38 protein-coding genes and 1 pseudogene (1 of these 39 running past the window's edge) are annotated in these 57,671 nt (G+C 62.6%); 22 read left to right on the top strand and 17 right to left on the bottom strand.

Going from position 1 to position 57,671, the window contains the following annotated elements:
- The 7 genes from IB264_RS27885 to IB264_RS27855 all read left to right on the top strand — a co-directional run.
- Window positions 1-268, top strand: the 3' portion of a protein-coding gene (locus IB264_RS27885; RefSeq protein WP_025428358.1) for a polysaccharide biosynthesis/export family protein. It extends 1,058 nt beyond the left edge of the window; the window shows 268 of its 1,326 coding nt (coding positions 1,059-1,326); its start codon lies off the left edge, out of view; it ends in the stop codon at window positions 266-268.
- 47 nt (window positions 269-315) lie between these two features.
- The gene (locus IB264_RS27880) at window positions 316-2,586 is read left to right on the top strand and encodes an exopolysaccharide transport family protein (RefSeq protein ID WP_025428357.1); all 2,271 of its coding nucleotides are present in this window, start codon (window positions 316-318) and stop codon (window positions 2,584-2,586) included.
- Entirely contained in the window at window positions 2,565-3,503 is a 939-nt protein-coding gene (locus IB264_RS27875) for a glycosyltransferase family 2 protein (RefSeq protein WP_225906406.1), read from the top strand. The genes IB264_RS27880 and IB264_RS27875 overlap by 22 nt, the downstream gene beginning before the upstream one ends.
- 4 nt (window positions 3,504-3,507) lie before the next feature.
- Complete coding sequence (locus IB264_RS27870) at window positions 3,508-4,815, top strand: glycosyltransferase family 4 protein (protein WP_025428355.1); 1,308 nt, start codon at window positions 3,508-3,510, stop codon at window positions 4,813-4,815.
- A 229-nt stretch (window positions 4,816-5,044) separates the two neighbouring features.
- On the top strand, window positions 5,045-5,722 hold the full coding sequence (locus IB264_RS27865; RefSeq protein WP_025428354.1) for a sugar transferase: 678 nt from the start codon (window positions 5,045-5,047) through the stop codon (window positions 5,720-5,722).
- Window positions 5,723-6,161: 439 nt separating this feature from the next.
- Complete coding sequence (locus IB264_RS27860; RefSeq protein ID WP_057207541.1) at window positions 6,162-7,682, top strand: oligosaccharide flippase family protein; 1,521 nt, start codon at window positions 6,162-6,164, stop codon at window positions 7,680-7,682.
- Window positions 7,683-7,728: 46 nt separating this feature from the next.
- The gene (locus tag IB264_RS27855; RefSeq protein ID WP_244496064.1) at window positions 7,729-8,550 is read left to right on the top strand and encodes a methyltransferase, TIGR04325 family; all 822 of its coding nucleotides are present in this window, start codon (window positions 7,729-7,731) and stop codon (window positions 8,548-8,550) included.
- Window positions 8,551-8,582: 32 nt separating this feature from the next.
- Here IB264_RS27855 and IB264_RS27850 read toward each other — a convergent pair whose 3' ends face one another.
- Entirely contained in the window at window positions 8,583-10,307 is a 1,725-nt protein-coding gene (locus IB264_RS27850; protein ID WP_084815186.1) for an FAD-dependent oxidoreductase, read from the bottom strand.
- 273 nt (window positions 10,308-10,580) lie between these two features.
- Between IB264_RS27850 and IB264_RS27845 the strand changes: the two genes are divergently transcribed.
- Together IB264_RS27845 and IB264_RS27840 are read left to right on the top strand one after the other, a co-directional pair.
- On the top strand, window positions 10,581-11,762 hold the full coding sequence (locus IB264_RS27845; RefSeq protein WP_025428350.1) for a DegT/DnrJ/EryC1/StrS aminotransferase family protein: 1,182 nt from the start codon (window positions 10,581-10,583) through the stop codon (window positions 11,760-11,762).
- On the top strand, window positions 11,752-12,552 hold the full coding sequence (locus tag IB264_RS27840) for a 4'-phosphopantetheinyl transferase superfamily protein (protein WP_025428349.1): 801 nt from the start codon (window positions 11,752-11,754) through the stop codon (window positions 12,550-12,552). Before IB264_RS27845 ends, IB264_RS27840 begins: the two co-directional genes overlap by 11 nt.
- Here IB264_RS27840 and IB264_RS27835 read toward each other — a convergent pair.
- The 5 genes from IB264_RS27835 to IB264_RS27815 all read right to left on the bottom strand — a co-directional run bounded on the left by IB264_RS27835 (window position 12,473) and on the right by IB264_RS27815 (window position 28,116).
- Window positions 12,473-14,059 carry a hypothetical protein gene (locus IB264_RS27835; RefSeq protein WP_057207539.1) on the bottom strand — a complete coding sequence of 529 codons (1,587 nt, stop codon included), beginning with the start codon at window positions 14,057-14,059 and terminating at the stop codon, window positions 12,473-12,475. The genes IB264_RS27840 and IB264_RS27835 overlap by 80 nt on opposite strands.
- 24 nt (window positions 14,060-14,083) lie before the next feature.
- On the bottom strand, window positions 14,084-16,888 hold the full coding sequence (locus tag IB264_RS27830) for a condensation domain-containing protein (RefSeq protein WP_084815185.1): 2,805 nt from the start codon (window positions 16,886-16,888) through the stop codon (window positions 14,084-14,086).
- Window positions 16,885-24,963, bottom strand: coding sequence for a hybrid non-ribosomal peptide synthetase/type I polyketide synthase (locus tag IB264_RS27825; RefSeq protein WP_057207537.1), 8,079 nt, complete (start codon window positions 24,961-24,963; stop codon window positions 16,885-16,887). Before IB264_RS27825 ends, IB264_RS27830 begins: the two co-directional genes overlap by 4 nt.
- The gene (locus IB264_RS27820; protein ID WP_025428345.1) at window positions 24,960-26,909 is read right to left on the bottom strand and encodes a non-ribosomal peptide synthetase; all 1,950 of its coding nucleotides are present in this window, start codon (window positions 26,907-26,909) and stop codon (window positions 24,960-24,962) included. Before IB264_RS27820 ends, IB264_RS27825 begins: the two co-directional genes overlap by 4 nt.
- Window positions 26,910-27,258: 349 nt before the next feature.
- Window positions 27,259-28,116: a glycoside hydrolase family 16 protein gene (locus IB264_RS27815; RefSeq protein WP_246811836.1), complete on the bottom strand. Its 858-nt coding sequence runs from the start codon at window positions 28,114-28,116 to the stop codon at window positions 27,259-27,261.
- Window positions 28,117-28,254: 138 nt separating this feature from the next.
- On the opposite strand from IB264_RS27815, the gene IB264_RS27810 reads away from it, so the two are divergent.
- From IB264_RS27810 to IB264_RS27795, 4 genes are all read left to right on the top strand, one after another.
- Window positions 28,255-29,703 (top strand): hypothetical protein, encoded by a 1,449-nt coding sequence (locus IB264_RS27810; protein WP_025428343.1) that lies wholly within the window; start codon window positions 28,255-28,257, stop codon window positions 29,701-29,703.
- Window positions 29,700-30,983 carry a polysaccharide pyruvyl transferase family protein gene (locus tag IB264_RS27805; protein WP_057224019.1) on the top strand — a complete coding sequence of 428 codons (1,284 nt, stop codon included), beginning with the start codon at window positions 29,700-29,702 and terminating at the stop codon, window positions 30,981-30,983. Before IB264_RS27810 ends, IB264_RS27805 begins: the two co-directional genes overlap by 4 nt.
- A gap of 270 nt (window positions 30,984-31,253) precedes the next feature.
- On the top strand, window positions 31,254-31,922 hold the full coding sequence (locus IB264_RS27800; RefSeq protein WP_025428341.1) for a Crp/Fnr family transcriptional regulator: 669 nt from the start codon (window positions 31,254-31,256) through the stop codon (window positions 31,920-31,922).
- Window positions 31,923-32,195: 273 nt separating this feature from the next.
- Window positions 32,196-32,858: a response regulator transcription factor gene (locus tag IB264_RS27795; RefSeq protein WP_025428340.1), complete on the top strand. Its 663-nt coding sequence runs from the start codon at window positions 32,196-32,198 to the stop codon at window positions 32,856-32,858.
- 227 nt (window positions 32,859-33,085) lie between these two features.
- Here IB264_RS27795 and IB264_RS27790 read toward each other — a convergent pair whose 3' ends face one another.
- From IB264_RS27790 to IB264_RS27775, 4 genes are all read right to left on the bottom strand, one after another.
- Entirely contained in the window at window positions 33,086-33,637 is a 552-nt protein-coding gene (locus tag IB264_RS27790) for a DUF922 domain-containing Zn-dependent protease (protein ID WP_234908000.1), read from the bottom strand.
- A 222-nt stretch (window positions 33,638-33,859) separates the two neighbouring features.
- Entirely contained in the window at window positions 33,860-37,012 is a 3,153-nt protein-coding gene (locus IB264_RS27785; protein ID WP_057224084.1) for an efflux RND transporter permease subunit, read from the bottom strand.
- 26 nt (window positions 37,013-37,038) lie between these two features.
- Entirely contained in the window at window positions 37,039-38,190 is a 1,152-nt protein-coding gene (locus tag IB264_RS27780) for an efflux RND transporter periplasmic adaptor subunit (RefSeq protein ID WP_156612949.1), read from the bottom strand.
- Window positions 38,191-38,257: 67 nt separating this feature from the next.
- The gene (locus tag IB264_RS27775) at window positions 38,258-38,866 is read right to left on the bottom strand and encodes a TetR family transcriptional regulator (protein WP_025428336.1); all 609 of its coding nucleotides are present in this window, start codon (window positions 38,864-38,866) and stop codon (window positions 38,258-38,260) included.
- 219 nt (window positions 38,867-39,085) lie between these two features.
- Between IB264_RS27775 and IB264_RS27770 the strand changes: the two genes are divergently transcribed.
- On the top strand, window positions 39,086-40,054 hold the full coding sequence (locus tag IB264_RS27770) for a DUF808 domain-containing protein (RefSeq protein WP_025428335.1): 969 nt from the start codon (window positions 39,086-39,088) through the stop codon (window positions 40,052-40,054).
- A 97-nt stretch (window positions 40,055-40,151) separates the two neighbouring features.
- Here the strand turns inward: IB264_RS27770 and IB264_RS27765 are convergent, their stop codons facing one another.
- The gene (locus IB264_RS27765) at window positions 40,152-40,913 is read right to left on the bottom strand and encodes a L,D-transpeptidase (protein ID WP_038577748.1); all 762 of its coding nucleotides are present in this window, start codon (window positions 40,911-40,913) and stop codon (window positions 40,152-40,154) included.
- Window positions 40,914-41,021: 108 nt separating this feature from the next.
- Here IB264_RS27765 and IB264_RS27760 point away from each other — a divergent pair, with 108 nt between their 5' ends.
- The gene (locus IB264_RS27760) at window positions 41,022-41,684 is read left to right on the top strand and encodes a response regulator transcription factor (protein WP_057207531.1); all 663 of its coding nucleotides are present in this window, start codon (window positions 41,022-41,024) and stop codon (window positions 41,682-41,684) included.
- Window positions 41,684-43,039 carry an ATP-binding protein gene (locus tag IB264_RS27755; RefSeq protein WP_057207530.1) on the top strand — a complete coding sequence of 452 codons (1,356 nt, stop codon included), beginning with the start codon at window positions 41,684-41,686 and terminating at the stop codon, window positions 43,037-43,039. Before IB264_RS27760 ends, IB264_RS27755 begins: the two co-directional genes overlap by 1 nt.
- A 288-nt stretch (window positions 43,040-43,327) precedes the next feature.
- On the opposite strand, the gene IB264_RS27750 is transcribed toward IB264_RS27755, so the two are convergent.
- Window positions 43,328-44,290 (bottom strand): LysR family transcriptional regulator, encoded by a 963-nt coding sequence (locus tag IB264_RS27750; RefSeq protein WP_057224015.1) that lies wholly within the window; start codon window positions 44,288-44,290, stop codon window positions 43,328-43,330.
- Window positions 44,291-44,398: 108 nt separating this feature from the next.
- Between IB264_RS27750 and IB264_RS27745 the strand changes: the two genes are divergently transcribed.
- The 3 genes from IB264_RS27745 to ade all read left to right on the top strand — a co-directional run bounded on the left by IB264_RS27745 (window position 44,399) and on the right by ade (window position 49,527).
- The gene (locus IB264_RS27745) at window positions 44,399-46,201 is read left to right on the top strand and encodes an adenine deaminase (RefSeq protein ID WP_057207529.1); all 1,803 of its coding nucleotides are present in this window, start codon (window positions 44,399-44,401) and stop codon (window positions 46,199-46,201) included.
- Between the two features lie 59 nt (window positions 46,202-46,260).
- Window positions 46,261-47,664 carry an NCS2 family permease gene (locus tag IB264_RS27740; protein WP_082523592.1) on the top strand — a complete coding sequence of 468 codons (1,404 nt, stop codon included), beginning with the start codon at window positions 46,261-46,263 and terminating at the stop codon, window positions 47,662-47,664.
- Between the two features lie 72 nt (window positions 47,665-47,736).
- Entirely contained in the window at window positions 47,737-49,527 is a 1,791-nt protein-coding gene (ade, locus tag IB264_RS27735; RefSeq protein WP_057207528.1) for an adenine deaminase, read from the top strand.
- A 71-nt stretch (window positions 49,528-49,598) separates the two neighbouring features.
- Here the strand turns inward: ade and IB264_RS27730 are convergent, their stop codons facing one another.
- From IB264_RS27730 to IB264_RS27720, 3 genes are all read right to left on the bottom strand, one after another.
- A complete protein-coding gene (locus IB264_RS27730; protein ID WP_225906401.1) occupies window positions 49,599-50,732 on the bottom strand; it encodes a serine hydrolase in 1,134 nt (377 codons plus the stop codon).
- A gap of 5 nt (window positions 50,733-50,737) precedes the next feature.
- Complete coding sequence (locus IB264_RS27725) at window positions 50,738-52,336, bottom strand: ABC transporter substrate-binding protein (RefSeq protein ID WP_057207527.1); 1,599 nt, start codon at window positions 52,334-52,336, stop codon at window positions 50,738-50,740.
- Window positions 52,337-52,426: 90 nt separating this feature from the next.
- Window positions 52,427-53,590: an FAD-binding oxidoreductase gene (locus IB264_RS27720; RefSeq protein WP_234907948.1), complete on the bottom strand. Its 1,164-nt coding sequence runs from the start codon at window positions 53,588-53,590 to the stop codon at window positions 52,427-52,429.
- A 116-nt stretch (window positions 53,591-53,706) separates the two neighbouring features.
- Here IB264_RS27720 and IB264_RS27715 point away from each other — a divergent pair, with 116 nt between their 5' ends.
- The 3 genes from IB264_RS27715 (at window position 53,707) to IB264_RS27705 (ending at window position 56,550) form a co-directional block, all read left to right on the top strand.
- Complete coding sequence (locus IB264_RS27715) at window positions 53,707-54,330, top strand: helix-turn-helix domain-containing protein (RefSeq protein WP_025428323.1); 624 nt, start codon at window positions 53,707-53,709, stop codon at window positions 54,328-54,330.
- A gap of 235 nt (window positions 54,331-54,565) precedes the next feature.
- The gene (locus IB264_RS27710) at window positions 54,566-55,243 is read left to right on the top strand and encodes a FadR/GntR family transcriptional regulator (RefSeq protein ID WP_025428322.1); all 678 of its coding nucleotides are present in this window, start codon (window positions 54,566-54,568) and stop codon (window positions 55,241-55,243) included.
- Window positions 55,240-56,550: an MFS transporter gene (locus IB264_RS27705; protein WP_025428321.1), complete on the top strand. Its 1,311-nt coding sequence runs from the start codon at window positions 55,240-55,242 to the stop codon at window positions 56,548-56,550. The genes IB264_RS27710 and IB264_RS27705 overlap by 4 nt, the downstream gene beginning before the upstream one ends.
- A 34-nt stretch (window positions 56,551-56,584) precedes the next feature.
- Here the strand turns inward: IB264_RS27705 and IB264_RS27700 are convergent, their stop codons facing one another.
- Window positions 56,585-57,514: an electron transfer flavoprotein subunit alpha/FixB family protein gene (locus IB264_RS27700; protein ID WP_192434420.1), complete on the bottom strand. Its 930-nt coding sequence runs from the start codon at window positions 57,512-57,514 to the stop codon at window positions 56,585-56,587.
- Between the two features lie 23 nt (window positions 57,515-57,537).
- A pseudogene (locus IB264_RS27695) lies at window positions 57,538-57,671 on the bottom strand (electron transfer flavoprotein subunit beta/FixA family protein); the annotation flags it as partial.

Raw genomic sequence — 57,671 nt, 5'->3', positions numbered from 1 at the left:
GATCGAAGATCTGAAGCTCAAGCGCAGCACGACGCTGCAACTGCTGCAGATCAACGGCGCTTCGCTTTCCCGTTTCGCCGACAGGAAGGCAATGGACCTGGAGCCGCTGGAGTACTGGATAACACACGGCGGCGGCACCGACCCGGCCGTGAGGGTTACGGAAGCAACATTGCTGGTTCCGGGCGACGTGCTCGACGTGCGCTCGGCGCTGACGGCAGCGCTGGATAACAAGCTTCTGACATCGGTGGGCATCGAGCAGTCCCAATAGCAACGACAGATCGACTGTGGCGCAGCGTATTTTCATGGGGAACACCAATGGTCGTGCATGACATCTCAAAAATCGTGCTGGATGAGAACTTCGAGGCCAAGCGTTCGGCCGGGCAGGAGAGCATATCCTTCCGCGATGTTTCCGACTTCCTGCGGCGGCACCTCATTCGCATCGGGATCTGTGGTGTGATCGGGCTGGCGCTCGGCGCCTTCTACATACTCAACACGGCACCGACCTTTACCGCGACCGTCCGCCTGGTGATCGATCCCGAGCAGGGTCGCATCGCCTCACAGGATGCCTCGACCGGAACGATCATCATCGAAGCAGCCGAAATCGCCAGCGAAGTCGAAATCGTCAAATCCGAGGCGATTGCCCGCGCCGTGATCGAACAACTCGACTTGACCACTGATCCGGAAATTGTCGGCGGCGGCGTCTCGATCCGCGGTATGATCGGCTCGCTGTTCTCGTCGGGGGCCAAGAATTCCGACGATGATAAGGTCGATGACGAGTATCTGATGCGGCGCACGATGGCCGCCTTTCTCTCGCGCGTAACCGTGCGGCGCGTCGGCCAATCCTACGTGCTTGAGATCGGCTACTCTTCCACGGACCCGCGAAAGGCGGCCAAGACCGCCAACGCCATTGCTGGAGCCTATATCCGCACGGGCATGAACGAGAGATCGGACGCCGCGAGAAGCGGCGCCAAGTGGCTGGAAAGTCGCCTTATCGAAGTCGGTGCGCAGGCGCGCGCAGCCGCCATGACGGTGGAAGAGTTTCGCGCCAAGAACGACATCACAACGGTCGGCACCGCATCGACGCTCGATCAGCAACAGCTTTCCGAACTCAGCAGCCAGATGCTGGCAGCGCGCGCCGCGACCGCAGCGGAATCGGCCAAGCTGATGACGCTGCAACAGCTCATGTCGAAAGATACGCTGGTCGCGACCGTCAACGACAGTCTCGACAACCCGCAGATCCAGAAGCTCAACGAAGAAATGCGCCTGGCATCCGCCAAGCTCGACAATCTCAAGACCCGATACGACAGCGGAAATCCCGCTATTGTCGCCGCCGAGGCAGATATTGCGCGGCTGGATGCCTCTCTTCGCAACGAATTCCTGCGCATCGAACAGTTCTACAAGTCGAATGTGGACATCGCCAAGACCCGGGAAAAGCTGCTGGAAAGCGAGCTTGCCAGCCTTACCGCGGCGGGTGCCGGCAAAAACGTCGCCCGCGTCGAACTCTCCGAGATGGAAAGCCGCGCGACCACCTACCGCAGCATGTACGAGGGCATTCTACAGCAGCTCATCGGCGCTTTGCAAAAGCAATCCTTCCCCCTCGGCAAGGCACGCATCGTCACGGCGGCAACGGCGCCGCTGGGCAAGACCTGGCCGAAACCTTCGACGATCATGCCGTTTTCGCTGATGTTCGGATTGGCAACCGGGTTGATGCTGTCGGTGCTGCGTGACGGCCTCGACCGGCGCGTCAGCTCCAGCGAGCGCCTTCGCGCCGAACTCGGGATAACGTCGCTCGGCCACGTGCCGATGTTCAGAAGCAGCCCACGTCCCCATCAGCCCCCGATTGCCTCCACCATGCTGCCGCTTAGATCGGTCCTGGACATGCCCTATTCGCGCTTCTCCGAGGCACTGCGCGGCGTCAAGAACTCGGTCGATTCCGCCTTTCCTGCCAATGCGACGGCGGTGATCGGCGTGACCTCGGTCGGACCCGGCGAGGGCAAGACCACGATCGCCGCCAACCTCGCCCAGCTCTACATGAACGAAGGGACCTCGGTCCTGCTCGTCGATGCGGATTTCGTCGGCTCGCGGCTCAGCCGCGTCACCACCGAGGACGGTGCGGGCTTCGGCATGGAGAGCCTGCGGATCCTGGGCATCGCCGGCCAATACTCCAGGCGCAGATCGGAGGCGCCGCAGCACGTCGAGGAATTCGACGGCAAGGCCGTTCGCTGCGTGCCGGTTCTGACCGTCGACCAGACACGCAAGGCAGCCGTCGCGCATCAGCGCTACGGCCACCTGCCGGCGCTGAAATCCGAGCTCGAGCTTTTGAGACAGCGCTACAAGGTGATCATCGTCGACATGTCCGGCTTCGAGGATTCGGCCGATACGCGCGTGATCTGTACCTATCTCGACGGCATCGTCGTGGTTCTCGGACAATCCGACAAGATGACCGTCGAACGGTTGGGCGAGGCCTTGGCAACATTCGGCAAATCACGCGTCGCGTTGCTCGGCGTCATTTCAAACAGAAGCGACGGCCCTCGCCGTACCAACATCCGCTGGGACCGAAAACAATGGCGCAAGTTCAGAAAATGATGCAGGCGACAAAGGATTACGCCGAAGATCGTCCGGTCACGGTTGCCATCGGCATACCGAGCTGCGGGCGCAGGGACATTCTCTCCGCCGTCCTGCCCCTGATCGCCCGGCAGACCCGCCAACCGGACGAGATTTACGTTTGCCTCACCTCGCCCGAGGATATGGACCCTTGCTGCACCGAAGGGCTTGCGGTCCGCGTCATCGTCATCATCTCCGAGCGCGGCAGCTGTCGACAGCGAAATCGCATCCTCGCCGCCGCCAAGTCGGATGTTATCCTCTTTCTGGACGACGATTTCCTGATGGCGCCATCCTACGTCGAGGAAGTCGAGCGCCTGTTTTCCGAGAACGACGACATTGTCGTCGCCACCGGCACGCTGGTTGCCGATGGCATCATCGGGCCGGGCATTTCGGTCGACGGTGGCTTGGAGTTGATCGAGGCGGACGAACGTCTGCCAAAGTCGACGCAAGCCTTCAGGCCGATCTACAACGCCTATGGCTGCAACATGGCGGTTCGAACCGGCCCTGTTCGCGAAGCTGACCTCGCCTTCGACGAGAACCTGCCGCTTTACGGTTGGCTTGAGGACGTCGACTTCAGCCGGATGGCCGCCGACCTTGGCCGCGTGGTGCAATCCGGCAATCTCGTCGGCGTTCACCTCGGAACCAAAAAGGCGCGCACGCCAGGCATCAAGTTCGGCTATTCGCAGATCGCCAATCCGATCTACCTGATTCGCAAGGACACGATGAGCATTCGGCATGCCGGCGTGCAGATCCTGCGCAATCTGGTGGCGAATTTGGTCAAGGTCTGGAACCCGGAGCCCTGGGTCGATCGAAAAGGTCGCCTGCGCGGCAATGCCCGCGCATTCCTGGACCTGCTGACCGGCCGGCTGGCGCCGCGAAACGTCGAAAGGCTCGAATAAGACCATGACGGCCCTCTCACCCGACCGCGTCGTCGTCATCAACGATCGTTCCATCAGGGTTGGCGGCGCCACGAACCTCGCCATACTCTCGGCCGAGTTGCTGCAACGGCGCGACATACCGGTGACCTTCTTTGCCGGGGACAGCGCGCCCGTCGACCGACCGGCCGCCGATACGATCAATCTGGACGCAGTTCCCTTGCTGGAGCGACAAAGGAGCGATGCACTGCGGCTCGGTCTTTACGATCCGATCGTCTACGAGGCCCTCAACGGGTTGATTGCCAGCCGCGACACCCCGTCGACGATCTACCACGTTCATGGCTGGTCGAAGATCCTGTCGCCGGCGATCTTTCGTGCGCTCGCGCCGGTACGCGACCGTGTGGTCCTTCACGCTCACGATTATTTCCTCGCCTGCCCCAATGGCGGTTTCGTCAACTTCCGGACCAATCGTGTCTGTGAGCTGAAGCCGATGTCCGGCCGCTGCCTGACGACGCAGTGCGACAAGCGCGGCCTGCATGAGAAGGCCTGGCGCTCGGCGCGACATATGCTGCGCGAGCACTTCTTCCCGACCAAACGAGCGGCCGCAAACATCATCGTCGTGCATGAGAGGATGCGAGCCTATTTCGACCGTGCCGGCATGAACGGCACGCAAGTGGAAACGGTCCGCAATCCCGTCCTTCCCTTCGTCGGTCCCGGGCTTCAGCCATGGACCAACCGCAACTTCGTGTTCGTCGGTCGGCTCGAACCCGAAAAGGGTTTCGAGGACGCCGCCAGGGCGGCGAGCCTTGCCAAGGTGCCGCTGCATTTCATCGGTGATGGTGCCGGTCGCGCACTCATCGAGAAAACCTATCCAGAGGCGACCGTTCACGGTTGGAAAACCAGGGACGAAATGCGCGATATCATCCGCAGCGCTCGTGCTGTCGTCGTTTCGTCGCGTGTGCCGGAACCGTTCGGGCTGGCGGCCCTCGAAGCCATCGCCAGCGGCATACCGGTCATCCTGACCGATGCGGCGTTGCTCGCCGACGAGATCGCAGCCCTCGGCTGCGGCGTCAAATTCCGCATCGCCGACATCGAGGATCTTGCCGCTGCGATGCGCTCCCTTGCCACCGACGACGCACTGATCCGGCAAATGAGCGAGAACTGTTTCAGGCAGGCAGCCACGCTCGCCCATACGCCCGAAACCTGGGCGGACGCATTGGTCGATCTCTACGGTCGCGTGCTGCATCGTGCCTACCGGACCACGATCGATCTCCGGCAGCATCGACTGACAAAGACAGTGACGCTCGATGATTTGCGCAGTGGAGATGCCTTATGAAACGGTTTCGGTCAGTGGGCGGAGTACTCTTGCGGCAAAGGCTGCGACCGCTTGGCGAAGCCCCGAGCCGTTCTGCCACCTCCCGATTAGGAGGTTTACGCAACGTTTCTGTATTCCTGCCCGGCGTGTACCTCCATTGGACTAGGTCCTGCCCATCAGGGTCGATTGTAAATTAAGGCGCCCGCTGGCAGCCTGTTAAGGGCGAACGGTGTTTGGAGGGGTGAGAGATATGCTGTCCGTTTCTGATGGCGTTGCACGACAGAGGCATACCGCGCGCGGGACCATCGCAACACGGCGCGCTAGCAGATCCAAGCGTCTGATCGACGTGACCGTCTCCATCCTGGCGCTGATCTTCCTTGCGCCGGCCCTGGCGCTGATTGCAATTGCGCTCATGATCGTCGACGGGCGCCCCATCCTTTTCCGGCAGGCCCGTGTCGGCGCGCAGGGAGAGATGTTCGAATGTCTCAAGTTCAGATCCATGCGCCTCGATGCCGCGGAACGGCTTGCGGAACTGCTGGCCTCCGACCCCGAGCGAAACAGGGAGTGGATGGAGAAGCGCAAACTCGTCGGCGACCCGCGTGTCCATTGGCTCGGCAAGATCTTGCGGATGACCTGCCTCGACGAACTGCCGCAGTTCTATAACGTGCTGCGTGGGGATATGAGCCTTGTCGGCCCTCGCCCGATTTCACCTGAGGAAACCGAGAAATACGGGCAGAACCTGCATTACTACACGGGACTGAAGCCCGGTATCACCGGCATGTGGCAGGTGAAAAGACGGCCGGATACAACCTACGACGAGCGGGTCCAATTCGACATCGAGTACTATCAGTCCCGATCGATCTACCTCGACATCGTGATTATCGTAAAGACGGTAGGTGTCGTCCTCTTTGCAACAAACGAGACCTGAGGGGCGTTCACCAGATGAAAAAGAACACGGCGGCCCAAAAGACAAGGCACAGCACGACCACGGACCAGCGAATGGCCAGCTTCGTGTTCCATGCAGGCCGATTGGTCATGGCGCCCTCTTTGTCCAACGACATCCGTCTCAACATCTGCTGCGAGCTCCCCTCTCCCGCTTGCGTCGCCGCTCTCTCCCTAGCCGCAATAGGCCACGGAATTCAGGCGAACTGCGGGCGCCACCGTTCACGCCATCGCCCACTCTGTCGTTCAAAACGGGCTATACCCGAATCAGAGCGACACCGCACACCATACCTTAGGAGTTGCGAATTTTCAGCAAAACGGGGAAATTTCGCAAAAGTCGATACGCAACGCGCGCCACAAGCGGTTGAGCCCGACCCGTTACCACCCTTCCGCCAGCGCCATTTCTTCCCAGTCGTGGTGCAATGATGCCCCGCTGGATCGAGACGGCAATCCTCCCACTACGACGCCTGTTGCCAGGCTCCCCGCGCGCCTTGCGCCTGCCCGACCTGATCGGCGACGGCTTTGCCGCCCTTTGCGCCAAAGTCATCTCGCAGGCTGCCCAGCTGTCGATTTTCATCGTTGCGGCACATGTTCTGGCGGCGGCCGAGTTCGGCTTCTTTGCGTTCGCATCCTCCTTCGCCATCTTCGTTCTCGTCGTCGCCGAGGGTGGATGGGGCGAGTTCATCATGAAAGGCGGCGCCGATAAGACGGATATCGATCAGCTTGCGACCCTGTCGATGCTGTCCGGGCTTATCGCCACGATCCTGGGCCTGTGTACCGCTGCAACCATGTTCATGCTGGGTCACGGCTGGAATGCACTGCTGGTCGCCCTTTTCAGCTCCTGGTATCTGCCGGCATCGCTGTCGACAGTTTACGACGGCATTCTCATCTCTCAAGGTCGATTGCGCGGCCAATCCATCATCAGGATCGCTGCCGAGATCATCGGGCTACTCGTGGCGATCGGCGGGCTTTCCTTGCAGTGGAACATCGTTGCGCTCATCTGCGGACGGTTGGCGCAACAACTGACGATCCTGGCCGCGTCGATGATCCTGGTGCGATGGCTGCCGCGTCTGCGCCTGCGTCGCTCATACGCCGTGCAGGTGTTGGAATTCTCACGCCATATCGTCGCCAACCGGCTCGTGGTGTTCTTTCGCTCCTACGCCGGCACGCTGGTGGTGGGCAGCTTCCTCGGCCTGGCCGAAGCGGGCTACTACCGCGCGGCGGAAAGGATCGTCGCCGCCTTCTCCGAGCTCATGGGCGAGCCCGCCCGGATGCTTGCCTGGATCCTCTTCGGCCGCGTGGCGGGCAAGGACAAGGGCAATGTCGACCGGGCCGCGATCGGGGCGACAGCCACCACCTTCATGACCGTACTGATGGCCATCTCGACGCCGATCTATCTCGGTCTCGCACTGATCTCGGCAGAATTGATCGACGTCGTCTTGGGTGAGAAATGGGCGCCGGCGGCGATCCTCGTCGCAATCCTCGCCGCGAAACAGACGCTTCTGATCCCCGGCTATGTGACCGAACCGCTGCTTTCACTGAGCGGCAAAATTCATCGGATGCCGAGGGCCGTCATGTTGAATGGGGCGATCTCCGTCGGCTTGATCATTCTCCTAACCCCGTTCGGCGCGGTTGCGACGGCGCTGGGACAATGCGTTGCCGCGGTGTTCTCGTTCAACATATCCATGCGGCTTCAATCACGCGAGGGCGAACTTGCCTGGAACCGCGTCCTTCGCGACTGCGGCCTGGTGGCGATCGCCGTCTGCGCCATGGCGGCCGCCGTCTTTCTGTTCGGCCGGATAGCCGAAGCGTCGTCGCTGAAGCAGATGTCGACGATCGCGCTGCAGGTGGTTGCCGGCGCGGCGATCTATGTCGCAGCACTCGCCGTGCTGCAGCGATGGAGCGACGCCCTGCGGCCGATCTTCGCCTTCGGCCGCCACGGATGAGAAACCGACGGAACGACGCAGGCGCGACAACCAGGGGAGACGCATCGTGCTGACCAGCGATATCAGGAACACAGCTTACCCGCTTCTGCGCAGCGCGATGCGTAGCCTCAATCGCTCCCTGACACCGCTGAAGGTGGCCGGTGGACGCCTGCGATATCTCTCGCCTTTTCCGCAGCGTTTCACCGGCGCCTACGCGTCGTTCGAAGACGCCATCGCCGCCGCCCGCTCCAACGGGCTTGCCGGCTATGATCATGAGGAGATCGCCCAGGTCGCCTTCGAGAAGATGTGCAAGGTCGCCCCCTGGGACTATCCGGTGCTTTTCTGGATGCGGCAGGTCATGGACGAGATCGATGGTCTCGTCGATGCCGGCGGCCACATGGGCACCAAATACCGGGCGTTCCGCGACCTTCTCTCGCTCGACAGATCCTTCCGATGGGTGGTCTACGACCTGCCGGCAATCGTGCAGGTCGGCCGACGCAGGGCCGAACAGGACGAGCTCGACAATCTGCATTTCGTCGATCGCATCGTCGATGCCGGCCCTGTGCCGTTGTTCCTCGGCTCAGGCCTGCTGCAATATCTCGATATCCAGTTGTCTGATCTGCTAGGGCGGATGCCCGCCCTGCCCCGCCACCTCCTGCTCAACAAGGTGGCCCTGAGAAAAGGCGGCGCCGTTGTAACGCTGGAGCGCATCGGCACGGCCATCGTGCCTTACCAGATGCGGAACGAAGAGGTGTTCCGCAGCGACATCGAGAGACTCGGCTACCGCCTCGTCGACCGCTGGTCCATCCCGTCGCTCTCACATGTGATCGAAACACATCCCGAGCTGGGGCCGAGCGAAAGCGCCGGTTTCTATTTCCGCCTGCAATGACGACCAAGGGCCTGTAGGCGAAGGGATAGGCATCAAATTCCCGGTACGGCGACCGTTTCCTCCGCAACCGCACGAGACGTCACCGTCGCTGCCGGGCGTCTTTCCAGCCGCATCTTCAGATGATCGGCAAGACGCATCGCCAGGCCAAGCGTCATCAAGGTCGGATTGGCGTGGCCGGGCGTCGGAAAGATCGAGCTGCCGGCGACAAAGAGCCCGTCCACTCCATGCACCATGGAATTCGCATCGACGACACTGGTGGTCGGATCGCTCCCCATGCGCGTCGTGCAGGACGGATGCGCCATGTCGGTGAACGCCGCCTTCCCATCGTCGTCCTCGGCTATCCAGTCGACCAGACGCGGCTGTGGAAGGCCATTGCGCACGAATTCGGAGGCCAGTGACCACGCGAGCCGCTTGACGCTCTCAACCTCTGTTGGGCCGATTTTCCAGTCGACGCGCGGTATCGGCACGCCGAACTCGTCCCGTTGATCAGACAGGGTGACGCGGCTCTCCGCGTCGAGTTTCTGCTCGACCATGACATCGAAGCGCAGCGCGTCGGACCGGTGCATCATTCCCCGCTTCTGCACCTTCCGGCGGAAGGTACCTGCTGCCAGGAAGGCAGGCGACCGCGCGACAACAGCAAGATCACTCGCAAGTCGCGTGCGGTCGCCCCGCATCAGTCGCTTCAGCGCCGCCCAGGGATCACGAGCCGAATGAATCTGCACGGGATAGGCCGCACAGTTGACGAGCTCTTCGCGTCTCTGCACAGCGGGACTGAGGCGCAGACCGTGGAGATAGAACCGGGTCGCCCCCTTATCGGACAGGCCGTAGAAATTGAAGTGCCGGGCCACGGCGTTGATATCCCGCCGTTCGAACTGCAGAAGCGTCGAGCGGGGGTGGTCGGCGAGGTAGCGCCCGACGACACCTCTGCCATTGCCGACACCGCTCGACATCACCGATGTCGAAGCCAAAAGCAGGCGGGCGTTCTCGATGCCGCCGGCACACAGAACGACGGTCTCGGGCCGTACACTTGCGGAAGCTCCGTCAAGGCTCCGCAGATCGAGCGATGCGACGCGACGGCCACTCTCGTCAAGATGGATCGCCGTGACCGTGGCATGCGTCAGGATCTCGATGTTCGCCGCCACCAGCTCGGCAGCCACATTGGCAAATCGCATGGGCTCGCCGTGCCGATCACGCTCATGGCTGAACTGCCAGAAGAACGGGCGAAGGAGATCGCGGTCGAAACCGAGTTCGTCCGGCGGCGAGTGCAGCCGGCCAAAGAGCCTCTCGTCATAGAGATTGGGTCCGAGATTGAGCAGGCGCGCCGCGCGATCAAGCCCCGGCGCCAGGCTTTCGCGCGTCATCGGCCAACCGGAGACCGGCAGCCAGGGCCGGCGCTCCAGGTCGATTTCGTCGAAGCTCGCGCATTTGCCGATCCAGGTATGCGTGCTGCCGCCGAGCACCCGGTTGCGCAGCTCGAAAGGGGGGATGTCATTCAGCCATTCGAGGCTGCCGTTATAGCCGCGGCCGGGACTTTCGACGCCGTCTCGGACGACGGGTTCGCCGACATTGACGACGGCATTCAACGTCTGCTGGGCGGCCTCGAAGTCGGCGCCACCGCTTTCGATGATCAGTACCCGGCAGCGGCTGTTGGCGAATTCCCGAGCGATCGTCAGCCCGACGGGACCACCGCCGATGATTGCCACATCCGGACGAAACTCGGTGCCTGAGGGCGCTGATCGGAGATCGCGGATCGGCATGAAAAGAACTCCCACGTGCTACATACAGGTCGTAGCACCAGCGCTATCGCGCCGAAATCTCCCAATATGCATAGGGGAGTAGGGTAACTACTGATTTCGGCTAGTTGGAGCCTGCACACTTTGCTCAGGCTCTGGCCGGAAGTCCATTTTGAAACGATATCGCGACACGACTAGGCTTGATCATTGGGGCCGGTACCCCGCAGGCGATTTGTCTTCATCCCTGGACGCCGATGGTCGGCGCACACGGAGCCGGCGAGGATCGGAGGGTGCGGTATGGCGCGTGTAGGTATCAGGGAATGGCTGGCTCTCGCTCCGGTCTTTGCGTCAGGGGAGCTTGCCCGCTTCGGCGGCGACGGCAACGGGCCGCTCACGCGCTTCGAGGCGGATTTCTCGGCCAAGTTCGGCACAGGCCATGTGCTGACCGTCAGCAGCGGCACGGGCGCGTTGATCGCCGCTCTGGCTGCTGCCGGCATCGGCCCGGGCGACGAGGTGCTGGTGCCCGCCTATACCTGGATTGCCACGGCCGGCGCCGCACTGGCCGTCGGCGCCGTCCCCATTATCGTCGAGATCGACGAGACATTGACAATGGACCCGGCAGATATCCTGCGAAAGATCACGCCCCACACGCGCGCCATCGTCCCCGTGCACATGGCCAACATGGTGTGCGACATGGACAGCATCATGCAGATTGCCCGCCAGCACGGGCTCGTTGTCATCGAGGATGCCTGCCAGGCGGTCGGGCTGACCTACAAGGGTGTGCGGGTGGGCACGATCGGTGATGCCGGGGCCTTCAGCTTCAACCAGTTCAAGAACATGAACATCGGCGAAGGCGGGGCCGTCGTCACCGACGACGACCGGCTCTTCGCCAGGGCGCGCATGTATCACGATATCGGCGCGCTGTTTCGCGGCCACCTCGACAATGCCAACGAGCCGCCGATGCTCGGCATCAATCTCAAGGCCAGCCAGATCCAGGGTGCCATGCTGAACGTCCAGTTGAAGAAGCTGGATCCGATGATCCGCCGCATGCGCCGCCGCTACGATGCGATTGCCGAGATCCTGTCGGCCAGCAATGCGATGCGCATCGGCCCGCACAACGACCGGGACCATGCTGCCGGCCTGCACGTGATCTTCGATACCGCCGAGGAGGCGCGGGCCTTTGCTGCCGAAAACAAGCGCGGCGTGTATCGGCCCTACGATTCCAGCCGGCACGTCTACAGCAACTGGTTGCCGGTGCTGGACCAACGCACGGCAAATCCGAAGATGAACCCCTATGCCTGGGCGTCCCGCAAGATCGAGTACTCGCCGGATATGTGCCCGCGGTCGCTCGATATCCTGAAGAGGACCTGCCGTATCGGGCTCGGCGAGAACTATCCCTTGCCGCTCATGACCTATTTCGCCCGACGCATGGTGCGCCAGCGACCCGCTTCGAAGGGGAGCCTCGTCTATGCGACCTAGCTTGGATCGGATCGGTCCCAACTTCATCGACATCTGGCGCTGGAGCCTTGATCCGGCCCCGTGTGAAATTGACCGCTTGTTCCCAATGCTGAGCGGTGAGGAGAAGGCGCGAGCCTCCCGTTTCGTCTATCCGGAACATCGCCAACACTTCATAGCCGGCCGTGCCGGCTTGCGCCTCGTGCTCGGCCACTACCTCCACCTGCCGCCGCACCGCATCGGGCTGACCTACAACGTCTTCGGCAAGCCGCGCATCGCCGGCGCATCGGAGTTGCTGCATTTCAATCTCAGCCACAGCGCCGATGTGGCGATGCTGGCGGTCTCCGACCATTACCCCGTTGGCATCGACGTCGAAGCAATCAAGCCGCTGAAAGAGGATATTGCCGGACATTTCTTTTCGAAGCGCGAGTGCGCGGCTCTCGCGGCCTTTGCCGGCGACGACTATCTTAACGCGTTCTATCGCTGCTGGACGCGCAAGGAGGCTTTCGTGAAGGCTCATGGCGCCGGGCTATCGCTGCCGCTGGACTCATTCGACGTCACCGTCGACGCAGCCTCCCGTCCAAGGCTCGAATCCCTTGATGGTGACAGAGATGCGCCGCTGAACTGGAGCCTCTTCGACCTCGCGAGCCCGCCTGGTTTCGCTGGCACCCTGGCAGCGCTCACCCTCGGCAATGCCGTCCATCTTCGCTATAGCGATCACGATGTCCTGGCGCTCAAAGCGTCAGTCGCGCATCCAGCACATACCGATCCCCGGCAGCGTCAAAATGGTGGCAGCCGAGCAATCCCGGTTTGAAATCGGGCTTGATCGTTCTGATGCACCGCTCCCGGTAGTTCTCCAGGTCCAATTGCTCGATTTCCATGATATTCAGCCCGTAGCCGTAGATGCCGTGCGCATTGTGCTGCGATGGGCGGAAGACACGGCCCTCGCGCGCAAAGATCCGGCCGGCATTGCGGGCAAACGTGCTGCCGAGCACCACCGGATTGCGTTTGTGCGGCGTGATGCGCGCAAGCCCCGGCCCATCGACTTCAAAGATATGAAGCTCGCTGCAGTGATCCTCATAGGCGTGAAACTCGGAGAGGTTCGTAAACAGCCACCACCGCCCGTCATGGCGCGTCAGCACGCTGTCTGCGGCAGACATGCCATTGAGCGCGGTCGCATGCAGCTCCCACTTCAGCGGAAACTCGACGCAGCGCCAAATCTCGATGCGCCTGGACTGATGCGTCTCGGGCATCATGAAGATGTCGTCGCCGTCGCGGAAGACGAACGGGTAGGACAGGTGGTAGTCGCAGTTCAGCGCGACACCCACCGGCTCAAGTCGATCGCCGTCAAAGCGGCCGACTGCGATATGCGCCTTGCGGTCGCCATCGGCATAGGCCTCGTAGAACAGGTAGCACTCGCCTTCATGCTGAAGCAGAAACGGATCCGCCTTGATGTCCGTTGACGTCGGCGGGATTTCGACGGAAACGCCGGGCTCGAAATCGTCGATGCGGCCGCTGCCGGTAAAGAGCGTCCAGACGGCCGACCCCGTGCCGGCCTTGTGCTGCAAAGCCTTCTTCGCGCGCGCGACGAGCTGGCCGCTGAGGATGCCGAGATACCGGCCCAACTCGTCAATCGACGGCGGCGCGGCTTGCCGGCGCGCCGGCAGAGGCGTGGTGATAAGCTCCCCGGTATCGGCCAGTCGCGAGAGTTCGCGCAGCAGCAGGGTGGCGGCGCGCTCCTTGACGAAGTTGATGTTCCTGACCGCGCTGAACTTGATGTTGAAGGAGGACAAGGCGATGGCAACGGACGAGGCTGAAGCCCCGAGCCGAACGTAGAGCGAAAGGTCCACGGCCGGCGCACCGCTGGCCACTTCGAGATAGCTGAACCATTCGCCCGCTCCCGACTTCTGGTCGGAAAAGGAGAGCGCCCATTCGCCATAGGGCAGCTCGCGCACGGCGTCGTCGGGCAGACCGTTCGGCGTCATGCGGACCACCAGATCGAGACCGAGCTCTGCCACCTGCGCCTGGACGGCCCCAGGCTGCGCCGATGCCAAAGGCACGATACGCTGCTTGCGCGCATCGAAGTTGCAGGGGTTATATACCGCCTGGCGGCCGAACGCCGCCTGCTCGAGCCGATGGGCGAGCTTGAAGAAGATGGAGCTCCTGCCGACCCCATAGGGTGCCGGATGAACGAGCAAGGCGGTCAGCGCGTATCGCGGATCGGCCACGATCCGATCGAAGACCATCAGTTGCCAATTCTCGAAGTGCTCGTTCTGTTCGACCAGGACGGCGATGCGCAATGGTAGGCTTGTGACACGCATGGATGTTGCCTTCGCACGTCGTGTTCAGCGCTCGTCGGAGCGGAACCTGTTGATGACGATGGTCGCCAGGGCCTGAATGCTGTTGCTGTTGAGGCTATCCTCGTGCCAACCCTCGAGGTCGAAAACCTCGCTGTCCGGGGTGATTGCACCACCCCAGCCGAAGAGCAGCTTGCGCGCACGGCGATGGGTGGCTTCACTGCGGAACAAAAGCACCGACTTTTCATTCGTCGGTGGCGGACGATAGCGACGGGCCGCATTGACCAGCAGGTCGGTAACGTCGGCATTGACTGCTTCTTCCTGGGAATAGGTCCCCGCCCGCAGGCCCAGATGTTTGAGCAGGGCAAGCGTGAAGTTGAACTCCCTGAGATAGTCGACGAAGCTGATGCGGCCGGAAAAGAGCTTGCGCGTGAAGTAGCCGACGCGCTTCACCCGGCGCTCGCTGTTCCAGCGAAGGCGCCGAAGCCGGGGCTGCGACTTGACATAGCCCGGTGCCCAGGCATCGATGACGGCCGTGAAGCGAAGATCGGCGCCGCGCTCGCGCAGCTGGCGGGCAATTTCGACCGCCAGCACGCCATTGACGCAGAGCCCCATCACGCCGACCGGGCCTTTCAGAATATCTGCGCCCATACTGTCGACGGCATGCCCGGCGATCTCTTCAAGCGACATGGAGGCGAGATCGCCGGTGAGGTCCGCATGGAACATGTTGGCGTTATAGACCGAGACGGTATCGCCAAGATCGGTCGCAAGCCGGTAGTAGAGGAACGGATGATTGAGCGTGTAGAGCGTATAGGGCGCATCGGTGCGCCCGCAGGCCCCCACGCTCCAGGGATTGGCGCTTGCGGATTCCAGATCGGTACCGGTCGGCTGCGCTTCGCCAAACAGCGCAGTGGAAAAGCCCCCGAATGTCGGCTGCTTGAAGAGCAGCTCCAGGTCGGCCTTTGCCCCAAGCTTCGATCTGGCGCCGGAGAGCATGCGCAAAGCCAGCAGCGAGTGACCGCCGAGCGCGAAGAAGTTGTCGCCGGGCGCGACCGTCGGAACGCCGAGCACCTCTGCCCATATCGCAGCAAGAGCCTTGGTCTGGTCGGTTCGCGCCGCCGGTACTGGTGCCGAGACATCTGTTGGCTCAACGCGATCGGCCACAGCCTTGGCGAGGATGGTCGGCGGCGCCGGTATCCGCAACGCGGTTCGATCGATGGTGCCGCTGGCATCGCGCGGAAAATTGAGAAGCACGCTGACACCACCCGGCATCGCGGATTGCGAAAGCTGCCGGCTCAGATACTCCATCAGGCCATCAGGCAGGCGATCGAGCGGTTCGGTGATCGTCGGCGCCGGCGTGACGAAAGCATGCACGCGCTTGCCATCGCCTTCGACCAGCACCACGGCCGAACCGACGGATGGATGGGCCGCAAGCATCAGTTCGATCGCCGTTGCCGGCCCCGTCTCCACTCGCAGCGCCTTGATCTCCCTCGGAGGGATGACCAGTGAGGAAAGGGGCGCCGAGGGCCGTTCCAGCGCCGCTTCATAGGCCTCCTGCCAAAGCCGCAGAAGAGATTCGATCGTCGACTTTTCAAACAGGTCGGCATTGTATTCGATCGACATGCGCCATCCGCTCGGCCTGCCGATCATGATGAAGCTCAGATCGTAGATGACACCCGGCGATTGCGACGGCGCGCTGAGCAGCTCGAAACCTCCATACTGATGGTCTTCCAGGAACGCCTTCTGCAGGTTGAAGTTGACCGAGATCAGCGGGTTGCGCGAGGGATCGCGCACCGGATTGACCAGTTCGACCAGTTTGTTGAACGGCATTCTGTGATGGTTGAGGGCAGCCGTCACCGTTGCGGTTGCTAAACGCACATGCTCGGCAAAGGAAATGTCACCGGCCATGTCGAACCGCAGAACAACATTGTTGATGAAGACCCCGATAAGGTTCTCCAGATCCGTCTCGTCGCGCCCGGCGACCTGTGAGCCGAACATGACGGTGTCATGTCCGGTATAGCGGTGCAGCAACGCGCTGACGACGGCAGCCCCGAAACTGTAGAGCGAGACCCTATGCGCGCGGGCGGCGGCGTCGATCCGCTCGCTGAACTCGCTCGGGTTGTTGACGGACAGGATATTGCCGCGGCTGGTCTTGACCGGTCCGCGCGGCGTGTCGGGAATAACTTCGAAATAGGGCGCTCCGGTCAGCTGTTCGCGCCAGAATGACTTCTCGGTCTCGAAACCGTAGCTGTTCAGATACTCCTGCTGCCACAGCGAGAAATCGCCGTATTGCAACGGCAGGTCCGGAACAGCCGGCTGCCGGCCGGCATCAAGCGCCGCCGCGATCTCGCCGACCTCGCGGCCAAGCACGCGGATCGACCAGCCATCAAAGCAGCTCTGGTGGGCGGTGATCAGTAGAAAGCCCCGCTCGTTCTCTACCATCAGCAGCGAAACGCGGAAGAGGTAGGGACTGCTGAGGTCGAACGGCGCGCGCGCGGTCTCCTCACCGATCGAGAGGATACGCTGATCGCGCTGATCGGCAGGTACGTTTCGCAGGTCGATGACCGACATCCTGAAGTCGACTTGGTCGACCACCTGCTGGCAGGGCCTACCGCCGACTTCGACGAACCGGGTGCGAAGGGCCTCATGACGCTGGATGACTGTACGAAAGGCGGCCTCCAACGTCGAGGATCGGAATGCGCCTCGGATCTCCCATCGGACTGCGACGTTGAGCGCCGGATTGCCTGGCTTCAGCTGGTCGAGGATCCAGCAGCGCAACTGGGTCTGGGAACAGGGGAACTCCGCAATCACGGTGGGTTCGGCGACAGGTGCAGTGTTGCTTGTCTCTTTCATACTCTTGATACCTGCTCAAACCGGCGCCGCGCGCCATTGCGGAAATCTCTCAGCGAAGGGACCTGCGGCTGGGTGCCGTTCGGATCGATGTCGTCGCGTGTCTCGGCAAAGGTGGCGAGTTCTGCGATGGAGGGATGCATCATCAGATGTTTGGCCTCCAGGCGCAGACCGCTGTCGAGCATGCGGGCGGCGATGCGGAAGATGATCAGCGAATCCGCGCCGAGCGCGTAGAGGTTGTCCTCGACGCCGATCTCCTGCGCGTTCAGAACCTCGCGCCAGATCTCGCAAAGCTGCGTTTCCATGGCGGTGCGCGGCGGCACCCTGATGGCCGTGGTCTCGCGTTGCGGCAAACCACGCTGTTCAAGCGTCTTGCGGTCGAGCTTGCCGTTGGCCGTCTGGGGGAGAGCCTCCTCAAGCACCCAGAAACCGGGGACCATATGCGCCGGCAGGTTGGCCTCCGCATGGGCGGCAAGCGCGGATGCCGAGGGTTTGCTGCTCAGGTCTTCCGGGATGACATAGCACACCAGCTGCTTGTCGCCATTGCTGTTCGGGGCGGCGACGACGGCGCATTGGCGAACGCCGGCGGCGCTGGAGATGGCAGCCTCGATATCGCCAAGCTCGATGCGGAAACCGCGCAGCTTGATCTGCTGGTCGCGCCGGCCGAGCAATTGTAGCGAACCATCCGCGAGCCGCCGACCGACGTCGCCGGTCTTGTAAAGACGCTGAACCGTTCCCGTGCCGATGTCGATATCGGCGAAGGCCTTCTCGGTCAGATCAGGGCGGGCGAAGTAGCCGTTGGCAAGGCCCTCGCCGCCGATATGCAGTTCACCCGTGACGCCGATGGCGGCAACGCGGTTGGCCTTGTCGAGGATGAGGAGCTGCGTGTTGGCGATGGGATGGCCGATGGTGATCGGCTTTTCGCCATCCTCGATCCGTTGCACCGACGACCAGATCGTCGTCTCGGTCGGGCCGTACATGTTCCACAGCTCGCTTCCGAGGCCGAGCAATGAAGAAGCGAGCGCCTTGGGAAGCGGCTCGCCGCCGCACAGCATCTTGAGGTTCGAGCGGCTGAGGCCGGCTTCGACCAGCATCTGCCAGAGTGTCGGCGTCGCCTGGAGCACGGTCGCACCGCAGCTTTCGACGAGCCGCACCAGAGCAAAACCGTCGCGCACCGTGTGCCGGCCGGCAAGCACCACCTTCGCACCTGTGATCAGCGGCAGGTAGAGTTCAAGGCCGGCTATGTCGAAGGAGATCGTCGTCACCGCGACGATCGTATCGCGATCGTCAAGCCCCGGCTCCCGCGCCATCGACGTGAGGAAGTTGACCAGGGCGCGATGGGAGACTTCGACCCCCTTCGGTGCGCCGGTCGATCCCGACGTGAAGATGATGTAGGCCGGCGTCGCCGCGTCCGTGGGGACCTTCGGCAGTGCAGTTGCCGCGCCGGTTGTGTCGACGTCGCTATCGATGCGGATGATCGCGACGTCCTTGCCGGCCAGTCCCTCTGCCCGGTCGCTATCGCAGATCATGCCGGCAACGCGCGCAACCTCAAGGGTTTGCGACAGGCGGGTCTCAGGATGGGCAGGGTCGAGCGGCACATAGGCATGTCCCGATTTCATGATCGCCAGCAGGGCGATCACCATTTCAAGCGACCGTTCGGCGAGAAGGGCGATGCGCTGGCCCGGCTCCGGGACGGTCTTCTGGATTTGGCAAGCCAACTGGTTGGATCGCCCTTCAAGCTCGCCATAGGTCATCGTCTTGCCGTCGAGTTCGACGGCAATCGCGGAAGGCTGCTCGGCCGCCTTTTGGGCAAACAGCGAGAAGACGAATGCGTCGCGATCGTAGTCGGCGGCCATGTCGTTGAGGCCCTCGGCAAGCCAGGCCTGTTCGGCCGCAGACAGGAGCGGCAGATCGTGGATCGGCCGGGTGATGTCGGCTGCCAGCGCCGCAACCAGTGTCGCGAAATGGCCGATCCAGCGCTCGATCGTGCTGCGCTCGAAGACCTCGGCATTGTAGTCGACATCGATGCGAACGCCGTTGGGGCTTTCGGTCAGGTTGAAGAACATATCGAAGTTGGAGAAGGCCTTGGCGTTCGACGCGATCTTCGTCTGCAGCCCGCCGAACTCCAGATTGTCAGGAACCCGCTCGAGGTTGAACTGGATCTCGGTCAGCGGCAAGCGGTGCGTGTCACGCTTGACGCCGAGCTTACGGACGAGCGTGCCGTAGGTGTAATCCTGGTGCTCGAACGCACCGAGCACAAGCTGCTGCGTCGCCTTGAGATGCTCGTCGAAGCGCTTGTCCGACGAGACCGTCTGGCGAAGCGGCAGGAGGTTGACGCAATGGCCGACGAGCGTCTGGCCGTCGAGCAGGCTCTGCCCGGCCGAAGGCACGGCGACGACGATGTCGTCCTGTCCGGAGAGGCGGGAGATCATGATTTGCAGCGCCGCCAGCAACGTCGAAAACAAGGTCGCGCCGGACTTTGCACCTGCCTTCTTCAGGGCTTTGTAGGTTTCCGCCTCGATGCTTCCGGTGACGGTGCCGCCGGCAAAGCTGCGGCGATCCGACCGCGGCCGGTCCAGCGGCATTTCCGGCAGATCGGGGACGTCCTTGTATTGGTCGAGCCAGAATTGTTCGGTCGCGTTCGATATATCCGCATTGGGAGCAAGATCGGTCGCGTAGGTGGCAAAGGAGAGCGGCGTCGTGAGCCCGGCCTCGGCGTTGCGCATCAAGGCGGAATAGGTCGCGGCAAGCTCTTCGATCAGCACATTGATCGACCAGCCATCGCAGATGATGTGGTGTGCGGTGAAGACCAGGCGGTGACTGTCGGGAGTCATCCTGACGATGGAAGCCCGAACGAGTGGCCCATCGGCAAGATCGAAGGGAGTGCGCGCATCTTCGTCGATCAATTGCTGCAACAGCGCCTCGGCATCGTTCTCGCCGGCAAGGTCGATATCGGCGACATCGAGCACGAAATCGGGAATGAACTCGAAATGATCCCCCGCCCGGCCGAACCGGATCTGCAGCGCATCATGGCGTGCGACTACGGCATCAAGCGCCCGGCCCAAGCGTTCGCGATCCAGCGGCCCGTCCAGAACCATCGTGAAGGACTCGTTGAAGGAGCAGGAGGCTTCATCGCCGACCTGGGCGGCCAACCAGATTTCCTTTTGCGCTTCCGTCAGCGGCGCCGTTGACGGTCGGGCAGTTGCCACATCAGCAGGCTCCGGCGCGATATCCTCTGCCTGGCGTTGCGTGCCGAGGATGCCGACCGATTGGAACGCATCAAGACTGGTGCGGAAGGCGGCAGCGATCGCCTGGAAATCCGCCTCGCTGTGGGCGGTCGTCAGGAAGCAGGGATAGCCGTCCTGGATATGAATACCCTGCATGCGCATCTTGGCATAGAGGAGCGAGCCCAGCGGATCGTCGCTGCCGAAGTCGGCAAAGAACCAGCTCTTGTAGCTGTTGATGGTCTTGGCGATACCGCGCCGGGCGAGATCCGCATTGATCTCGGCGACCAGAGCCTGCGTGCGATCGGCGACGGCGCCATAGAGTGCGGCGCCCTCGCCCCTGATGTGCTGAAGAACGGCCCGCGCCGCCGCAAGCACGAGCGGATGGCGCACGAAGGTCCCGGCAAAGAAGGTCGGCGCGGTCATCGGAACGCTATCGTCGCCATAATTCCAGCATCCGCCGTCGAGTGCATCCATGAAGCGGCTGTCGCCCACCAGCACGCCGATCGGCATGCCGCCGCCGATGACCTTGCCATAGGTCGCCATGTCGCCCTTGATGCCCCAGACGGCCTGCATGCCACCGGGATCGACGCGGAAGCCGGTGACGACCTCGTCGAAAACCAGCGCGAATTCGGATTTCGTGGCAATAGCACGCAGCTCGCGCACAAACTCGACCGGCCGTAATTCCGGATGACGGCTCTGGACCGGCTCGATGATCACCGCGGCGATATCGCCGGCATTGGCCTTGATCCAGTCAAGACTTTCCGGATCGCCGTAGCGAAGAACCGTCATGTTGGCGACGGAGGCGGCAGGGATGCCGGCGGCGACCGGTATCGCGACCGGCGCACCAGCCCGGTTCCGGCCCTTGACCAGCACCTCGTCGAACTGCCCGTGATAGTCGTTGCCGAAAATCACGATCCGATCCCGGCCGGTCACCGTGCGCGCCACCCGCATGGCCGCCATGACGGCCTCCGAGCCGGTGTTGCAGAAGGTCACGCGTTCGTGCCCGGTCATCTCTGCGATCAGTTCCGCGACTTCGCCGGCAAGCGGCGTCTGCGGGCCGATGGCAAATCCGGCGTCGGCCTGCGCCTTCACCGCCTCGACGACGAAATCCGGCGCATGGCCGAAGGCCGTCTGACCCATGCCGTTGACCAGATCGATATATTCATTGCCGTCGACGTCCCAGATGCGCGATCCCTTCGAACGATCGGAAACGACGGGGAAGACCATCTCCTTCCAGTCCTGGCGGAAACCGGCAGCGGTGCGCGGATCGGCGAGCCACTTCCGGTTCTGGCCGGTGAAGCTCTTCGATTTCCCGTTCCGTGCCTCGTAGGCGGCGATCAAGTCGGCGACGAACGCCTGCTTCTGTGGGGTCATCTCGGTCGAAAGGCTCTTGGCGCCGGGACGGTAGAGCTTGATGCGCTCCGCTCCGATTTCGCCATCGGCGGTGCGATCGACCTCAATCTTCGATACCAGCTGCGGCTCAATCGTCGCGATCGGAGGGGCGATCGCCGCCGCAACAATGGTCGACTGTGCGGAAGGGGCTGCGACGGAACCTGTCGCCTGGAGCACCTGCAACTGCTGCGTAACGATCGTCTGCAGCATCTGCAATTGCGACTGGAGGACGGACTCGATGCCGGCAACAGTCGCGGCTGTGGTGACGGGGGCAACGGTAAGCGGCAGGGCCGCCTGCGCTGCGACGGCGGGCGCCGCGGCGACTGCGAGCGACGGCAGGGCCACCGGTGCGGATGCCGGCGCCTGCTGCGGCTCGGGCGGCAGCTGCCGGTCGAGATGCGCGGCCAGATCCTGGATGCTGGGAATGTTGCTCAGCAGCTCCCGGAACGAGAGCTTGATCTTGTAGTCTTTCTCGATCCTTTGCGCGAACTGGCCGATGAAGAGCGAGTCAAAGCCGAGCTCCAAGAATGTCGCACCCGCCTCGCCCGGTCCGAGCGCCTCCCCCGACATGTCGCTGAGCAGGGTGATGAGGGAGGTTTGCAAGGCAGGGATACGGCTGGCAGCAGCAACTGGTGTGGCAACATTCATGATTTTGATCCCGTCAAACGGTTGCGCTTGAGTGTCGGTGGAAGATGGCTCGGCGGCAGGGAGCTGCTCGGCCGACGATGCCGGCCGGCCTTCGCCGCGCCGTGCGGAGGCAGGAGCGTCAATCCAGTGGCGCTGCCGCTGGAACGGATAGGTCGGCAGAATGAGCGGGGTTTTGCTCGCGGACGACGTCGGCCAGTTGAGGTCGCAGCCCGACATCCAGAGCTTGCCGTGGGCCTCGGCGAGGGTTTCACCGGCGGCATGCGCGCGATCATGTTCCGGCAGCGACTGGACGACGGCAGTGACCGCATCGCGGCTGAGCGTCTGGGCCGCAAAGACCGACAGGGTGCGACCGGGGCCGACCTCCAGCAGGACGGGCTTGCGCCCGTCGCAAAGGGTCGCCAACCCGTCGGAAAACCGGACGGCGGCGCGGCAATGCTTCGCCCAGTAGTCAGGCGACATGCCCTGTTCGATCGTCTGCCATTGGCCGGTGACGCACGAGATATACGGCGTTATGGCAGTGCCGTAGGTGACCTTTGCCGTCTCTTCGCGCAGGGCTTCGGTAACGCCGTCCATCATGGCGGAATGAAACGCATGCGAGGTGTGAAGCCGGCTGAAGGCGATGCCGGCGCGCTCCATCGCAGCGCACGCAGCATCGACGGCAGCGAAGGTTCCGGAGATCACGCAGAGTTTCGGGGCGTTGACCGCAGCGATTTCGACCTCGTCGCCAAGATAGGCTGAGACTGTCTCCACATCCGCCCGCACGGAAACCATCGCGCCCTGGGGCTGCGACTGCATCAAGCGGCCGCGCGCGGTCACGAGCCGCAATCCGTCCTCGAAGGAAATGACGTTGGCAAGCGTCGCGGCGACGAATTCGCCAACGCTGTGACCGATCATGACATCGGGTTTCAAGCCGCGGCTCATCCATAACCGCGCGAGCGCATATTCGACGAGATAGAGGCACGGCTGCGCGATGCGCGTCTCGCGCTGTTCGTCGGCCATGGCCTGGCTCACCGTGCCGCTGTGGCAGATGAAATCGCGCAAGTCGGTTTTTAAAGGTGCCCGGAGCAGCTCCGTGCCCCTGTCAATCCAGCGGGTGAATTCCGGTTCGCGGCTGTAGAGTGCCGCGCCCATGCCGACATATTGCGAGCCCTGGCCGGGGAACATGAAGGCGATCGGCGGCCTTTCGGTGGCAACGCCACTTGCTACGCGCTCGCTGCCGAGGCGCTCAATCGCCTGCTCGATATCGTTGGCAGCTATGGCGGTGCGATGGCTGAAAGCGCGCCGACCGGTCTGCAGCGTGTGCGCGACCTGCGACAGTGGCAAAGCAGGGTTCGCCTGCAGGTGATCGCGCAGGTTCGCCCGCATGGCCGCAAGTGCTGCCTCGTTGCGGGCAGACAGCGGCAGAATGTGAGGCCCCCGCGCCACGTCGTCGACATTGCCCTGCGACGCGGGCGCCTGCTCCAGCACGAGATGCACATTGGTGCCGCCGACGCCGAACGAGCTGACGCCGGCGCGGCGCGGACCTTCGGTGGCCGGCCAGTCGGTGGTGCTGGCGGGAATATAGAAGGGACTGTCGTCGAGATTGATGCGCGGGTTCGGCCGCTGATAATTCGCCATTCCCGGTATCTTGGCGTGATAGAGCGCCAGCGCAGTCTTGATCAGCCCGCTGACGCCGGCAGCGGCATCGAGGTGACCGACATTGCCCTTGACCGAGCCCAGGGCACAAAGCTGCCGCTTGTCGCCTGCCTCGGCAAAGGCGCTGCGCAATCCGCCGAACTCGATCGGGTCACCAAGCGGGGTCGCGGTGCCGTGGCATTCGACATAACCGATTGTCGAAGGATCGACCCCCGCGTTTGCCAGAGCAGACGAAATCGCGTCCGCCTGCCCCTCGACGCTTGGCGCGGTAAACCCGATCTTGTCCGAACCGTCGTTGTTGATGCCGTAGCCGCGAATGACCGCGAAGATCCTGTCGCCATCCCTCAGCGCGTCTTCCAACCGCTTCAACAGCACGATGCCCGCGCCGCTGCCGAAAACCGTTCCAGCCGCCTGTTCGTCGAACGGCCGGCAGACGCCATCGGGCGAAACCATGCCGCCCTCCTGGTAGATATAGCCACGCCGTTGCGGGATCGTGATCGATACACCACCGGCAAGGGCCATGTCGCAGCTGTAGGTCAGCAGGTTCTGGCAGGCCTGCGACACGGCCAGCAGCGACGTTGAGCAGGCCGACTGGATGGCGATCGCCGGTCCGCGCAGGTTGAACTTATAGGCGATGCGGGTCGCTAGAACGTCCGTCACTGAACCGACGATCTGCTGGAAGCAACCGATCTGGTAGTTGGAGGTGAACTCCTCGACCTTCGCCCGCTCACCCAGGACATTGTTGATGAGATAGGTGGGCATCGAGGCGCCTGCGAAGACGCCGACCAGGCCGGGATAGCGGTGAGGATCGTACCCGGCCCGCTCGAGCGCTTCCCAGCAGACCTCGAGAAAGACGCGGTGCTGCGGATCGGTGACCGCCGCTTCCCGCGGGAACATGCCGAAGAACTCGGCGTCGAACATGTCGACATCCGGGAGCTGCGGCCGGGCTGGAACGTAGTTTGCGGCAGCACGTTCCTCGTCAGTGAATGCGTCTTCGATCTCGTCCGGCCTCAGTTTCAAAAAGGCATCCCGCCCCTCACAGACGAGATCCCAAAGCGCCTCCACCGACGGAGCGCCCGGGAACCGACCGGACATGCCGATGATCGCAATGCCGGTCACGTCCTGGTCATTGCGATCCGAGCCGCGGGCGTCGTCTGCATCGTTGAAAACGGTCATGAAGCGCTCCTGCGGAAGTGGGAGATGTTCTTCTTTTGCAGCGCCGCACGTTCGGCCGCCGTCATCGCTCGGGCACTGGCCGACGACTTTCCATCGAGGAAGTCCGCCAACTCGTGAATGGTCGGGTGCTTGAACAGGGCAACGACATCGATCGACCGGCTGAGGTTGACCTCCAGCGCCGCATGCACCCGCATCAGCTGCAGCGACGTGCCGCCGAGATCGAAGAAATTGCGATCAAGCTCTACGGCCTGCTGGCTGAGCACGTTGCGCCAGAGGTCTTGCAAGAGTGCCTCGGTCCGACTGGCGACTGGCGCGTTCTCGGCCGGCAACGCATCCACCGGCAGCGGAAGCCTGGCGCGGTCGACCTTGCCCGATTGATGCAATGGCAATTCGTCAAGCACGATCACCGCGCTCGGGATCATGTAGGCGGGCAGGCTGTTGCGCAGTCTCTCCATCACGTCGCGGATCAGCTCGGCGTCGTCTGCGCGGGTGCCCTCACGTGGGCACAGGTAACCAACGATGCGCTTGTGCGACTGATCCAGATTCTGGCAGATGACGACACCGTCGGCGAGCCGCGGATCGCGACGCAAGGCGGCCTCGATCTCGTCAAGCTCGATGCGCTTGCCATTCAGCTTGATCTGCCGGTCACGCCTGCCCCGGAAAAGCAGGATGCCGTCGTCGCTGAGCACCGCGAGATCGCCTGTCAGATAGCCGCGCACGTCTCCCTGTTCGGTGCGGATGGTGATGAACCGTTCTGCCGTCAGCTCGGGGCGTCGGAAATAGCCGATGGCGACGCCCTCGCCGGTGAGGACAAGCTCTCCCTCTATGCCGCGCCCGACCGGGCGACGGTCCTCGTCGACGATCAGTATACCGGTGTGGCTGACGGCGCCGCCGATCGGCACGTCCTTGCCGTCGAACCCCGCGGGGATGTCGAAGGCGGTGGCCAGAACAGTGATTTCCGTTGGCCCATAGAGGTTTGTCAGTCGGCAGTCCGGATGCGCCTTCTGAAAGCGTTTGATGTGCTCGGCAGAGGCGACTTCGCCGCCGAACATCATATGCCGCAACGTCGGCAGTTCGCCGCAGGAGAAATCGGCGAGCAGGTTGAACAGGCCGGTGGTCAGCAAGGAGGAGGTAACGCCGTTGTCACGGATGACATCCCTAAGCCGGCCGACCGAGAAATTTCCGTCCGGCAACCCGGCGATGGTCCCACCGTTCGTCAATGTCGTCCAAATCTCGAACGTGGAGGCATCGAAAGCGATTGTTGCCGCGTGCAGCATCACGTCGGCACTGCCGATCTGCACGTAATTCTGATCGAGCGCGAGCCGGGTAATGCCACGATGCGGAATGGAGACGCCCTTGGGTCGACCGGTCGAACCCGACGTGTACATGACGTATGCCATGTCGCCGCCTTCGCAGGGTACTGGCTCGAACGGCTTCCTCTCGGCTTGCTGCGCGAGATCGGCGACGATCGCGTGAAGATCGGCGATCGTGCCCTTGACGCTCGGCACAAGGCGCATCGTGGCAAGCGAGCAGGTATCGACGAAGACCACCTTGGGCTCGCAGTCGCCGATGACATAGTCGAGATGATCGACGGGAAAAGTCGTATCGAGCGGCAGATAGGCGGCGCCGACCTTGAGGGTGGCCAGCATGGCGACGATCGTTTCGAGGGAGCGTGGGACGAAGAGGCAGACGATATCGCCCTTCGTGACGCCCGCATCGATCAGATAGGTGGCAAGCGCATCGGACATCAGCTCAAGCTCGCCATAGCTGATCGAGTGGTCGTCGAAGACGATTGCCGTCGCCTGCGGAGCCGCCTGGGCGTGCCGGTGAACGACGGCATGAACCGAGTGCTCCGGGTCGTAGTGCACGGTTTCCTGCGAGCGGCCCGTCACGCGCCCGGACTTCACCGCCGAATCTTCTGCGCCGAAAAATCGGAACTCAGCCATCGTTCGCCTCCTGTCCCTCTCGCCTCACTGCCCGGCGGGACGGCTCAAACGCCCTCCCGGCAATGGGCAGCTCGCGAATTTTGCTGCAATGCCGTCGTCAGCCAGAATTCCATGGTGGCGAAAAATGAACAGCTGATCATTGGGATAGCCGCACCGACGCATCGCCATCAAAAGGGTTAGGCCCGCTTAGTCCTTAAGGGGATGGAAGCCACGGCTATGCACGGACGAGGCGCCCGATAGGCGGCCGGAATCGTGTTCCATCTCTTTGTTTTCGCAGGATTTTTCGAGGTCGCCTGCCGCGCCGACCCTGGCGGATCAAACGCGGTGAAAACGACCTGGCGAGGGGCGCCTATTGAAGGTCGTATGCCCTGACATAATCGATGAACATGTGGGATGGGTCCGGCGCCCGATCGGCGGTTTTTTCGACGAGCGCGAGGTTGAGCAGCACGTACATCGGCTGCCGGTGCTCAGGCCGCGTTTCGGCCTTCCACACGAGTTTCCGGTCAAAGTACATCCGGATGAATTCGGAATCGATCTTCACCCCATAGGTATGAAAATCCTGGGGGTCGGCGTCGCGAAATACCTCGATCCGACTGAATTGGGAATCGTCCTTGTCATCGCGATGCCAGACATGGATGACAGAGGAGTATCCTTCCGGCTTGTCACCGTAGAATTCCATCACGTCTATCTCGGCCGTCGACTTCGAGCGGTCCTTGCCGATCAGCCAGAATGCGGGCCATACGCCCGGACCGACCGGCAAACGCGCACGCATTTCGAAATAGCCGTATTGCTGGGCAAAGCCATTGCCCTTGGCGTCCACCGAGGCGAGCAGGCCTGACTGCCAGTCACCTTCCGGGTCGCGCTTGGCCTCGATCCTCAGAATGCCGTTTTCAGTCTTAAACGGCGAGCGCTCACCGGGGTTGGCAAAGCGGGCGCCACCAAAATCCCCCGACCACGGCGTATGCGCGATCCAGCGGGTGCCGGGCCCCCAGGCGGACACGCTCAGATCATCGAAGGTCTCGTCAAAGGTCAGCGGCATGTCGTCGACAGGAAGCTCGTCGCCCGTGTCGCCGGCCGTGTACCCATCGGCATGGGTCGCCGACACAAGCATCATCAGCCACAGGCAGCCGACGACAGGCCGGACGAAAAGCCGAACTGGCAGGCGGCGTGCCCAATACGGGCGAACTTCGCGAACAGATGGGGTCATGGTGCAAACTAACGCGGGGCGCTACCGCGGGTCCATTACCGATTCAGGCCGCGGCTTTATGCGAAAGGCTTAGCCGGAGGCGTAAATACGCAACATGCCCCCTTTGATAGGATCGTTTCAGCAACTGGAACTGGTGGCATGAGCTTTGAACTGATCGGCTTCGTTACCGTGCTTGTGGGGTTGGGCGTGCTGATGGCGCCCATCCACTGGGCGTTGACGTTCATGGTCGTCTCAACCGCTCTCGGCTCTGCCGCTGCCATCGGCCTTCCGGCACTTGGCGGCGCATCCATCCTCGTTCCAAATGTTTTCCTGCTGTTCTTCGGCCTCAGGGTCCTGATGGCCTATGGCGAAGGTCCGGTGCTGGCGGCCTTCGTGCCTGCCGGTGCCGGCTTCTGGCTGATGGTGCTCACCCTTTTCGGCGTGCTGACGGCGATCCTGTCGCCTCGCCTGTTCCAGGGCGCCGTCGACGTGATGACGGTCGAGCGATCTGTTGGTGCGAGAAGCTTCATATCGCTGTCACCGCTGCGGTTTTCGTCCAACAACATAACGCAGGCCGTCTATGCACTCGGCGGACTTGCCTGCTTCGGATTCTGCCATGCCTATCTGCGCCGGACGGCCGCGCCGTCGCACCTCGTCCACGCCATCCTCATTGCCGCCACCGTCAACCTCGCCTTCGCCGCGGCCGACATCCTCACTTATTTCTCCGGCACCGAGTATCTGCTGAGCGTGGTACGGACGGCCAACTACGCCCTCCTGACCGCCGCGGAAAAAGGTGGGTTGAAACGGATTTCCGGATCGTTCCCCGAGGCGTCGGCCTTTGCCGACTACACCTTGATCCTGTTTGCCGCGACCGCGAGCCTCTGGCTCGACCGGGTGCGCTCACGGGCGACAGCCCTCCTGGCGATCGCCTCGCTTGCCGGCCTGGTGTTTTCGACTTCTGCCACAGCACTGCTCGGGTTGGCCGTGGTCTTCCCGTTTCTCTGGATACGTTCGATTGTGACGGTCTTCGAACGGAGAAAGCCCGGACGTCCGGTGTTTCTCGCCGCCCTCTTCCTGGTCGTACCGCTCGTCATCCTCACGGTCGTCAACTTGTTCCCGGAGGTGGTGTCGACTGTTTACGATTTTCTCGATGAGATGCTGCTGTCAAAGGCCGACAGCCAGTCCGGCCGCGAGCGCGCGATGTGGAACGCCGCCGCCTATGAGGCGTTCGTCAACACCTCCGGCATGGGGGCCGGCCTGGGGAGCGCCCGCGCCTCCAGCTATCTACTGGTTCTGCTCTCGAATGTCGGGGTCCTTGGGCTCGCCATCTTCTGGGTCTTCGTCGCGGCCATTCTGTGCGCTCGCGCGGCACCAGACGCCGGGCGGCGGGCGGAAAGCCTTGCCGCGCTTCGGGCGGCAAAGGCCGGCTTTATCGCGGCCCTGAGCACCGCTCTCGTATCGGGCACCGTCTATGATCTGGGCCTGATGTTCTACATTCTCGCCGGCAGCGCGTCGGCGCTGACATGCCGGCAAATCGCCGAGGCAGAAGCGCCACGACCGCGACTGGTTGGTGCGACAAGCCCGCGCCGTATGGGAGGCTCCCGATGAAAATCGTCATCTTTAACGTCAAATACAGCGAAAACCTTGGTGACGGCATTCTGGCGCAGTGCCTGGAGATTGCGCTGGCGCGCGGGGCCAAGGGGCTGGAGGTCAAGACGATCGATCTCGCCGGCAGGACGGCATTCGGCACCGGCGGTGGCGGGCGCCGCCGACTGTTGCTGAAGGTACTGCAAGCGCTGCCGTCATTCGCGCGTCGGCTGGTCGTAAGACAGGCGCTTGGCCCGACACTCCGTCGATTGCAGGTCGAATGGCAAAAGGAGATTGACGCCGCGGATGCGGTCGTCATCGGCGGGGGAAACCTGTTTCAGGACGACGACCTGAACTTCCCGCTGAAAGTCGGTGCAGCACTCGATTGTATCAACCGCAGCGGCAAGCCGCTGGCGGTCTATGCCGTCGGCACCAGCCGGGACTGGTCGTCGCAGGCAAGGCAACTTTTCGGCATGATCGATGAGAGCCAAGTCGTCCACATTTCGGTCCGTGATACTATCGCCGGCCGCAACTGGCTCGGCCATTTTCCATCCGGCCCGCACGCCCGGATACTGCCCGATCCCGGGCTGCTCGTCCGGGAAATCGTCGCGTGCCACGCGCTTGCGCCACTGAAGGCAGATGACCGGGCAATCGGCATCTGCGTCACCGACCCGCTCATTCTGCGCCGACATTCCAGCCATGGCTCGACTGGAACTCCTTTTCGGCATGCCGACGACTATCACCAACTGCTAAGCCTGATGCTCGACGCCGGATATCGGATCTGCCTCTTCACCAATGGAGCCCAGGAAGACCAGGCCTTTGCGCGGCGCATTCTCGGCGGTGACGGTCTCGCCGATCACATCGACAGCGGTGATCTCTACCTCGCCCCTCGTCCCAAAACGCCCGAGGAACTGATCCACATCATCGCATCGACGCAGGTGATACTGGCACATCGCCTTCACGCCTGCATCGCCGCCTATTCCCTCGGCGTGCCGCAGGTCGGTCTCGGCTGGGATGCGAAAGTCGAAGGCTTCTTCCAGTTCGTTGGCCGACCGGAGTATTTTGCCAACGGACCCGACATCTCCGCTCGCGATGTGGCCTCCTTGCTTGAAGAGGCAGCCCGCAAGGGCATCGATCCCGCGGCCCATGCCTCGATACTCAATCAAGCCCGCAACGGCATCTCGCAGCTGCGAGAGTGCCTGGAGGCTCACCAAAACCGCAGCGCAAGCCCGACGATTCAGCCGGTGGCTGTGCCAAGCGGCAGAGCCTTATCCGGCTATGCGTTGTCGCACGGTCTCTAACCGTAACGGGTCACACAGTGTTGATCGCGCGGTGATCGGCACCTTAGTGGTCCAAAACCCAAATGCTTCAGCTAATTAGGACCGGTACCCACCCGGCCGGATTAAGCTCATATCGATGTGATTTCCCGCCATTACTAATCCTCTTGGGTAATATTCCTAACCACCGGTTGTTTGCTATATACTTAAGTACAATCGAATGGACCGAAGAGAGAGTGCGCCTTTATGGTGGGGCAACTTGGGGCATTTATAGGATCGTCACGGTTTAGAGAATTGTCGAGTTTCGACACGGATCAGCAGAGGTCCGAACTCTCCGTGGCGCGAAAACGGGTATTCCCGGCGGGCTCGATACTGTTCGAGCCCGAAGGTCGATCGTGCGTCCTGTTCTTCATCTCCGGCTGGTGCGTCAGCCGGAAGATTCTGGCAAATGGCACCCGCATCGTCATCGATTTCATGCTGCGCGGAGATATGCTCTGGACCCTGTCGTCGGAAATGACGCAGGAGACAATCCAGGCGCTGTCCGACGTTGCCGTCTACGAGTTCGCGGTGCCTCCCGGCACCGGCGGCCCCAATCTGTCGCAGAGAATCCAGCAGAACTTCGTGCACGAGATGCTCAAGCGCCAGGTCAGGATGACCGAGCGGCTGGCAAACATTGCACGCCGCGACGCACTGGAGCGTACCGGGCATCTCTTGCTCGAGCTCGCAGTCCGCGCAGGTAGACCCGACAGGCTGGGATTTGACGGTTTCGATTGCCCGCTGACGCAGTCCGACATCGGCGACGCCGTCGGCCTGTCGACCGTGCACATCAATCGCGTTCTGAAGGAGATGAGGTTGAAGGGATTGTTGTCGTTCAGGAATGGCATCGTCGAATTTCTCGATCGCAGACGCCTGGCCGAATTGGTGGACTTCGATCCGGGCTATCTCAGCACGAATTCCGGTTGATTCATTGCGAGGGCTTTAACCTGTGTTAATGCGCACCGACAATATATGTGATCTGATTACCAAAATATAAGAAGAAAATACGAGAGGACCCTGAGGGAATATCAACACCAATACTTGTATCTAGAATATTTACACCTAACAAAATAAGAATAAAAAGGAGAAAATTCAATGGATATTCGTACAGCAACAATTGCAAGAACCTCCACGACGCGACCGACATCCCTCCCAAGCGTACTGGAACAGCGTCTTCCCCAAAGTCTGGCGGGTTCGGATATGACCGATCAGGAGGAAGATCTCGACTACATCCTGCTCATCGACCCTCGTGCTCTCGACCGGGAGTGCCTGTCGAAAAGCCTGACGGGCTATGACCCCGGGCTGACGATCGTCACAGTCGGATCCTTTGACGAGTGGCGCGGCCGCAAATTGCAGACAGACCCTTCCGCCGTTCTTCTCATCGTCGGCGGCGGCAAAGTGGGTGACCTTGCCGTCTGCGAAAAGATCGAAACTCTGGTTGAGAAGTTCAAATATAGCCCAGTGATCGTGGTTGCCGAAACGGATGAACTCGGCCAAATTCTCAAGGCATTGGAATGCGGTGCCCGTGGCTACATTCCAAGCAATGTCGGCATCAATGTCGCCGCCGAAGCGATTGCGCTGGCGCGCGCCGGTGGCGTCTTCGTTCCGGCAAGCAGCATCCTGACGATGAGAGAGGCAATAAATTCGGTCGTGAATGGCGCCCGTTGCTCCGACAGCCTGTTCACGCCTCGGGAAATCGAAGTCGCCGAAGCCTTGCGCCGTGGAAAGGCAAACAAGATCATCGCCTATGAGATGGATCTGTGTGAAAGCACCGTGAAGGTTCACATTAGAAACATCATGAAAAAGCTGAACGCGACCAACCGCACCGAGGTCGCCTACAAGATCAGAGAATTCATGAAGTAAGCCGCCGATAGCAAACGAACCGGCAGACGTTGCGAATAACGAAGGCTCCGGCAGGCGTGTTTTTGATCACGGCCTGCTGACCGTGGTTCGCGATCGGCTGACTCGTCTCCTATATCCGGCATCTGGCCGATATGGGCCGGCATGTGTAGTTTCGAGATGCGCCCCGGCAAGAGATTGTCGGGGATGCCGTTGCGGCGCACGAAATGGCGCATGCCCGTGAGCCTCGGTCAACGGCTTCCGGCACCATTGACGAGATTGAGAATGAGTTGGTGGATATTGCCGCCATCACTGAGTTCGACGCGGTCGAAGTCCCGGCTTCTCTGGCGTTGAGCAACAGACAGCTCGCCGAGCCGCCTCGTCAGCTCAGTCCTGATCTTGCGGCAGTTGGGGTCTGCGTCTACCGAGAGCCCGACTGATGTGGTCTCGATCGCCTTCACCAGATCCTTGATGTAGTCACCGTGAACAAGCTCGTGCTTGCGAACGCCTGCGAAAAAGGTTTCCCAGTTCTCTACCATGGCCCCCTGCAGCGGCTTCGACGGCTTCGGCAGCGTATAGGTGATGATGAGCTTCGGCTTGGCCGAAACGAGCGTGCAGGCGTTGCCTTGCGGCTCGTATTTCCGGGTCCAGGTCAGCTTGAAGTCCGTGTGAGCGATGGCCCGAACCAGCCCGCCGACCTTTGGCCCCCGCTCGCCGATCGACGCATAAAGCTCGGCGCCGGTCTGCCCCGAGATCGCATAGGTGCGGACCTTTTCCACCGCCTGCCATTCCGCATGCGCCATGCACGGCAACGAAAATGCGCAAACCATCGTACTGCAGAAGAAAACGCTTCGCTTCACCCGAATCCCCTGGAAGGCACCTGAACGCGGGCGACCCTACTGCATAATTTCTTGATCGGCATCGATTTATCGAGAAAGGCGGCCGCACAATCGCGCGACCGCCTTCAATCGATAGAGCGCTCCGGGGGCGCCGAGCTGGTAGCTGCTATGGCGGCGCCGTCAGCGCTACTCGGCAGCAACCGCAGGCGGATAGATCATCGGCGCCGCAGGCTCGGCCTTGCCCGCTTCAACGGATTCCGGTTCTGATGTCTGCTTCTTCGGCTCCCGGCCGAAGAAGAGCGCGTAACCGGCCGGCAGCACCAGAATTGTCAGAACGGTGGCGACAAGGATGCCGCCCATCATCGCATAGGCCAAGGGCCCCCAGAAGACGCCGCGCGAGATCGGGATCAGCGCCAGAACCGCGGTCAGTGCCGTCAGCGTGATCGGACGGAACCTGCGCACGGCCGAGCCGATGATAGCTTCGGAGCGATCCATGCCCGCGGCAATGTCCTGATCGATCTGGTCCACCAGGATGATCGAGTTGCGCATGATGATGCCGAGCAACGCGATAACCCCGAGGATGGCGACGAAGCCGAAGGGGGCGCCGCTGATCAGCAGCGCCGCCGCCGCCCCGATTATGCCGAGCGGACCGGTTGCCAGAACCAGCATCGCCTTGCCGAAATGCTGCAGCTGGACCATCAAGAGCACGACGATGACCGCCAGCATGATCGGCGCCTTGGCGGCGATCGAACCCTGGCTTTCGGCCGCGTCTTCGGCGCCGCCCTGGATGCTGATGCTGTATCCGGGCGAAAGACCATCGCGCAGCGTCTGCATGTCGCCATACATCTTCAACGCCACATCGTTCGGCTGCACGCCGTCGGGCAAGGTGCCGCGAACGGTAATCGTCGGCAGCCGGTCCCTGCGCCATTCGATGCCTTGCTCGAGCACGGGCACGACCTTGGCCACCTGAGACAACGGAACGAAGCTGCCGAAATCGGTCGGGATGTAGACGGATTCCACCGACGAGAGCAGCGCACGGGTCGCATCCGGCTCACGGGCGACGATCGAGACCGTCTCCTCGCCATCACGGAAGTTGTCGAGCGGCACGCCGGACATGGTGGCCTGCAGCATCTGCCGGACGCGCTGCGAGGTGACGCCGAGCGCACGGGCGCGATCCTGGTCGATGACCAGCTTCATTGCCGTCACCGGCTCCAGCCAATCGTCGTGCACGGCACCGAGCTGCGGGTTTTCGGCGAACTTCGCCTTCACCTGATCGGCGATGCGGCGCACCTCCTGGCGATCCGGCCCCATGACGCGCATCTGTACCGGCCAGCCGGTCGGCGGGCCGAGGAAAAGGCGATCGACCTTGGAGCGGATCGACGGGAAATCCTCGGCAAGGATCTTGCGCAGCTTGACGATCAGCCGTTCGCGCGCCGGCTCGTCATTGGCCATGACGAGGAGCTGGGCGAAGTTCGGATTGCGCAATTGCTGGTCGAGCGGCAGGAAGAAGCGCGGCGCGCCCTCGCCGATATAGGTCGCGATGAAGCGTTTGTCCGCATCGTCGATCATCCGCGCTTCGAGCGCCTTGGCCTCACTTTCGACTTGCTTGATGCTGGTGCCTTCCGGCAGCCAGAGATCGACGAGGATTTCCGGACGGGAGGATTGCGGGAAGAAGTTCTTGGGTATGAACTGGAACGCCCACAGGCTGACGAAGAAGGCGACAAGCGTCATCGACAGCACGATGATGCGATGGTGAACCGCCCAGGAGACCGTCGAGCGCAGCCGCCGATAGAAGCGAGTGTCGAAGACATCGTGATGGCCGCCGGCATGGGAGCGCTGCTTCAGGATCATGTTGCCGAGCCAGGGCGTGAAGTAGACGGCGACGAACCACGAGACCACCAGCGCGATGCCGACGACGTAGAACAGCGAGCGGACATATTCGCCCGCCGTCGAGGCGGCAAAACCGACCGGGATGAAGCCGGCGGTGGTAATCAGCGTGCCCGTTAGCATCGGGAAGGCCGTCGAAGAATAGGCGAAGCTTGCTGCCTCGACCTTGATCAGCCCCTCCTCCAGCTTGCGCTCCATCATCTCGACAACAATCATCGCGTCATCGACCAGGAGCCCGAGAGCGATGATCAGCGCCCCGAGCGAGATGCGCTGCAGGTCAATGCCAAGCTCGTACATGATGGCAAAGGTCGCCGCCAGCACCAGCGGAATGGTGATGGCGATCACCAGGCCGGAGCGCCAGCCGATCGACAGGAACGAGACAACAAGCACGATCACCAGCGCCTCGCCGAGTGCCTTCATGAATTCCCCAACGGCCTCCTTGACCACTTCCGGCTGGTTGGAGATCTGATCGACGACCATGCCGTAGGGCAAGGCCGCCTCGAAACGCTGATAGGTCTCTTCGACGGCCGTACCGACATCGGTCACCTTGAAGCCCTTGGCCATCACCACGCCGATCTGCACGCTGTCCTGACCGTTGAAGCGGAACTTGCGAGAATAGGGATCCTCCAGGCCCGAGGAGACGGTGGCGATATCGCCGAGGCGGGTGACCTGCCCACCGGCCGTCAGGCTGAGGTTGCGCAGATCCTCGACCTTGTCGAGGCCGCCCTCGACGGAAATGCGCACGGAGCGCGAACCGGTATCGACCGAACCTGCGGGATCGACATTGTTCTGACCGGCGATGGTATTCCTGAGGTCGTTGAGCGTCAGCCCGCGCGCAGCCAACACCTTGGAAGAAACGTCGATATAGATCTTTTCGGGTTGATCGCCGAGGATCACCGCCTTCTCGACGCCGGGTGTCGTCAGCAGCATGTCGCGCGCCTGGATCGCGAACTTCTTCAGTTCGGGATAGCTGTAACCGTCGCCGCTCAATGAATGCAGCGTGATGAAGGTGTCGCCGAACTCGTCGTTGAAATAGGGCCCGTGCAGCCCTTCCGGCAGCTCACTGGCGATATCACCGACTTTCTTGCGGACCTGATAGAACGCGTCGGCCACCTGCTGGGCATTCGTGTCACCCTCGACCTGCAGGGTGATGATCGCGCTTCCGGCGCGGGTATAGGAGCGCACGAAATCGAGATGCGGGGTTTCCTGCAGCTTGCGCTCGATCTTGTTGACGACCTGATCCTCCATCTCCTGGATCGAGGCGCCCGGCCAGAAAGCCTGCACGACCATGACGCGGAAGGTGAAGTCCGGATCTTCCTTCTGCCCCATCCGCATCAAACCGAGCGCGCCGGTGATGATGATCAGGCCGAACAGGAACCGCGCGATACTGGGATGGGCGATCGCCCAGCGCGAAAGATTGAAAGGCCGTTTTTCTTCTGACGGTAGGGACATCGGCATCATTCCGCGGTTGGGTTGGTTCAGCGCACGATTTCGGCGGCTGCGGTCTTGTCGGTCGCGGCGGACTGGCGGGCGATATCGCCCGATATCGCAACCTTCAGGTCTTCGGTCATGAACTGCGTGCCGGCGGCAACGATCAGATCGCCGCGCTTCAGCCCGTCGACCACGCGCACGCCCTCGCCGGTAAAGTCGGCAACGGTGATCGTCCTGCTCTTCACGGTCTCGCTGTCACGGTCGACGACCCACACCGTTGTTTCACCGTCCTTCTGAGCCAAAGCGCTCAAGGGCACGGACATGTGGCGCTCGGCGTCATCAGCCGAAGCCAGGATGGTTGCGGTCATGCCGAGCAGAATGCGCGGATCGTTGGGCAGACTGACGCGCACGGCAAAAGTTCGCGACGGCTGTTCGGCACTGCCCGCGACCTCGCGCACCTTGCCGTCGAGGATCAGGCCCTGATCGGACCAGAAGCCGGCCTTTACCGCCATGCCCGGTTTGAAATTGGCGACATCGACTTCCGGGACGGCGATGAGCACTTCCTTCTCGCCGTCGACGGCGACGGTGGCGACAGGCGTGCCGGAGCCGACCACCTGTCCGACATCGGCAGCAATTGCAGCGACGATGCCGCTACGGTCAGCAACCAGTTCGGTATAGGTCACCTGGTTCTTCGCCTGGGACAGCGCCGAGCTTGCGGCATCGCGCGTTGCCACGGCCTGGTTATGGCTGAGTGTTGCCTGGTCGAGCTGCGCCTGGGAGGCGACTTTCCGGGCAAAGAGTTGTTCGGCGCGTGCGCGAACCAATGCGGTCGTCTCGACCTGGCGCTCGGCGGCCTCAAGGTTCGCGGCCGCACTCTTGACTGAAAGATCATAGTCCGTCGCATCGATGCGGGCGAGCGGATCGCCGGACTTCACCCGGTCGCCGACATTCACCAGGCGCTGGGTGATCTTGCCGTTGATGCGAAAGCCGAGGTTCATTTCCGTTCGGGCACGCACGACACCGGAATAGTTCATCTGCCGCGCTTGTCCGGCATCGCTGATCTCGACCACCTTGACCGGCCGCAAGACCGGCTTGGCTTCCTCCTGCTCCTGCGAGCAGGCTGCCAGCACCAGGGACATCGCGGCAAGAAGAGCCATCCTTGCGCTCAACGCGAAACGGCTACGGGTTTGAACGGGCATAGACATTTCCGCACTCCTCGGCGGCATCAGCCACACGGTACACATCGGGGGCCGCTACCCGGCCTGGTCAGTTTTTCAGTGCCTTGATCGCAAATTCGATCAGTTCATCCGGCGTCGCCCGATTTTCCTTCGAGAGACATTGAGCCACCATCTGCGGGTGGCAGAGGATCACGGTCGCGGCGCCGAAACATCTGGAGGCCGCGTCGGCGTCCTGCTCGGGGAATTCGCCCGCAAGAATACCTTCGCGGATCACATCGGCGACAAGGGCATGCAGACGATCGATGTGCTTGTCGATCACGTGCCAGTCGCGTTCCATCGCGATGACGACCATCTCATGCACCTTCTGGTCGTCGAGCATGACCTCCACCGTCATTTGATGCTGTGCGCGGATATATTGCCGCAAGCGCTCGGTCGCGCTCAGCGGCTGCCGGCAGATGTCCAGAGCCTGCTGATAGCTGGCAGCCAGCATGCGGCCGCAGATCGCCTGATGGATCTCCGCCTTCGAAGCGAAGAAACGGTAGATATTGGCGGGCGACATGCCGAGATCGCGGGCGATGTCGGCCACATTGGTCTTCGAATAGCCGAAATGCCGAAACAGCCGCTCGGCCGCATCCAGGATCCGCGAGACGTTTTCCTGACGCGTCGCGTCCAGCTGGCTGTCGATGCTGTCATCCATGTAAGTCCGCTTTCGATTTACGACTGACGATTTTCATATTTCGTCAGTCGTAAATCGAAAGCGTTCCTACGTCAACCGAAACGAGCCACTTTTCGCCTCACGTTATGGTGTCCGCTCGCCAGAGAATTTGCATGTCGTTGACTCGGCACGCGGCGGTGGTTACTGCCGAATCCTGGAGCACCCGCCCCATGGAATTTCAGCGCAAAGGGTTCGCGTTCAATGGCTACTGGTCTCATCGCCCTGCTCGACGACGTTGCCGCCATCGCCAAAATGGCGGCCGCCTCGCTTGACGACGTCGCCGCACAGACCGCAAAGGCCGGCGCAAAAGCAGCAGGCGTGGTCATCGACGACGCAGCCGTGACGCCGCGCTACGTCGTCGGGCTGACACCGGAACGCGAACTGCCGATCATCGGCCGCATTGCGCTCGGCTCGCTCAAGAACAAGATCCTGTTCCTGTTGCCCGGTGCACTGCTGCTCGGCTACTTCGCCCCCTGGGCGATCACCCCGCTGTTGATGCTGGGCGGCATCTACCTCTGCTACGAGGGCGCCGAGAAACTTTATGGCGTCTTCTTTCCGCACGCGGCCCATGAGCACGAAACCGCCGTGCTCGGAGAAAAGACCGATCCCGTCGCGCTTGAAAACGAGAAGGTCGCCGGCGCCGTGCGCACCGATTTCATCCTGTCGGCCGAGATCATGGCGCTCACGCTCTCAACCGTCGCCGATGCCAGCATCTATATGCAGGGCGTGGTGCTTGCCGCGGTCGGCATCGCCATTACGCTTGCCGTCTATGGCGTCGTCGGCCTGATCGTCAAAGCCGACGATGCGGGCGTCGCGCTGGCCAAGACCTCCGTATCGGCGCTACGCGCCATCGGCCGCGGCCTGGTCGTCGGCATGCCGATCTTTCTGAAGGTTCTCGCCGCCATCGGCACTGCGGCGATGCTCTGGGTCGGCGGCAGCATTCTCGTCCACGGCCTTGCCCAGATGGGATATGCCGGCCCGGAACACATCATCCACGACATCTCCGAAGCCGTGGTCCACGCGCTCCCAGTTGCCCCGGGTCTGATCGGCTGGATTGCCACGTCGGCGCAGCAGGCCCTGCTGGCGATCGTCGTCGGCGCTGCAACCATCGCCGTCATGGGCAACATCGTCGCGCCGATCTGGGGACGACTGAGACCTGCGAGCCACTGACCTCGCATCATTGGCGCCGCCACGCTCTGGCCCTGCCCGGGCCAGAGACATGCATGTTCCCTAATCGGTCGATATTGACCGACCGGACAAGCCGCGATCAGCTCGTGGCGAGATGCGCCTTCGACGGATCGGGAATGACGACGATCGGGCTACCGTCTCGGACCTGAGCGTGCAGATAGACCACATCCTGGTTGAGCATGCGGATGCACCCGGACGAGACGGCCTTGCCGATCGACCGTGCCTCGGGACTGCCATGGATGCGGTAGAGCGTGTCCTTGCCGTCCTTATGGATATAGAGCGCCCGCGCGCCCAAAGGGTTCTTCAGGCCCGGCCCCATGCCGCCGTTCTTGATGCTGTAGGGCTCGAGCCTCGGCTGCCGCGCCACCATTTCGTCGGGCGGCGTCCAGCGCGGCCATTTCCGTTTATAGGCGACCACCGCCCGCCCGGACCAGGCAAAACCCTCGCGGCCGACACCGATGCCATAGCGCATGGCGCGCTGGCCGGGCAACACGTGGTAGAGGTGTTTCGCCGGCGTATCGACGATGATCGTGCCCGGCCGCTCCTGTGTCGGATAGTCGACTTCCTGGCGCCAGAACTTCGGATCGACCTGGGAGACATCGACCGCGGGAATGGGAAATTGCTCATCCGGCATCGCGTAGTACATCGGCGGAACGGTGCCCTTGGGCGGCGGCGTCATCTCGACCACCGTCGGCTTCGGTGTCGGGCGCGCGGTTGCTGCACAACCTGAAAGCAGGATGGCCGTCGCGCCAACGAAAAGGCTGCGGCGCGTCAGCGAGCCGCCGGATCGCAAATAGGTTCTGGCTGATGGTAACGGGTTCAGTTCATCTATATCGGACATTCATCGACTCGGGGCTTGTTACGATGACGCCCAAAGGAATGCGCTACCTTAAGGCTGCCTTAAGGGAGGTGCTAAACAACCGCCGTCGGTTAATTCGTGGAGACCTAAGTGCGGGTACTGATTGTCGAAGACGATGACATTTTGCGCGACGGGCTGAAGGTCGGCTTGGCGCTCGCCGGTTTTACCACCGATGCCGTCGCCACCCGGGAGAGCGCCGACGCGGCGCTGGCCGCAGGCAAGTTCGACGCCGTCGTCCTCGATCTAATGCTGCCGGACGGCTCCGGTGCGGACGTGCTGAAAAAACTGCGCGACGCACGCAACGACACGCCGGTCCTGCTCTTGACCGCTCGCGACACGGTCGCCGATCGCGTCAGCGGGCTGGACATGGGCGCCGACGACTATCTCGGTAAACCCTTTGACCTCGATGAGGTGGCAGCACGGTTGCGCGCGCTCGCGCGCCGATCCGCCGGTCGATCGACCGCCTTCATCGAATGGTCGACGATCCGGCTCGATCCAGCCCGGCAATCGGTGGAAAAGGCAGGCGCGCCGGTCCGGCTCTCGCGTCGGGAATATTCCATCCTGCATGCGCTGATGTCGCAGCCGGGCGCGATCTTTTCGAAGGCGACGCTGGAGGACAAGCTTTACGGCTGGCAGGAAGAGGTCGAAAGCAACGCGGTCGAGGTGCATATCCATCACCTGCGCAACAAGCTCGGCCCTGGCCTGATCGAAACCGTCAGGGGCATCGGCTACCGGCTCGGCAGCAACATCTGATGCGATCGATCCGCGCACGCCTCTTCTTCATATTGCTCGTCACCACCGGGCTCATGTGGCTTTCGGCCACCCTGTGGATCTTCTTCAGCACCCGCGCCGAGGTCGAGCAGGTGCTCGACGCCCGACTGATGGAGGCGGCGAAGATGGTCAGCTCGCTTGTGGTCAACCAGGAGATCGACCCGGATAAGCCGGCGCAGACGAAGGCAAAGATCCCGGTGCTCGAGCACCCGCATTACGACCGGCAGCTTTCTTGCCAGATCTGGTCGCTGGACGGCACCCTGATCGGCAAGTCGGAAAGCGCGCCGGAGACGACGCTGTCGGCGCATGCGACCGGCCTTTCCGAGACGGTGATCAATGGCGAAACCTGGCGGGTCTACGCGGTCGAGAATGCCGAGCTTGGCGTGCGCGTGCTCGTCGGCGACAACCTGCGCATCCGCGACAGGCTGGTCAACGACGTCGTCAAAGGCCTGCTCTTTCCGGCCCTCCTGATCATACCGCTGCTGGCGACCCTGATCTGGCTGAGCGTCGGGCGTGGTCTGGCACCGCTCAGAAAACTGGCGGGCGATCTTGCCGCCCGCGACGCCTCGGACCTGCACCCGATCAAGGAGACCGCAACACCGAGCGAGATCAGTCCCGTGCTTCGCGCATTGAACGGTCTCTTCGGCCGCGTCGCCGGCGCACGTCAGCGCGAGCAGAATTTTATCGCCTTTGCCGCCCATGAACTTAGAACGCCGCTTGCCGGGCTGAAAACCCAGGCTCAGGTGGCGCTGGCGAGCAACGATGCCGAAATCCGCGAAAAGGCTCTCGGCCAGATTGTTGCTGGTGTTGACCGCACCGGACGGCTCGTCCGGCAGTTGCTCGACATCGCGTCGGTCGAAGCGTCGGAAACGGCGCGCACTGTGGCCGAGGTCAATCCCGGCGAGATGCTGGTTTCGCTCAGGAGCGAACTGCTTGGCCATGCCGGCAGTGCCGCGACGGTTGTCGTCGACCCCAGTCTTTGCAAGCTGCAGGTCAGGACCAATTCGGATCTGCTGCGACTTGCCGCCCGCAATCTGATGGAAAATGCGCTCCATCACTCGCCGGCCGGCGGAACGATCCTCTGCTGGCTTGAAAGCGACGACGGAACGACCACGATTGCGATCGATGACGATGGCCCGGGCATTCCGCCGGAGGAGATGCCCCACGTCACCGAGCGTTTCTTCCGCGGACGCTTCAAGGCCGCGATCGGCAGCGGCCTCGGCCTGAGCATCGCCGAACTCGCGCTCGATCACGCGGGCGCCGCGTTGGTTTTGCGAAACAAGGTCGGGGGTGGATTGTCCGCCAGGATCGTCCTGCCCAAACACCTCATCGCGTGAGCATAGTCGGCGCACGTCGCGTGATATTGGTGCGTTCAGAATTCTGCAACGAGTCGTAAGCGAGCCATTATGGACAAGCGCATTGAAGCCTTCCTCGCCGATATTCGCGACCGCGGCGACACACAGTTCGCGATTGTTTCGCGGCTGCGCGAGATCGCATTGGCGTCCGGGGCGGGCATTTCGGAAGAGATCAAATATGGCGGCCTGCTGTTTTCCGCCGCGCGACCGTTCTGCGGCATATTTCCGTATTCGGCCCATGTCACCCTGGAATTCAGCGAGGGCGCCGCGTCAGCGGATCGCACGATTCGACGGCATGCTGACTTTCTCCACGTAGTAGCGCGGAATGCCTGTGCGCTCCCGGTCGCGATAAAAGTCGATGCAGAATTCGACAAAGGCCCTGAAGCGCTTCGACACGTGCCGCCGGCGCGAATAGATCAGGTTGATCGCCGTTTTCGGCGAACTCCATTCGGCCAGAACAGGCTGAAGCAAACCCGCTTGCCGCTCCGTCTCCACGAAGAATTCCGGCAGATAGGCGATGCCCTCGCCGGCAACCGCGAAATACTTGATCGTCCAATAGTCGTTGGTGGTGCAGGTTGCCGCCGGCAGCAGATCGATCTCGGCATCGCCGTCGCGCGTCAGATACCAGGATTGCAGGCGTGTCTGCTGGCGAAAGACGAGCCCGCGATGGCCGGCGAGGTCGTCGGGCTTAAGCGGTGCGCCGTGCCGGGCGATGTATTCGGGGCTCGCAACGAGACCGTAAGATGAGACCGAGAGCCGGCGACTGATGTAGTCGACATCTGATGGTTCGCCCCAGTGAAAGATGCCGTCGAGCGCCTGCTCGGTGACCTCGGAGAACGGTTGCCGCGAGCTCAGAAAAACGACGTCGAGATTGACCTGCGGATATTGCTGGCGAAATGCGTAGAGCAGTTCGGATGTGATCGTCGTGCCGAATTCGCCGGTCGAGCCGACGCGCAGCGTGCCCGCTACCTCCTGCCGCATCTCGGCCATCGCCGTTGCCGCATCCTCGCAATTCGACTGGATGAGCCGGGCATAACGCAGGAACTCCGCTCCGGCGTCGGTCACATGCAGCTGATGCCCCTCGCGCACGAAGAGTTCGATGCCGAACTCGTCCTCCAGCTGCCGGATCTTGTGGCTGAGGGTCGATTTCGGCAGCCGATACAGGCGGGAAGCCGCTGAAATCGAACGGGAATCGGCAACTTTCACGAAGCAGTCGAGAAGCGAGAGATCCATTTTTCGTCCAAAATCCTGTACGATATGTCCGATAAATACGCCATTTCGGCCCATTGTACAAACGAAACCAAACTGGGAATATTCGGCGACGCTAAGGGAGAGGTTTCAGTGAGCAATATCAGAGAATTCATCCGGGCAGCCTCGGGCACCGGCAACAAGGCCACTTTGGCGATCCGCGGCGGCAGGCTCGTCAACGTCGTATCGGAAGAAATCTACCAGGCCGATGTCGCGATCTACGGCGAGCGGATCATCGCCGTCGGCGACATCTCCGTTTATGTCGGGCCGGAAACGAAGATCGTCGACGCCACGGGCAAATACCTGGCGCCCGGCATGATCGACGGCCATCTGCATGTCGAATGCTCGAAGATGTCGCTAACGAGCTTCGCCAAGGCGGTCGTCCCGCTCGGCACCACGTCGATCGTCACCGGGCTTGACCAGATCATCGTCGTCGGCGGGCCGGCGGCGGCGCGTGAATTCCTCGACGAGGCCAAGCAGACACCACTCAAGGTCTTCTGGGGCGCGCCCTGCAAGACGCCGTACACCATGCCGCGTTCGACCGTCGGGCACTATTTCAGTCCTGCCGATCACCAGGCCACCCATCACTGGCCGGAATGCGTCGGCATTTGGGAAACCGTGCGCGAGTTCATCCAGGAGGAAGACCCCGACGTGCTGGCGGCGCTCGAGCTTGCCGAAAAGAGCCGGCTCCCGGTGCTCGGCTGCTGCCCGATGACGCGCGGAGCGCGCCTCAACGGCTACCAGCAGTCCGGCGTGCGCGCCGACCACGAAAGCTATTCGCCGGAGGAAATGCTCGAAAAGCTCAGGGCCGGCATGCATGTCGTCGTGCGCGAATCCTCGATCTCCCACTTCCTCTCCGACAATCTGCGCATCGTCACCGAAATGGGCGTCAAGGCCTTGCGCCGCATCAGCTTCTGCACCGATGACGTCGTTGCCAGCGACATTCTCAAGCGCGGCCATCTCGACAATATGGTGCGCATGGCGATCGCCATGGGAATCTCGCCGATGGCGGCGATCCAGATGGCAACGATCAACGGCGCCGATGCCCTTCGCATCGACGACAAGGTCGGCTCAATCTCGCCGGGTCGCGCCGCCGACATCCTGCTCGTCAACGACCTGCGCGAGTTCAGGATCGATGCCGTCATCGCCAAGGGTGAGGAAGTCGCGCGTGACGGCCGCATGGCCATCGAACTGGTGCCGCCGCCGCGCAGCGCCGCGCTATTGACTTCGATGAAGGTCGCGCCGCTCGAACTCGACGATCTGAAGCTGCGTTATGACGGCCCCGGCGACAGCGCCGCTGCCATGGCGATCGCCGTCACGCCGGAAAAGATCTTCGTGCGCACCCGCCGCGATGTCACCCTGCCAGTCAAGTACGGATGCGTGCTCGCCGACCCGGCAAAGGACATCCAATATGTCACCGTGGTCGAGCGCTACGGCAAGACGAAAAACCGACCCGTCGCCTTCACCTCCGGCTTCGGATTGCGCGAAGGCGCAATCGCCAGTTCGACCGCGCCCGACGACAACAACATCATCTGCATCGGCGCCGACCCGGAAGACATGCGGGTCGCCATCAACCACCTGATCGCCAACCATGGCGGCCAGGTGGTGGTCAAGGACGGCAAGGTCGTCTCCTTCCTGCATCTGCCGATCGGCGGCATCGTCTCCGATATCGAACCATCGGAAATGGCGGCGCTGGAGGAGGAACTGGACGATGCGGCGCGCGGGCTCGGCTGCACCCTGCCATGGCCGTTCATGTACATGTTCGTGCTTCAAATCACCGCGATCCCGGAATATGCCATCACCGATCTCGGGGTCGTCGATTGCGTCCGGCTCAAGGTGATCTCGCCGCTCGCCGGGAACGGCGGCGAGGAAGCGCGCGCCGCAGCAGCAGAGTAAAGCCTTGGAAGGGGTCGGCATCGCCGGCCCCTTCCTCATTTCAAAAAAAGGGGAACAAAATGAACTACCAACCCAAGGGCGTTGAGCCGGCGTCAGGCCAGGCACAAGCCTCCTGGCTCGCCAGCCTGCTTGACCGCTACTTCCAGATTTCCAAATTCGGCTCGACCATTCGAACCGAAATCCTCGCCGGGCTGACCACCTTTCTCGCCGCCTCCTACGTGATCGTCGTCAACCCTTCGATCCTGTCCCACGCCGGCATTCCGTTTTCGGCCGGCGTAACGGCGACCGTACTCGTCAGCTTCATCGGCAGCTGCGCCATGGGGCTCTATGCGCGAAGCCCGATCCTGGTGGCGCCGGGCATGGGCATCAATGCGCTGTTTGCCTATACGATGGTTGTCGGCGCCAAGGTACCGCTGGAAATCGCGCTGGGCTGCGTCTTCTGGGCCGGCGTGCTCTTCACCGTCATGGCCTTCTTCAACCTGCGCCAGACGATCATCGAGGCGATCCCGGTCGACCTGCGTTATGGCATCGCCTGCGGCATCGGTCTGTTCATCGCACTGATCGGCTTCGAGAATGCCAAGTTCATCATCGCCAATCCGGATACGATCGTCGGGCTGACGACGTTCAACCCCGTAACCCTCACCTTCATTGCCGGCTTCATCCTGACGGTCGCGCTGGTGGTCCGCAAAGTTCCCGGCGCGATGATGGCCGGCATGATCCTCACCACCATCCTCTCCATCCCGATCGGCCGCTGGTGGGGCGACGGCAGCGCGTTTTCGCCGGATACGCCTGATGTGCATACACTGGTCAATTGGAGCGGCTTTTCCGCGGCACCGGATTTCAGCTTCATCGGCCAGATCGACCTCGTCGGCGCCTTGAGCCTGATCTACCTGCCGTTCATCTTCGTCTTCCTGTTCACCAATTTCATCGAGGCACTCTCGACCTTCCTCGGCCTTGCCGAAGCGGCTGACCTCAAGGACGAGCAGGGATTGCCGCGCAACATCAAGCAATCCATGCATGTCGACGCCGTCGCTGCGCTGATCTCCGCACCGCTCGGCACCAGCCCCGCCACCGTCTATCTGGAATCGGGCGCTGGCATTGCGCAGGGCGGCCGTACCGGGCTTGTCGCCCTTGTCGCCGGCCTGCTGTTCGTGCCGTTCCTGTTCCTGTCGCCGCTGTTGTCGCTCGTTCCGGCCGTGGCAACCGCGCCCGTTCTGATCCTCACCGGCCTCTTCATGTCCGAGCCGATGAGCAAGATCCGCTGGACCGACATCGACGAAGCGATCCCGGCGTTCCTTGCCATCGTGCTGATCCCGCTGACATTCTCGATCACGCTCGGGCTGTCGCTCGCAATCATTGCCTATGTGCTGATCAAGCTGGTCTGCGGGCGGGCGGGCGATGTAAAACCGGTCATGTGGTTCGTCGCCCTCTTGGCGGCAGCGCTCATCGCCCAGACCCAGTAAACCTGTCGGCGCCTCCTTTTTACTCAGACGTCAAAGGGGGCGCCGACATCGTCTCCATTGAAGGAAACTGTCATGCTCCAATCCTGGTCGAGGACCGCACCCGAGCTCGTCGACGTCGCCATGGGCCGTGCGCCGGCGGACCTCGTCATCCGCAACGGCAAATGGGTCAACGTCTATTCCGGCGAGATCATTCCGCACACCGACATCGCGGTCAAAGCCGGCCGCTTCGCCTATGTCGGGGCCGACGCCAGCCATACGATCGGTGAAGGCACCAAGGTCGTCGACGCTGCCGGGCGTTATCTCGTGCCGGGGCTCTGCGACGCGCATATGCATGTCGAAAGCGGTCTCGTCACCGTCACCGAATTTGCGCGCGCCGTCATCCCGCACGGCACGACGACGATGTTCATCGACCCGCACGAGATCGCCAACGTGCTCGGCCTGGCCGGCGTGCGGCTGATGAACGACGAGGCGCAAAGCCTGCCGATCAATGTCTACGTGCAGGTGCCGAGCTGCGTGCCGAGCGCGCCCGGGCTCGAGACGGCGGGTGCTGAACTCTCGGCCACGGACGTGGCCGAAGCGTTGAGCTGGCCGAACATCATCGGGCTTGGCGAGATGATGAACTTTCCTGGTGTCGCCTTTAACGATCCCAAGATGGTCGCAGAAATCGCGGCAACCCAGGATGCGCGGCTGACCGTCGGCGGACACTATGCTTCGCCGCATCTCGGCCGGGAGTTTCACGCCTACGCCGCTGGCGGCCCGGCCGACGATCATGAAGGAACGACCGTCGAGGACGCGATTGCCCGCGTCAGACAGGGCATGCGTGCGATGTTGCGGCTCGGCTCAGCCTGGTTCGACGTTGCCGCCCAGGTCAAGGCGATCACTGAAGCCGGCGTCGATCCGCGCAACTTCCTGCTCTGCACCGACGACAGCCACTCCGGCACGCTGGTCCACGACGGCCACATGAACCGGGTGGTTCGCCACGCCATCGCCCAAGGGCTGAAGCCGATCACCGCCATCCAGATGGCCACGCTCAACACCGCCCAGCATTTCGGCGTCGAGCGGGAACTCGGCTCGATCGCACCAGGACGACGGGCCGACCTGATCATCACGTCGGACCTTGCTGCCCTGCCGATCGAGATGGTGTTTGCCCGCGGCGAACTGCTGGCAGATTCCGGCGCCTTGGTGCGCGATATCCCGCCCTTCGTTTATCCGGAAAGCGCCCGCAACACCGTGCACCTCGGCAAGACGCTCAAGGCCGGAGATTTCGACATCGGGCTTAACAGCACCGCGACCCGCGCGCGGGTCCGGGTGATCGGCGTCGTCGAGAACCAGGCGCCGACGCGTGCGCTTGAAGCCGAGCTTTCGGCGGCGGGCGGCATCATCGAGATGGATCGCGCCCAGGACGTCTGCCAGATCGCGCTGGTGGAGCGTCATCGCGGCACCGGCGACGTCGTCAATGCCTTCGTCTCCGGCTTCGGCTATGACAGCGATTGCGCGGTTGCAAGCACCGTGGCCCACGACAGCCACCACATGATCGTCGTCGGCACCAACAAGGACGACATGGCGAAAGCCGCGAACCGGCTGCACGAGGTCGGCGGCGGCATCGTGGTGATCAAGCACGGCAAGGAGCTTGCACTGGTTGAACTGCCGGTCGCGGGGCTGATGTCGGATCAGCGTGCCGAGATCGTGGCGGACAAGGCCGCGGCACTAGTCGAAGCGATGCGCGTCTGCGGCTGCCGGCTGAACAACGCCTACATGCAGCATTCGCTGCTGGCGCTCGTCGTCATTCCCGAACTGCGCATCTCCGACAAGGGGCTGATCGACGTCCGGACCTTCGAAAAGGTCGACGTCCTCATTTCATAACAATGCTGTCAAAACGCTCGACCGCCCGAACGGGCGGTCGAGCTGATTTCGAGACGTGATCGCCAGCGGGCTTAGCTGTCCATGATGATGCCGATTGCCTGATCGAGCACTTGATGCAGACCGCTGGCGTAAAAGGACATCCGGTAGCCCGAGCCCACATTGCTGGTCATGGCGATTGTCAGACCCGATTTCGGCTCGTGCTGCATCACGGTAACATAGCCGGGGATGCTGCCCTGGTGGCCATAGACGAGCCGATCCGCGTAGCTGCTCTGGAACAGCCCCGCCCCGGTCTCGCGCATCCGCGTACCGGGAAAGCTAACGGCGACACGGCTTTCGCTCATCTCCCGGAACATTCCGTCCGCCAGCAACTTGCCGCCAAACAGCGCCCGAATGAAGGCGATCATGTCGCCGGGCGTCGAGACCATGTCGCCGCAGCCATAGGCCGCCGTGAACGGAAACGAATCCGATGAATCCTGCAGCGCGTCGGAATAGGGCAGGACGCCGTCCATGCGCCACATCTCGGCTCCGGCAGCGATGCCCGCCCCTGCATCCGCAGCCGGTGGCGGTCGGTGGTAGTAGCCGCGCACCATGCGCTCTTCCGGGAAGCTCTCGGTCGAAGGCGACCAGGTGTTTTCGAGCCCGAGCGGTTCGAGCACCTGATGGCGGACATAATCGCCGAGCGACTTTCCGGTGACCTCTTCGATCAACATGCCGGCAAGCACATAGCCGGTGTTGTTGTAGACGGCCGGACCGCCGGGCGCCGACTGAGTGCCGACCCGAAACGCGAGATCGACGAGTTCGGCCGGCGTCCAGATGCGGTCCGGGGTCATCGGTATGTCGTACTCGAATTCCGGCAACCCGCCGCGATGGTTGACGAGTTGGCGCACCGAAATGGCAGCGGCACCGGGAAGGTCCGGGAACCAGTGCGAGATCGGCGCGCCAAGCTCCACCACACCGCTTTCCGCCAGCTTCATCAGGGCGGCAACGGTAAACGTCTTGGTGCAACTGCCGATCTTGAACAGTTGCGTTGGCGAAACCGGTATCCCCCGCGCCCGGTCGGAAAGTCCCGAGGTCAAGGTGACGGTCTCGCCATCGCCCTGTGAAAAGGCCAGGGAGGCGCCGACGGCACCATCGTTGATGTAGCCTTGAAGCAGTCGGCTTAGATCGGCAAGCGTGACGCCGCCGCTCATTGTCATCTCGTCCATCCGGCTTACTCCGCGATATCGACGTTGGCGAAGTTCTGGCGGCCGAAGGCGTCGAGAACGTAATTTTTCACGCTCTTGCGCACAGGGATCGACACGACGGAATGGGCGATCGGCGCAACAGGCACTTCCGCCTTGAGGATGGCCTGCGCCTTGCCGTAAAGCGCTGCCCGTTCCTTGGGATCGGCGGCGACGCGCGCATCCTGAAGCAACTTTTCAAAGTCGGCGTTGCACCAGCGCGCCCGGTTGGAGCCGCCCTTCACGCCGTCGCAGCTAAGCAGATAGCTCAGCATATTATCCGGATCACCGTTGTCGCTGCTGCCGCCGAGCAGGAAGGCGTCATGCTCGCCCTTGGCGGTGCGGGTCAGATACTCGGCCCACTCGAAGCTGACGATCTCGGTTTTCACGCCGATGGCATTCCAGTCGGCCTGGATCATCTCTGCCATACGGCGGGCGTTCGGGTTGTAGGGCCGCGACACCGGCATCGCCCAGAGCGCGATCGACAGGTCGCCCTCGTGGCCGGCTTCCTTCAAAAGCGCCTTGGCGCCTTCCGGATCGTAGTCGATGCCCGCGTCCTTGGCCGCACCGAGCTGTGCAGGCGGCACCACGCTGCCGGCAACGCTGCCTGCACCCTGATACACGGCTTCCACGATCGCCTGCCGGTTGACCGCCTTGGCGAGCGCCAGGCGGATACGCGCATCACCGAGCGGCTTGTGTTCGACGTTGAAGCCGAGAACGCCGATATTCTGGCCTTCGAGGTTATAGACCGTCACCTCGGGGTCGTTCTTGAGATCGGCGACGGCTCCGGGCGGTGGTGGCGCCGCCACCTGGCACTCGTTCGCCTTCAGCCGGGCGACCCGCACGGTGGGCTCCGGTGTGATCGCAAAGACGAGGGTATCGATCTTCGGCGCACCGTTCCAATAGTCCTTGTTGGCCGCATAGCGAATCTGGCTGTCCTGCGCATAGGCCTCAAGGATGAACGGCCCTGTGCCGACGGGCGCCTGGTCGATCAGCTCCGGGGTGCCGGCTGCGACCATCTTCTCGGTCTGCTCCAGCGAGAGAATGGAGAGGTAGTCGAGCGCAATGCTGGGCAGGAAGGTGACGTTTGCCGACGTCAGTGTGAAGCGCACGGTATGATCGTCCAGCTTTTCGATCTTCTCGATCAACGGCCCAAGCCCAAGCGCGCTGAAGTATTCGTATGAGGCGTTCGAGAGCTTGTGGTACGGATTGTCGGCGTTGCGCTGGCGGTCAAAGGTGTAGAGCACGTCGTCGGCGTTGAATTCGCGTGTCGGCGTAAACTGCGCGTTGGTGTGGAACTTGACGCCATGGCGCAGATGGAAGGTGTAGACCTTGCCGTCTTCGGACACATCCCAGCTCTCGGCGAGCGCCGGCCCGACTTCCGTCGTCCCCGGCTTGAATTCCACCAGCCGGTTGAAAATCGGCTTGGCCGCGGCATCCATAGTCGAATCCGCCGTTCCGATCATCGGGTTGAAGGTCTCGGGGCTCGCCTCCGAGCAGTAGACCAGCGTCTTCGCATAGGCCTGCCCGCCCATGAGGATTGTCGATGCGACGAGCGCGGTGCGCAGAATCAGACGTGTGGATTTCATAGCAAACGCTCCTGGTTGCCTTTGTGTTGACGTCGTAGCGGGGTTCTCCTAACCGCATCGACGACGTTTCGATCTTGATGGTCTATCCGGTCATGGGCCGGCCGGGGAAAGCGACGGGGTGTGCGCCGCCGCCATAAATCGGACGGGTGCCAGCGCACCGAACTCGACGCCGAGGGAGGCGACATCCGCAGGCATCGCGGCATCGCGCAGCAGCGCCGAGGCGATCCGCGCCAGGGTCAGCGACACCTGGAAACCATAACCGCCCTGGCCGCCGAGCCAGAAGAAGCCCGGCAGGCGCGGATCGAAGCCGACGACAGGCGTGCGGTCCGGCGAGAAGGTGCGCAATCCGGCCCATGGCCTTTGCGGGCGGCCGATGCGAAGTTCGGTCGCCTGCTCGATCCGGTCGACCGCGATGGCGACGTCAATATCTTCGGGATAGGCGTCGCAGGGCGGTGAATCCGTTTCATCCGCCAGCGAGCCGATCAGCTTTCCGGCATCCGGCTTGAAATAGAAACGCTCATGCAGATCGACGGCGAGCGGCCATGTGCGCGCGTCGAGCCCCGCGGGCGGGTCGAACATGAAGGCGGTGCGCCGTTTGGGCGAGAACCCGAGCCCCGCCAGCCCTGCCCGCTCGGCGATCACATCGACCCAGGCGCCCGCCGCGTTGACGACCATATCGCCTTCGTAGGAGCCGGCCGAAGTCACCACTTGAAAGCGGCCGGAAATACGGGAGATCTGCAGCACTTCCTCGCCCGAAATGACAGTCCCGCCAAGCGCCTTCAGAGCGGCGGCCGCGGCATGGACCATCTTGCCGGTGTCGATATCGAGAGCGCCGGGCTCGTAGACGCCGCCGCACGTGGTATCGGCACGAATGACGGGAATAAGCACGCTGACTTCGTCTGCCGAAAGCCGCCGGACGCTGGGCACGAGCGCCTGGTACTTCTGCGCCAGTTCATCGACCATCGCATCGTCGTCGCACCCACCGAAATGCAAGGCGCCGCGCACATGCTCGGCAAAGCCGCCATCGACGATGGCCGGCCGGCTGGCAATGGAGAGCGCTCTGACCACCGTGTTGCCGTAGGTCTCGGCAAAAAGCGCCGCCGAGCGGCCGCTTGCGTGATAGCCGAGATGCGCCTCCCGCTCGATGAGGACGACCGATGCCCATTCTTGGACGGCAGCCGCAACCGACAGGCCGGCGATACCGCCGCCAATGACAATCACTTTGGGAGAAGAGGATCCTGAGCGCATAGCCATTGGTAAATTCATTTTCCGATACGGTCAATATTTAGCGTATCGGAAAATTCTTGGCGCTTGTTGCGAGGCGGCCAGAGTTGAACTAGCTAGGTAGATCTCGTTTGCCGGAGAGAACCATGTCGGAACAGCCAAACCTCGGCGATTGCCTGCGGAACCTGAGGAAACATCACGGCTGGACCCTTCAGGACGTCAGCCACCTGACCGGCGTTGCCGTCTCGACCTTGTCCAAGGTGGAGAACGACCAGATGTCGCTGACCTATGACAAGCTGCTGCAGATCTGCGCCGGCCTCGGCGTGCATGTCACCGAATTGCTCAGTGGCGACAGCAAGCAGCCCGCCGCCCGCACGCGCCGCTCGGTAACCTCGGCCACGACGACGCTGCGGCAGCTGACCCGCAATTACGACTACCACTACCTTGCAACCGATCTGGTGAGGAAACGCATGGTGCCGATCCTCGCCCATGCCCGCGCGCGCACGCTTGCAGAGTTCGGTCCGCTGACCCCTCATGCCGGCGAAGAATTCCTGATCGTGCTCAAGGGCGAGATCGAGCTGCATACGGATCAATATGCGCCGGTGCGACTGAAAGCCGGCGAAAGCGTCTATATCGACTCGACGATGGGCCACGCTTATCTCTCGGTCGGCGAAGGCGACGCGGAAATGCTGTGCGTCTGCTCCGGCGACGAGCCGGATATGGAAAAGACGTTGCTCAGCATCACCGACGGCCAGACCACCGATCATTGATCGGCTTCCGTCGAGGATTTAGTCGAAGGAAGTATTTTATCGCTTTGTTCTGTCGACTCCCGATGGAACGCGACAGCCCCACCTCGCGGAGATGCGCGGTCGCCCGACAACAGCCCTCCACCGACCAGCGTCGCCGCGCATTCGGCCGATGTCGCCCCGATTCCACCACAACCAATTGACAGCGACTAAACTCAGACGTATTCGTTAGGTCATCTGATGACTTGATGAGTTTATCATGCAGCCCGTCAATCGAACCAATCTGGCCGACAGTGCGGCCGAAAGCCTGCGCGCCGAGATCGTCAGCGGCCGCTGGGGCGTCGGCGACCGCATCCCGAACGAAACTCTATTGACCGAGCTGTTGTCCGTCAGCCGGGGCACGGTGCGCGAGGCCGTGCGTGTGCTGGTCTCGCAGGGTCTGCTCGACACCCGCCAGGGCTCCGGCACCTATGTGCGCTCGACGGTCGATCCGGCAGGCGCGCTCGACCGTGTCAAACGCGCCGGTCTGCGCGACCAATGGGAGGCGCGCGCCGCCCTCGATGTCGAGGCGGCAAGGCTTGCGGCGATCCGCCATACACCCGCCGACCTCGAACGCATGACCCGGCTGCTGAAGGCTCGCGGCACAGTTGCCGATGGCGGCTACGAGGCCTTCGGCCATCGCGACATCGCCTTTCACAAATCCATCGTCGAAGCCTCCGGCAACCGCGCCATCGTCGGGCTCTACGATTTCTTCACCTCATCGATCCTCGAAACCATTCACTCGACGCTGAAGGGCGACGTGCCGGAACCCGACGAACAGGCCCATGCGGCGATCGTCGCGGCGATCGCCACCGGCGATCCGGACCGCGCCGCGTCCGCCGTTCGCGCCTTCATGGCGCCGGTGCTTCGCGAACTCGACAGGCTTCTTTCGCAATGAACCAGACTTTCCGTGATCCCAATTCCTCGGCCCATCAGGTCGCAGCCATCAACGGTCTCGAAGACCAGCTCATCGACGCCGAAGCCGACAGCGTACCCGAGCCTCAGCCGCCGGTGTTGCCGCGGGGAGCGGCGCGTTTCGTCCTCGGCGCCAGCCTCGTGCTGATCGCCTTCAACCTGCGACCGCTGTTTTCCAGCCTCTCGGTGTTGCTGCCGGAGGTGATGCGCGATACCGGCTTAACGACTGCCGGCGCCAGCCTGCTGACGACGCTGCCGGTGCTCTGCCTCGGCCTGTTTGCGCCGCTGGCACCAAAGCTGGCACAGCGCTTCGGTGCCGAACGCACCCTGCTTGGCGCCTTGGCTCTGCTCGCGCTCGGGACAGTGCTGCGCGGTTTCGGCCCCGTACCGGTGCTCTTCCTGTCGACATTCGCCGCCGGGGCGGCGATCGCCATCGGCAACGTGCTGCTCCCGGGCCTCGTCAAGCGCGACTTTGCCGACAAGGCGGCGATCATGACCGGGCTTTATACAATGGCGCTCTGCGCCGGCGCGGCCGGTGCCGCCGGCCTGACCCTGCCGCTCGAACACGGTGTTACCGGCTCGTGGTCCGGTGCACTCGCCATCTGGGCGCTTCCCGCCTTCATCGTGCTGTTGATCTGGATGCCGCAGGCGCTTGGCAGCAAGGCGCAGGTCAGACACACCGGCTTTCGTGTCGTCGGCCTTTGGCGCGACCGGCTGGCCTGGCAGGTAACGCTGTTCATGGGGCTGCAGTCGGCTCTGGCCTACTGCATCTTCGGCTGGCTCGCCCCCATTCTCAGGGAGCGCGGCTTCGACCCGGCAACGGCAGGCGTCATCGTTTCGGTCTCGATCATGACCCAGGTCGTCACCTGCCTGCTGGTTCCCTCCTTTGCCATCAGGCGCAAGGACCAGCGTGGCATCAATGTCGCGCTGATCGCAGCCGCAGTGATCGCGCTCCTCGGCATTCTGTTCGCGCCGCCGTCGACGGTGATCTTCTGGGCCATTCTCCAGGGCTTCGGCCAGGGCGGGCTGATCGCTGTGGCGATGACGCTCATCGTCTTGCGCTCGCCCGATTCCCATGTCGCCGCCCATCTCTCGGGCATGGCACAAGGCGTCGGCTATGTGCTCGCCGCCATCGGCCCGTTGCTCGTCGGCCTGATCCGCGACTGGACCGGCAGCTTCGACGCAGCCGCGATCCTGTTCGTGACGCTCGGCCTCGGCGCGGCGATCATGGGTTTTGGCGCCGGTCGGGCGCTGCATGTCGGCGCACGCACGATCAGGATCGACGGCTGAACGTCAACGTTCAGCCGTCGTCTCTGAAGTCTCATCAGGATGCCCGTTCCATCTCCGGCAGGGCTTCGAACAGGTCGGCGACGAGGCCGTAGTCGGCAACCTGGAAGATCGGCGCCTCCTCGTCCTTGTTGATGGCGACGATGACCTTCGAGTCCTTCATGCCGGCCAGATGCTGGATCGCACCGGAGATGCCGCAGGCAATGTAGAGATCGGGGGCGACCACCTTGCCGGTCTGGCCGACCTGCCAGTCGTTTGGGGCATATCCGGCGTCGACCGCCGCGCGCGATGCACCGACGGCTGCACCGAGCTTGTCGGCAACCGGCAGGATCACTTCCTTGAATTTTTCCGACGAGCCGAGTGCACGGCCACCCGAGATGATGATCTTGGCCGAGGTCAGCTCCGGACGATCCGACGACGACAGCGCGTCGGCAACGAAGCTCGACAGACCCGGATTGGCCGCAGCCGCGATCGTCTCGACCGAAGCCGAGCCACCTTCGGAGGCCGAGGCGAACGAGGCGGTGCGCACGGTGATGACCTTTTTCGCTTCCGTCGTCTGCACCGTCTGGATGGCGTTGCCGGCATAGATCGGACGCTTGAAGGTATCGGACGAGACCACCTCGGTGATTTCCGAAACCTGGGCAACATCGAGAAGCGCTGCAACCCGCGGCAGGACGTTCTTGCCGACCGAAGTGGCAGCGGCCAGGATGGTGTCGTAATTGCCCGACAGCGAAACGATCAGCGCCGCCAAGGGTTCGGCCAGATTGTTGGCAAGGCTTGCATCCTCGGCCACCAGCACCTTGGCAACGCCGGAAAGCTTGGCCGCCTGGTCGGCGGCCGCCTTGGCACCGGCACCGGCCACCAGCACATGCACGTCGCCGCCAATTTTGGCGGCCGCCGTCAGCGCCTTTGCGGTCTGGTCGGAAAGGTGGCTGCCGTCGTGGTCAGCCAGAAGCAGAATAGCCATGATGAAATCTCCCTTTCCTGAACTTACAATACGCCGGCTTCGGTCTTGAGCTTTTCGACCAGTTCGGCCACCGACTTGACCTTGATGCCGGCCTTGCGGCCTTCCGGCTCCTCGGTCTTCAGCACCTTCAGCCGCGCGGTCGTGTCGACACCGAAGT

This window comes from Ensifer sp. ENS11 (assembly GCF_014851895.1).
GTDB classification, from domain to species: domain Bacteria; phylum Pseudomonadota; class Alphaproteobacteria; order Rhizobiales; family Rhizobiaceae; genus Ensifer; species Ensifer canadensis.
This window is presented reverse-complemented; position numbering and strand designations above follow the sequence as displayed.

What these genes read in the sequence shown, in the direction of transcription:
- ade (WP_057207528.1), top strand. Translation starts at nt 47,737, where the DNA reads ATGCTCCAATCCTGGTCGAGGACCGCACCCGAGCTCGTCGACGTCGCC.
- IB264_RS27825 (WP_057207537.1), bottom strand. Translation starts at nt 24,963, where the DNA reads ATGACCGTTTTCAACGATGCAGACGACGCCCGCGGCTCGGATCGCAAT.
- IB264_RS27820 (WP_025428345.1), bottom strand. Translation starts at nt 26,909, where the DNA reads ATGGCTGAGTTCCGATTTTTCGGCGCAGAAGATTCGGCGGTGAAGTCC.
- IB264_RS27810 (WP_025428343.1), top strand. Translation starts at nt 28,255, where the DNA reads ATGAGCTTTGAACTGATCGGCTTCGTTACCGTGCTTGTGGGGTTGGGC.
- IB264_RS27720 (WP_234907948.1), bottom strand. Translation starts at nt 53,590, where the DNA reads ATGGCTATGCGCTCAGGATCCTCTTCTCCCAAAGTGATTGTCATTGGC.
- IB264_RS27730 (WP_225906401.1), bottom strand. Translation starts at nt 50,732, where the DNA reads ATGGACGAGATGACAATGAGCGGCGGCGTCACGCTTGCCGATCTAAGC.
- IB264_RS27860 (WP_057207541.1), top strand. Translation starts at nt 6,162, where the DNA reads ATGCCCCGCTGGATCGAGACGGCAATCCTCCCACTACGACGCCTGTTG.
- IB264_RS27835 (WP_057207539.1), bottom strand. Translation starts at nt 14,059, where the DNA reads ATGCGTGTCACAAGCCTACCATTGCGCATCGCCGTCCTGGTCGAACAG.
- IB264_RS27795 (WP_025428340.1), top strand. Translation starts at nt 32,196, where the DNA reads ATGACCGATCAGGAGGAAGATCTCGACTACATCCTGCTCATCGACCCT.
- IB264_RS27815 (WP_246811836.1), bottom strand. Translation starts at nt 28,116, where the DNA reads ATGACCCCATCTGTTCGCGAAGTTCGCCCGTATTGGGCACGCCGCCTG.
- IB264_RS27780 (WP_156612949.1), bottom strand. Translation starts at nt 38,190, where the DNA reads ATGCCCGTTCAAACCCGTAGCCGTTTCGCGTTGAGCGCAAGGATGGCT.
- IB264_RS27875 (WP_225906406.1), top strand. Translation starts at nt 2,565, where the DNA reads ATGGCGCAAGTTCAGAAAATGATGCAGGCGACAAAGGATTACGCCGAA.
- IB264_RS27805 (WP_057224019.1), top strand. Translation starts at nt 29,700, where the DNA reads ATGAAAATCGTCATCTTTAACGTCAAATACAGCGAAAACCTTGGTGAC.
- IB264_RS27700 (WP_192434420.1), bottom strand. Translation starts at nt 57,514, where the DNA reads ATGGCTATTCTGCTTCTGGCTGACCACGACGGCAGCCACCTTTCCGAC.
- IB264_RS27755 (WP_057207530.1), top strand. Translation starts at nt 41,684, where the DNA reads ATGCGATCGATCCGCGCACGCCTCTTCTTCATATTGCTCGTCACCACC.
- IB264_RS27710 (WP_025428322.1), top strand. Translation starts at nt 54,566, where the DNA reads ATGCAGCCCGTCAATCGAACCAATCTGGCCGACAGTGCGGCCGAAAGC.
- IB264_RS27725 (WP_057207527.1), bottom strand. Translation starts at nt 52,336, where the DNA reads ATGAAATCCACACGTCTGATTCTGCGCACCGCGCTCGTCGCATCGACA.
- IB264_RS27870 (WP_025428355.1), top strand. Translation starts at nt 3,508, where the DNA reads ATGACGGCCCTCTCACCCGACCGCGTCGTCGTCATCAACGATCGTTCC.
- IB264_RS27785 (WP_057224084.1), bottom strand. Translation starts at nt 37,012, where the DNA reads ATGTCCCTACCGTCAGAAGAAAAACGGCCTTTCAATCTTTCGCGCTGG.
- IB264_RS27850 (WP_084815186.1), bottom strand. Translation starts at nt 10,307, where the DNA reads ATGCCGATCCGCGATCTCCGATCAGCGCCCTCAGGCACCGAGTTTCGT.
- IB264_RS27830 (WP_084815185.1), bottom strand. Translation starts at nt 16,888, where the DNA reads ATGAAAGAGACAAGCAACACTGCACCTGTCGCCGAACCCACCGTGATT.
- IB264_RS27840 (WP_025428349.1), top strand. Translation starts at nt 11,752, where the DNA reads ATGCGACCTAGCTTGGATCGGATCGGTCCCAACTTCATCGACATCTGG.
- IB264_RS27715 (WP_025428323.1), top strand. Translation starts at nt 53,707, where the DNA reads ATGTCGGAACAGCCAAACCTCGGCGATTGCCTGCGGAACCTGAGGAAA.
- IB264_RS27865 (WP_025428354.1), top strand. Translation starts at nt 5,045, where the DNA reads ATGCTGTCCGTTTCTGATGGCGTTGCACGACAGAGGCATACCGCGCGC.
- IB264_RS27790 (WP_234908000.1), bottom strand. Translation starts at nt 33,637, where the DNA reads ATGGCGCATGCGGAATGGCAGGCGGTGGAAAAGGTCCGCACCTATGCG.
- IB264_RS27845 (WP_025428350.1), top strand. Translation starts at nt 10,581, where the DNA reads ATGGCGCGTGTAGGTATCAGGGAATGGCTGGCTCTCGCTCCGGTCTTT.
- IB264_RS27770 (WP_025428335.1), top strand. Translation starts at nt 39,086, where the DNA reads ATGGCTACTGGTCTCATCGCCCTGCTCGACGACGTTGCCGCCATCGCC.
- IB264_RS27880 (WP_025428357.1), top strand. Translation starts at nt 316, where the DNA reads ATGGTCGTGCATGACATCTCAAAAATCGTGCTGGATGAGAACTTCGAG.
- IB264_RS27705 (WP_025428321.1), top strand. Translation starts at nt 55,240, where the DNA reads ATGAACCAGACTTTCCGTGATCCCAATTCCTCGGCCCATCAGGTCGCA.
- IB264_RS27740 (WP_082523592.1), top strand. Translation starts at nt 46,261, where the DNA reads ATGAACTACCAACCCAAGGGCGTTGAGCCGGCGTCAGGCCAGGCACAA.
- IB264_RS27775 (WP_025428336.1), bottom strand. Translation starts at nt 38,866, where the DNA reads ATGGATGACAGCATCGACAGCCAGCTGGACGCGACGCGTCAGGAAAAC.
- IB264_RS27765 (WP_038577748.1), bottom strand. Translation starts at nt 40,913, where the DNA reads ATGTCCGATATAGATGAACTGAACCCGTTACCATCAGCCAGAACCTAT.
- IB264_RS27750 (WP_057224015.1), bottom strand. Translation starts at nt 44,290, where the DNA reads ATGGATCTCTCGCTTCTCGACTGCTTCGTGAAAGTTGCCGATTCCCGT.